A 55,822-nucleotide genomic window follows, 5' to 3' on the forward strand; every position below is an offset into this window, starting at 1 on the left:
GGATGCCGCCGGAGAGATCGGTCGACCAGGAGACATTGTCGATCGTATTGCCGCCGATCCAGGAGATCGTGGCCAGCTCCGCCCCGCAAGGCCACCCGCCAACCCCGCACGCGTGCCGGATCCCAACCATGGCCATCACCTATCTCAAGACAGCGTCCAAGACCCCGGAGACGGAGACCGATGCGGCGCGCACGGTCGTCAGCGAGATGCTCGCGGCGATCGAAGCCGGCGGAGAAGCGGCCGTGCGCGACTACGCCCTCAAGCTCGACCGCTGGAACGGCCCGATCGTCCTGGATCAGGAGACGATCGCCGCGCGCATCCGCGACATCCCGCAGGCCGTGAAGGACGATATCGACTTCGCTGCCGGCCAGGTGCGCCGCTTCGCCGAGGCGCAGCGGGATTCGGTCAGGGATTTCTCGCTCGAGCTCTCGCCCGGGCTCCAGCTTGGCCAGAAGCTGGTGCCGGTGAACACCGCCGGCTGCTATGTCCCGACCGGGCGCTACGCCCATATCGCCTCGGCCTACATGTCGATCGCGACCGCCAAGGCCGCCGGCGTCAAGACGGTGGTGGCCTGCTCGGCGCCCTACCGCGGCGACAACATCCATCCGCATGTGCTCTACGCCATGGCCGTCGCCGGCGCCGATGTGATCATGTGCCTCGGCGGTGTGCAGGCGATCGCGGCGATGACCTACGGGCTCTTCACCGGCAAGCCGGCGGACATCATCGTCGGACCGGGCAACAAATTCGTTGCCGAGGCCAAGCGCATGCTCTTCGGCAAGGTCGGCATCGACGTCTTCGCCGGCCCCTCCGAGGTCGCCGTCATAGCCGATGACAGCGCCGATCCGCTGATCGTCGCGGCTGATCTGGTCGGGCAGGCCGAGCACGGCCATGAGAGCCCGGCCTGGCTGATCACCAGCTCCCGGCGCCTCGCCGACGAGGTCGCCCGCCTGATGCCGGAGCTGATCGCCGCCCTGCCTGCCACAGCCCGCGACGCGGCCGGCGCCGCCTGGCGTGACTATGGCGAGATCGTCCTCTGCGACACGCGCGAGGAGATCGTCGAGGTCTCCGATCGCTATGCCAGCGAGCATCTCGAAGTGCATTGCGCCGAGCTCGGCTGGTGGCATGAGCGCTTGAGCAATTACGGTTCGCTCTTCCTCGGCGAGGAGACCAATGTCGCCTTCGGCGACAAGGTCTCCGGCCCCAACCATATCCTGCCGACCAAGTTCGCGGCACGCTATTCGGCTGGGCTCTCGGTGCATAAATTCCTGAAGCCGCTGACCTGGCAGCGCATGGATCGCGAAGCCTGCCAGCGCATCGCCCCGGTCTCGGCCCGAATCTCGCGGCTGGAGGGCATGGAGGCCCATGCCCGCACCAGCGATGTGCGCATGGAGAAATACGCTCCCGGCTCGAATGTCGATCTCGGCCGGCCGGTCGAGGCGTGAGCATGTTCCGCCTCGCCTCGCTGTTCGACCTCACCGGCCGCACCGCCCTCGTCACCGGCGGCAACAGCGGCATCGGGCTCGCCATGGCGCGCGGGCTCGGCCTCGCCGGCGCCCGCGTCGTTCTGGTGGCACGTCGTGAGGTCGAGCTGGAGCAGGCGGCCGCGCAGCTCGAAGCTGACGGCATCGACGCTCGCTGGTTCACCGCCGACCTCGCCAGACCGGAGGTGGCAGCACAGCTCGGGGAAGCCTGCACCAGCGCAGAACTCGACATCGACATCCTCGTCAACACGGCCGGGATCAATCTGCGCCAGCCCTTCGATGCGGTCAGCGCCGAGGCGTTCGACCTGCATATGGCCGTCCACCTGCGCGCACCCTTCCTGCTGACGCAGCGCTTCGCTCCGGCCATGGCGGAGCGCGGCCATGGCCGGATCATCAACATCGCCTCGCTGCAGAGCTGGCGCGCCTTTGCCGACAGTGCCCCCTATGGCGCGGCCAAGGGCGGCGTGCTCCAGCTCACGCGGGCGACCGCGGAAGCCTGGTCGCGCCATGGCGTCACCTGCAATGCGATCGCCCCCGGCTTCTTCCCGACGCCGCTGACCGCGGCGGTCTTCAGCGACCCGGAGCGCACCGCGCGCAATGCCGCGCAGACGGCGATCGGCCGCAATGGCGAGCTCGACGATCTCGTCGGCGCGACCGTGTTCCTGGCCTCGCCCGCCTCGGCCTATGTCACCGGCCAGACGCTCACCGTCGATGGCGGATTCACCGCGAAATGAGGAATGCCGCCGCGATGAAGGCGCTCGTCTATACCGGCCCGAACCAGCTCGTCTTCCGCGACGAGCCGAGCCCTGTGCCCGAGCCGGGCGAATTGCTCGTCCGCGTCGAGGCGGTCGGCATCTGCGGCTCCGACATGCACGCCTATCACGGCTACGATGCGCGCCGCCCGCCACCGCTCATCCTCGGCCACGAAGCAGCCGGGCGTATCGTCGGCGGCAAACGCGACGGCGAGCGGGTGACGATCAACCCGCTGGTGGTCGATCCGGCCTGTCCCTATGCGGCCGAGGGGCGCTGGCACCTCTCGCCGACGCGCCAGATCATCTCGATGCCACCCCGGCCAGGCGCCTTCGCTGAATTCGTCCGCATCCCCGAGCGCAATGTCGTGCCGATCCCGGCTTCGCTCCCGAGCGAGCATGCCGCCCTGGCGGAGCCCGTCGCCGTCGCCTGGCATGCAGTCAGGATCGGCATGGAGAAACTGCACCGGCCGCTGGCCTCAGCCCGCGTCGTGGTGCTCGGCGGAGGCGCGATAGGCCTCGCCTGCGCGCTGGTGGCCCGGCTCTTCGGCGCCGGCGAGATCAGGGTCGCGGAAACCAACCCGCTCCGGCGCCGGACGCTCGAAGCCGAGCCGGGGATCGGGGTCTACACGCCGGGTGACGCGGCAGAACCCGCCGAGAACGGCGTCGACCTCGTCCTCGATGCCGTCGGCGCCGATGCGACACGAACCGCCGCCTGCCGCCTCGTCCGCCCCGGCGGCATGATCGTGCATATCGGCCTGCTGCCCGGAACCGAAGGCCTCGATATCCGCAAGATCACGCTCCAGGAGATCACCCTGAGCGGCTCCTATTGCTACACGCCGTCGGACTTCATCGATACGGTCGGCGCCCTGGTCGCCGGCCGGCTCGGAACGCTCGCCTGGACCGAGGAACGCGCGCTGTCCGAGGGCGCCGACGCCTTCCGCGCGCTCGATTCCGGCACCGCCGCCGCCGCCAAGATCGTGCTGCGGGCCTGAGCTGCGAAGCTGCTCGGGCATCTCGTGGACGTCCCGCAGGCGCTGCTCGCCAATTCCGGCAGCGGCAAGATAGACGAGGTCGGCTTGCGCGAAGCGCTGTGGCAACCGCCCGCCGGGCTCAGACCCAGCCGCCGTCGACGACGTAGTGCTGATTGGTGCAGGCGCCCGCCTCCTCCGAGGCGAAGAACAAGGTCGCGCGCGCAATGTCTTCGGGCACCAGCCGGCGCTTCAGGCACTGGCGGCGCATCAACTCGGCTTCGCTCTCAGGCGTCAGCCACAGGTCGATCTGGCGCTGCGTCATGATCCAGCCCGGGGCGATCGCGTTGACGCGGATATTGTGCTCGCCGAAATCGCGGGCCAGCGAACGCGTCAGCCCAAGCACCGCCGATTTCGCCGCCGTATAGGCCGGCATCCCGCCCTGGCCGATCATCCAGGAGGTCGAGCCGAAATTGACGATCGCACCGCCTTTCCGGGCGATCATGTCGGGCAGGACGGCCTGCGCCGCGAAGAACTGGTGCTTCAGGTTCACCGCCATGCGCTCGTCCCAGTATTCGGGCGTGACCTCCAGCGCATCATGGCGCTCGTCATGGGCGGCGTTGTTGATCAGGATATCGATCGGTCCGAGCGCAGCACGGATCGCGGCGACCGCCTCGCGCAGCGCGGCAATGTCGGTCAGGTCGGCGCGCTCGAAATGCACCCTCGCGCCGGCGGCGTTGAGTTCTGTGGCAATGGCGCGGGACTCCACCTCCTTCAGGTCGATGAAGCCGACCTTCGCGCCTTGCCGGGCAAAGGCGCGCACGATCGCCTCGCCGATGCCCGAGCCGCCACCCGTGACCAGCACCACCTTGCCCGCAAGATCGGGATAAATCGCACCCGCCAAGACCGCCTCCCTCGTCATCGCCGCGCATGGGCCGCAGCGCCCGGATTCGCATAGCATCAGAATTTGAGTTGCGCACCTCAAATTCTGAGGTTAGCCTTCCTGTCAATCAACGGCCCGCCAGTGGCCGAAACCCGGGAGGATCGTCATGGCTCGTTTCAAAGGCCTGCTCGTCGGCGCCGTCGCCCTCGCCTTCAGCACAGGCGCAGCCCTGGCCCAGACCACCGTCAAATGGCTGCATATCGAGGCCAACCCCGTCGTGGTGAAGATCTGGGAGGAGGTTGCACGCGAGTTCGAGGCGAAGACCCCTGGCGTGAAAGTCGAGATGCAGTATCTCGAAAACGAGGCCTACAAGGCCAAGGCGCCGACGCTGCTGCAGTCCAGGGACCGGCCGCACATCATCTATAGCTGGGCTGGCGGCGTGCTGAAGTCGCAGATCGAGGCCGGCGTCCTCGAGGACATCACCCCGGCCATGCAGGGCTACAAGGATAATCTCTCGGCGAGCGCGGTCGACGCCTTCACGGTCAACGGCAAGATCTACGGCGTGCCCTATGGCGTCTCGCAGGTCGGGTTCATGGCCAACAAGGATCTGCTCGGCAAGGCCGGCGTCGATGCCAGCAAGATCACAGGCTATGACGACTTCCTCGACGCGGTGAAGAAGCTCAAGGCCGCCGGCATCACGCCGCTCGCGGTCGGCGGCGCCGACAAATGGCCGGTGCATTTCTACTGGACGCATCTGGCCGTGCGCCTCGGCGGCAAGGACGCGATGCAGGCGGCTCTGAAGGGGCGGGATGGCGGCTTCGAGGGCGAAACCTTCCAGAAATCCGGCGAGCTCTTCAAGCAGCTCGTCGATCTCCAGCCCTACCAGAACGGTTTCCTCGGCTTCAAAAGCCAGCAGGCCATCGGCCATTTCGGCGACGGCAAGGCGGCGATGCTGCTCGCCATCTCGAGCTTCTACCACACCCAGAAGGTCTTCGCCGTCGACAAGACCGGCGTGCCCGACGACAAGCTCGCCTGGATCAATTTCCCGGCCGTTCCCGGCGGCAAGGGCCAGCCGGGCGACACGCTAGGCGGGATCAATGGCTGGCTCGTCACCAAGGGCGCGCCGAAGGAGGCAGTCGCCTTCCTGAAACACTTCGTCAGCGCTGAGCCGCAGAAGCGCCTCGCCGCCGGCAACTTCATCGTGCCGGTCTACAAGGGCGCCGAAGCGGGGCTCGGCAGCGCCTTCATGCGCAACATCGCCCAGAACATCGCCAACTCGACCTACCACCAGAACTTCTACGACCAGGATCTCGGCCCCTCCGTCGGCCGGGTCGTCAACGACGCAACCACCGAGATCGCCGCCGGCACGATGACACCGAAGCAGGCGGCCAAGGCGATCCAGGACGCCTTCCGCCAGGGCAACTGACGACAAGCGAGGACGCGGGGGCGTGGCACGCCCTCTCGCCGATCGAAGCGCCGGACGGCGGATGGTCTTCCGCCGGCCGACCTCCCCTGCCCGCCATCATCGCGCGAGGTGAACATGGCTGCGCTCGCCGGACGCAGAGTCGCCGATGTCGGCAAGCTCTCGACCATCCTGCTGTTCCTGCCGCCGGCGCTGCTGCTGTTCACGCTGTTCGTGGTGCTGCCGGTCGGCGAGGCCGCCTGGTATTCGGGCTTCAACTGGAACGGCTTCGGCAAGCCGACCAACTGGATCGGCCTCGACAACTACCGCTTCGTCTTCGAGAACCGCGCCTTCGGCACGGCTTTCAAGAACAACCTGCTGATCATCGCCGTCTCGCTGGTGATCCAGCTGCCGCTGGCGCTCTCGCTCGCGATCATCCTGGCCGACCGCTTCCGCGGATCGGTGGCGCTGCGCATGGTGTTCTTCCTGCCCTATATCCTGGCGGAGATCGCCACCGGCTTGATCTTCAGCTTCGTCTATGACGGCGACTACGGCCTGCTGGCGGCGATCTATAAAAGCTTCGGCGCAGAGGCGCCGCATTTGCTGGCCAGCCCGCAGACAGCCTTCGCCGCCATCCTCGTCGTCGTGGTGTGGAAGTATTTCGGCTTCCACATGATGCTGTTCATCGCGGCGCTGCAGACCATCGACCGCTCCATGCTGGAGGCGGCCAGGATCGACGGCGCCAGCCGCTGGCAGAGCCTGCGCTATGTCGTCATCCCCTCGCTGGCCCCGACCATCCGCCTCTCGGTCTTCTTCGCCATCGTCGGCTCGCTGCAGCTCTTCGACCTGGTGATGCCGCTGACGCGCGGCGGCCCTTCGGACTCCTCCCACACCATGGTGAGCTTTCTCTACACCTTCGGGATCACGCGCATGCGCGTCGGCTTCGGCAGCGCCGTCGGCGTCATCCTGTTCCTGATCTGCGTGGTGTTCGCCTTCACCTACAAGCGCTGGATCATGCGTGATGAGTGAGCCCGCCTCCACCACCGCATTCAGCGAAGACGGCTTCAGCCCCGCGGCTGTCGGCAAGGCGCTCTACCTCCTCGCCATCGTCCTGTTCGTGATGACACCGCTGGTCGCAACCGTCCTCGGCGGCTTCAAGTCGCTCGGCGAACTGCGCGTCAACCCGTTCGGTCTGCCCAGCGTCTGGGAGTGGAGCAACTACGCCGACATCCTGCTGTCGCGGCGCTATTGGCAGCTTCTCGGCAACTCCTTCGTCATCGCCACGCTGACCGTGATTCTGACGCTGATCTGCGCCGCGATGGCCGCCTTCGTCTTCGCCCATCTGCACTTCTTCGGCCGCGACATGCTGCTGAACTATCTGACGATGGGCCTGCTCTTCCCCGCCGCCACGGCGATCCTGCCGATGTTCATCAAGGTGCGCGATCTCGGCCTGCTCGACAGCCATATGGGCGTCGTCCTGCCCCAGGTCGCCTTCGCGCTGGCGATGAGCATCCTGCTGCTGCGGCGCTTCTTCAAGGACCTGCCGACCGAGCTGCTGGAGGCCGCCCTCGTCGACGGCTGCTCCTATCCGAAGTTCTTCCGCTACGTGACGCTGCCGCTGTCGCGGCCGATCCTGGCGACGGTCGGCACCATCACCTTCGTGCACAGCTGGAACGCTTATCTGATCCCGCTGGTGATGCTGAACAGCGACAGCCTCTACCCCTGGCCGCTCGGCATCATGGTCTACCAGGGCGAATATTCGACCGAGTGGCACCTGATCCTCGCCTTCATCACCCTCACCATCCTGCCCACCATCATCCTCTTCCTCTTCGCCCAGAAGCACATCGTCGCCGGCCTGACCGCCGGCGCGGTGAAAGGCTGAGCACCCGGCTATCAAGGAGCGTCCCATGCGAAAGATCGGCGTCGGCATCATCGGATGCGGCAACATCTCGGCGAAATACATGACGGCGATGCAGCAGTTCTCGACCATCGAGCTGCGCGCCGTCGCCGACATGCGCACCGCGCCGGCGGAAGCCCGCGGCGCCGAGTTCGGTGTGCCGGCGATGCGGGTCGACCAGCTGCTCAAGCGCGACGACGTCGAGATCGTCGTCAACCTGACCGTGCCGCTCGCCCATACCGATGTCAGCCTCGCGGCGTTGCGGGCCGGCAAGCATGTCCATTCCGAGAAGCCGCTCGGCGTCAACGTCGCCGAAGCCCGCAAGGTGATGGACCTCGCCCAGGAGAAGGGCCTGCGCGTCGGCTCGGCGCCCGACACCTTCCTCGGCGGCGGCCACCAGACCGCCCGCAAGCTGATCGACGACGGCGCCATCGGCAAGGCCGTCGCCGGCAACGCCTTCTTCGGCTGTCCCGGCCATGAGCGCTGGCACCCGGCGCCCGGTTTCTACTATCTGCGCGGCGGCGGGCCGATGCTCGACATGGGTCCCTACTACATCACCGACCTGGTCAACCTGCTCGGCCCGATCGCCTCCGTCGTCGGCTTCGCGACGCGGCCGAAGGCCGAGCGCCTCGTCACCAGCCAGCCGATGAACGGCACGCTGATCCCGGTCGAGGTCGCGACCCATGTCACCGGCGTGCTCGAATTCGTCTCGGGCGCGGTCGTCTCGATCACCATGAGCTTCGACGTTCCCAAGCATCGCCACAGCCCGATCGAGATCTACGGCTCGGAGGGCAGCCTGTCCGTGCCAGATCCCAACCGCTTCGGCGGCGAGGTCCTGGTCGCCAAGGCCGGCGGGGACTGGGAGGCGCAAGCCCTCAGCCATGGCAACAGCGAGGGCGAGTTCCGCTCGATCGGCGTCGCCGACATGGCGGCGGGCCTGATCTCCGGGCGGCCGCACCGGGCCAGCGGCGCGCTGGCGCTGCATGTGCTCGAAGCGATGGAAGCCTTCCAGACCGCCTCCGACCAGGGGCGGCGCGTCACGCTTGCAACCACGGTCGAGCGGCCGGCCATGCTGCCGCCCGGCCTGCCCACCGGCACTCTGGATTGAACGGGGATCGACATGACAAGGACTGCGCTGATCGTCTGGGGCGGCTGGAGTGGCCACGACCCCGACCTCTGCAGCTCGATGATCCGGGGCTGGCTGAAGAGCGAGGGGTTCGACGTTCGCGTCGAGACCGCGACCTCCGTCTTCCTCGACCCGGAAATCCGCGACTACTCGCTGATCGTGCCAATCTACACGATGTCGAAGATCGAGAAGCCGGAGGCGGCTGCCCTGTGCGAGGCGGTCGCCGGCGGCGTCGGTCTCGCCGGCCATCATGGCGGCATGGGCGATGCGTTCCGCGACGCGGTCGACTACCAGTTCATGTGTGGCGGCCAGTGGGTGGCGCATCCCGGTGGGATCATCGACTACACCGTCGACATCACACGGCCCGACGATCCACTGATGCAAGGCATTGCCAGCTTCGAGCACCGTTCGGAGCAGTATTACATGCATGTCGATCCGGCCAACGAGGTGCTGGCGACCACGACCTTCAGCGGCGAGCACGCGCCCTGGATCGACGGGGTGGTGATGCCGGTGGTCTGGCGCAAGCGCTACGGCGCCGGGCGGGTGTTCTATTCCTCGCTCGGGCACCGGGCCTATGAGCTCGATGTGCCGGAGATCCGCACCATCATGACGCGCGGCCTGCTCTGGGCCGCGCGCTGAGATCTGGCGCCGAGATCGCCTGAGCGGCTGGACTTGAGACCCCCGCAAATGCAAAGGCCTGCGCTGCCGGTAAGGCTGGAAGCCGATCCCGGGACGCAGGTGCGAGGAGTGTTCGTGGAGGACGAGGTGGATCGGATCCGGATCCCGGTCAGGAGGGCGACGCTGGAGGACGTGGCGCGCGAGGCAGGCGTCTCGCTCGCCACCGCCGACCGGGTCGTGAACCAGCGCGACGGCGTCCGTGCCAAGACCGTCGAAAGCGTCAGGCGCGCCATCGCCAAGCTCGACTACCGGGCCAATCCGGCGGCGGCGCGGCTGGCGCGCGGCCAGTCCTTCCGCTTTGCCTTCATCCTGCCCTCCAGCACCAACACGTTCATGGCCGGTCTGATGCAGCAGGTGCGCCGCATCTCGGATTGGCTGGAGCCCCAGAACGCCTTCATCGACGTGCTGCAGCTCGACGTCTTCGATCCCGAGGCGCTGGCGAGCGGGCTTGCCGGCCTCGCCGACCATTTTCACGGCGTCGCCACGGTTGCGCTCGATCACCCCAAGGTCCGCGCCGCCATCGACGATCTGGTGGCGCGCGGCGTTCCCGTCGTCACGCTGGTCTCTGACGCTCCGACCTCCCGCCGCGCCCATTATGTCGGCATCGACAATCCGGCGGCGGGGCGTACCAGCGCCTCGCTGATGGGCCGTTTCCTGGGGGGCCGCCGCGGCCCGATTGGCGTCATCCTCGGCTCGATGTCGCTGCGCGACCATGTCGAGCGGCTCTATGGCTTCCAGCAGGTGCTGTCCGGCGAATACCCCGGGCTGACCCTACTGCCGGTGCTGGAGGAGCGCGACCAGAGCGAACGCAACGAAGCGGCGGTGGCCCGGCTTCTCGCAAGGCATCCCGACCTGATCGGGCTCTACAATGTCGGCGCCGGCAATGAGGGCATCGTCGCTGCGCTCGAGGCCGCTGGCAGGCCGCTCGTCTTCATTGCGCATGAATTGACCGAGACGACGCGGCGCGGCCTTCTGTCCGGCATCGTCGCCGCCGTGATCAACCAGGACCCGGGCCATGAGGCCCGCTCCGCTGCGCGCGTGCTGATGGCAGAAGCGACCGGAGAACCGATCCTGCACGACCAGGAGCGCATCCGCATCGAGATCTTCCTGCGCGACAATATGAGCTGAGCCGGCAGATACCGGAATCCGCTTCCGTCTGGCCGGCAAGCTGGTGAGCCGCCGAGTCAGCGCAACGCGGCATTGCTGCAGCGGAGGAAGCCAGCGGCTGGCGGCGAGAGCGCCCACGCATCGTTCGAATCCCGTGTTGCGGTGTTGCTTTGCGCGCCTATCTACGAGCGATGGATCCGATCGCCTTCGACAACTCCTATTCGCGCCTGCCGGAGCGCTTCTATGCAGCGGTCACCCCGACCGCTGTTCCTGCGCCTCGGCTGATCCGGCTGAACACTCCACTTGCGGCGGAGCTCGGGCTCGACCCCGACTGGTTGAAGAGCCCGGCGGGCGTCGCGATGTTGTCCGGCAACGGCGTGCCGTCGGGAGCAACTCCGATCGCGACGGCCTATGCCGGCCACCAGTTCGGCGGCTTCAGCCCCCAGCTCGGTGACGGGCGCGCCATCCTGCTTGGCGAGCTCGTCGATCGGCACGGCCGGCGTCGCGATCTCCAGCTCAAGGGCGCCGGCCCGACGCCGTTCTCGCGCCGGGGCGATGGCCGGGCGGCTCTGGGACCTGTCCTGCGCGAGTACATCGTCAGCGAGGCGATGGCGGCGCTGGGCATCCCGACGACGCACGCGCTCGCCGCGGTCCTGACCGGCGAGGCCGTCAGGCGCGAGACGCTGCTACCCGGCGCGGTCCTGACCCGAGTGGCCTCCAGCCATATCCGGATCGGCACTTTCCAGTTCTTCGCCGCGCGTGGCGATGTCGAGGCGGTGCGCCTGCTCGCCGACCATGTGATCGCGCGCCACTACCCGGCTTGCACCGGCGATGGCCGTTATCTCGCCTTGTTCGAGGCCGTGATCGCGGCGCAAGCCGCGCTCGTCGCGCAATGGATGACGATCGGCTTCATCCATGGCGTGATGAATACCGACAATATGTCGGTCGCCGGCGAGACCATCGACTACGGGCCCTGCGCCTTCATGGATACCTATCATCCGGCGACAGTGTTCAGCTCGATCGACGAGCACGGACGCTATGCCTTCGGCAACCAGTCCCCGATCGCCCGCTGGAATCTCGCGCGCTTTGCCGAGGCGCTGCTGCCGCTGCTGGCCGAGAACCAGGATGAGGCGGTGTCGATCGCGCAAGACGCCCTCGGGCGGTTCGACCTGCAGTTCCAGGCAAATCTGGTCGCAGGGTTCCGCCGGAAGCTCGGCCTCGCCACGGAAGAAGCGGAAGATGTCGAGCTGATCAAGGCGCTGCTCGACACGATGCAACGTGGCGAAGCCGATTTTACGCTGGTCTTCCGGCGGCTGAGCGAAGCGGACGGGCAAGCGGAAAGCACCGAGGCCTGCCGCAGCCTCTTCGCCAACCCGGCCGAGTTCGATGCCTGGGAAGGCCGCTGGCGCCAGCGGCTGTCGCGGGAACCTGCATCCGGCGAAGCACGGCAGGATGCGATGCTGCGGGCCAATCCCCTGTTCATCCCGCGAAACCATCTGGTCGAAGCGGTGATCCAGGCCGCCGTCGAGCGCGATGACTTCGCACCGTTCACGACCCTTCTCGACGTCCTCGCCAAGCCGTTCGAGGCGCAGCCGGGTCATGAGGACTATACCCGCCCGCCGGCTGCGCATGAGCGGGTGCTGGCGACGTTCTGCGGGACCTAGATCGCTTCGTCTGCTATCGGGCGCGGCAAAGGCACCCTAGGCTGGCGCCCGACGGAGACCGCCCGGAACCGGGCGCCAGCCCCGGCGAAGCAGGACAGCACGATGTTTCTTTTCGACGGTCCCGAGCGGGCCGATCTGACCATCCTCCTGGCGCACGGGGCCGGAGCGGCGATGGACTCGCCATCGATGACGGCCGCGGCCAGGGCGCTGGCCGCAGCAGGCTGTCGCGTTGCCCGCTTCGAGTTCGATTATATGGCAGCGCGCCGCACCGAAGCTGGCCGCAAGCCGCCGCCGCGCGCCGAAACGCTCAACCCGCAATATCTCGCGGCCATCGACGCGCTCGGCGCCGAGGGGCCCCTGATCATCGGCGGCAAGTCGATGGGTGGCCGCGTCGCCAGCATGGTCGCCGACGCGCTGTTCGAGACGGGACGGATTCGCGGCCTTCTTTGCCTCGGCTATCCCTTCCACCCACCGGGCAAGCCGGAGCAGCTGCGCACCGGCCACCTCGCCGGGCTGAAGACCCCGACGCTCATCGTGCAGGGAACGCGGGACGAGTTCGGCACTCGCGAGGAGGTGGCGACCTATCGGCTGTCCCCGCACATCGAGCTTCTGTGGCTGGAGGACGGGGATCACGATCTGAAGCCTCGCAAGCGGGTTTCCGGCTTCTCAGTCGCAGACCATCTCGGCACCATGGCCACGGCAGCCTCCGCCTGGGCCGCGCGCCTTCATTCGGCCGGCCGATAGCCAGTCGCATGCCCGGCAAAGGTCAGGCCGGTCGGATCGGGTCGGATCATGTGATGACGACCATCCACCATACATTAGAGATCATATAAACTACTGTTTTTATTGACTTTATTCCCCGAGACCCCTCATAGCGCTCCAACGCGCCGCCGCGGCGCAGCGTCATGAGGGATGATGTCGGACAGCGCGCTCAGCGTCGCCGCACTCTACGCCGCCGAGCAGGAAAGGCTCCGGCGGCGGCTGATCGGGCGCGGGCTCAGCGCCCAGCAGGCCGCCGATGCAGTCCAGGAGCTGTTCCTGCGGCTGCTGAGGACGCCGCGCACCGATGTCCGCGATGCGAGCGCCTATCTCAGCCGCGCAGCCGACAGCATCGCGATCGACCATTGGCGGCGTGAACAGCGGGCGAGCCGCCTGTTCGAGGCCGAGCCGCCGGATGCGCTGGCGATCGCCGATCCCGCCCCGTCGGCCGAGGCCCGGCTTGTCGAGCGCGACAAGGCTCTCGATCTTGAGCAGGCGCTCGCTGCCCTGCCGCCGCGTTGCCGCGAGGTGCTGCTGCTGCACAAGTTCGAGGAGCTCAGCTATGCCGAGATCTCGCAGCGCCTCGGCATCTCCCGCAACACCGTCATGGTTCATCTCGCCAACGCGATGAACCTGCTGCGGAAGCAGATGCGCGAGAAAAATCGCGCCGGCGCTAATTAGTTTTCCGCTCGGGATCGTCTACACAACAGGGCGGCCGACGGGCCGAGAGATGGAGCATTGGCGCGCATGCGTCTGCGAAAACCGGCATCGCGGCTTAGGCCGACGCGCTGATGGACACGGGCCCCACTGGCACCATCGATGACGAAGCCGTCGCCTGGTTCGTCAGGCTGCGCGACGAGGAGGCGTCCGAAGCGGACCGGGCCGCCTTTGCCGCCTGGCTTGAGGCCAGTCCCGCGCACGAACAGGCCTGGCGCGAGCTCGAAGCCATTTGGGGGGCATTGGACCAGGTCGCCGCGTCGAAGTCGGCGACCGCCACGCCGACCGTCGTCGCGCTCGACGCTGCCCGGCATCGGCCCCGCTCGTCATGGCGGCCGATGGCTGCTGCCGCGATGGTCCTGCTGGCCGTGACCGCCGCCTGGCGCCTTTCGCCAGCCGGCTTGCTCTCCGACCATCGCACCGGCATCGGCGAGCGCCGCATCATCGCATTGGCGGATGGCTCGCGGGTCGAGCTCGGCCCGGCGAGCGCCATCGATGTCGAGCTCACCGGAACCCGGCGAAGCGTCAGGCTGGTCGCGGGCGAAGCTTTCTTCACGGTGGCCAGGGACACCGCCCGACCCTTCGTCGTCAGCGCCGGCCAGGGCGAGATCGCCGTGCTCGGCACCGCCTTCGATGTAAAGATCGGCCAGGGCGAAGCCGTCTCAGTCGTCGTCACCGAGAGCAAGGTCGCGGTCAGCGCAGCCGGCAGCCAGGCGGTCGGCGTCATTGCCGGCCAGGAGATCAGCTACGACCGCAACGGCGTCTCGGCTGTGCGCCCGGCCGATCTCGACGCGGCCCAGGCCTGGCGGCAGGACCAGCTCGTCTTCCATGACGCGCCTCTCGATGCCGTTCTGAGCGAGCTGCGCCGCTATCGCGGCGGCACGATCCAGCTGCTCGGCGGCGAGCTCGGCAAGCGACGGATCACCGCCGTCTTCGACGCCAGGCGTCCCGATGCGGCCCTCGAGACCATCGCCCGCAATCTCGACCTGCGCCTGTTGCGTGCGAGCGACTATTTTGCCGCGCTCGTCGCCTGGTGAAGAAAAGTCGCGCGACTGCCTAATTAGTTTTCGCCCCGCGAGCGTCTTCCCAAGCAGGGGAGCGCCAGAACGGCGCTTCGCGTGATCGCGGACAGGGGCATCGGACGATGAAGAGCGGGAACAGGGTCGGACAGCGGGCGGTCCGGCCGACGATGATGGCTGCGCTGTTGGCGAGCACGGCGCTCGGCTGTTTCGCCATGCAGCCGGTGGTCGCCCAAACGCCGGCGGCGACGAGCGCTGCGATCGACATCCCTGCCCAGGCGCTTTCTTCGGCGCTGATCGCCTTCTCGCGCCAGACCCGGATCGAGATCTTCGTTGCGTCCTCGCTCGCCTCCGGCAAGCGCTCCAGCGCGGTCTCGGGCGCGCTGGCACCGGAAGCGGCCTTGCAGCGGCTGCTCGCCGGCACCGGCCTGACCTATCGCTTCACGGGCGCGCGCTCGATCACCGTCGAGGCTCCGCCGCGCGCCGGCGCGACCGGCGCCGTGCCGGCCGGTGCGATCCCGCTCGACGAGGTGGTTGTGGAGGGCGCACGCGGGCTGCCGCCGCCGACCGGAACCATCGGCCAGCCGCCCGCTCCCTATGCCGGCGGCCAGGTCGGAACCGGCACCCGGATGGGTCTCCTCGGAAACCGCTCCGTCCTGACTACGCCCTTCAACGTCACCGGCTATACGGCGAAGCTAATCCAGGACCAGCAGGCGCGGTCGCTCGCCGATGTCGTGCAGAACGATCCGTCAGTACGCAATGACGCGCCGCCGTTCAGCGAGCGGGATTCGTTCTTCATTCGCGGCTTTTCGGTCGTCAATCTCGACACGGCCTTCGACGGCCTCGCCTATATCGCCAACCCGCGCCGCAGCGTCGTCGAAGGGATCGAGCGCGTCGAGATCCTGAAGGGCCCGACCGCCCTGCTCAATGGCGGCGTCAGCCGCATCGGCGGCACGATCAACCTCATTCCCAAGCGTGCCTTCGACGAGCCCCTGACGCGCCTGACGACCACCTATCTCAGCGACGCGCAACTCTGGACGCAGGTCGACATCGGCCGCCGCTTCGGCGCCTCCAAGGAATGGGGTCTCCGCTTCAACGGCTCCTATCGCAAGGGCGACACGCCGCTCGACAAGAACGCCATCGAAGTCGGTAATCTCTCGCTCGGGCTCGACTATCGCGGCGATCGCTTCCGCGCCTCGCTGGACCTGGCCCACTCCACCCAGAACGTCACGGCGCCGACATCGCTGTTCAACGCGGCAGCTGCGAACATCGCCATACCCAGGGCTCCGAACGGGCGCCGGAACACCTCAAGCTCGCTCGAATACAATGACAGCCGCTACAACATGGCGGCCGGCCGCGTCGAATTCGACATCCTGCCGGACACGACACTTTACGCTGCGGCGGGCGCCAGCCGCTATCTCGAGGATTTCCTGACGTCGTCCTACCAGCTCACCCGCATGGATGGCCGCGCCACCAACAGCCTCGCCATCATGCCGCTGGAACTGCAGGGCTATTCAGGCGAGGTCGGCCTACGCTCGAAATTCCAGATCGGGTTCATCGACCATCAGATCAACATCTCGGCGTCGCAATCGATCAACGAGAACTATTCGCGCGGGTTCTTCCCGCCCGCGCTGCCGACCTACCAGACCAACATCTACGCCCCCGTCCATCTGCCGCGCGATTCCGTCGCCACCTTCGGCTTCCCGCGCTCCAGCCGGCAACCGCTCTTCACCAGGCTGACGCTGCGCAGCCTGGCGATCGCGGACACGCTCTCGATCGCCGGAGACCGCATCCAGGTGACGGTCGGCGGGCGCTATCAGGACATTGACCTGCAGAGCTATGTCACGCGCCCCGTCGCCACCCGGGGCTCGCTCGCCTCGACCTACAAGGAAGGTCGCTTCAGCCCCGCGATCGCGGCAGTCATCCGCCCGACCGACAAGCTCTCGATCTACGCCAACTACATCGAAGGCCTGACCGAGGGACCGAGCGCTCCGGCGACGGCGGTCAACGCCAACCAGATCTTCGCGCCCGTCGTCAACAAGCAGACCGAGGTCGGCGTCAAATACGATTTCGGCGCCGTCGCCGTCACGGCCTCGCTCTTCGAGATCCGTCAGCCGAACGCCTATACCGACCCAGCGACGAACCGCTTCTCCGTCAGCGGCCTCCAGGTCAATCGTGGCGCTGAGTTCACGGTGTTCGGCGAGCCTTTCGAGGGCGTGAGATTGCTCGGCGGCGTCACCTTCATGGACGCAGAGCTCGCCGACACGGCCGGCGGCCGGTTCAACGGCAAGACCGCCCCGGGCATCCCGACGACCGCCATCAACCTTTATGGCGAGTACGATCTGCCCTGGGTGCGCGGGCTCACCTTCACCGGCCGGATGATCTACACGAGCAAGATGTTCTACGATCAGGCGAACACGCAGTCGGTCCCCGACTGGACGCGCTTCGACCTCGGCCTGCGCTATGCCTTCACCGGGCCGGCCGGCAAGCCCGTGGTGCTCAGGGCCAGTGTCGAGAACGTCTTCGACAAGACCTATTGGGCATCGGCCGCGCGCGGTTTCCTGGCGGTCGGAGCGCCCCGGACCTATGTGCTCTCCGCCCAGGTCGACTTCTAGCCGATCGCCTGAAACCTCTTTGGGTTCCCGACGCATGTTGCGCGCCGTCCTGCTCAGCCTGTCCCTCCTGCTCCCATCCGCCATGGCGGTGGCGAAGCAGGTGACCGACCTCGCCGGCAGGACGGTTACGGTTCCGGGCAAAGTCGAGCGCATCATCATTGGCGAGGGCCGCTATGTCCCGGCCCTCGCCATTCTTGATCGCGACGATCCGGTCGGCCGCCTCGTCGGCATGATGGGCGATTACGAGGCCGTCGATCCGGCGAGCTATGCCCGCTATCGCGCGCGCTTCCCGAAGATCGCCGAGATTGCCCGGATCGGCCGCGCCGCCAAGGAGAGCTTCAGCCTGGAGAAGGCGATCGCGCTGAAACCGCAGGTCGCGATCTTCGGGCTCGGCGGCCACGGCCCCGACACGCGCTCCGGCGAGGTGATCGCGGCTCTGGAGAAGACCGGCACGGCGATCATCTTCATCGATTTCCGCAGCGATCCGCTGGTCAATACGCCGAGGTCGCTGGAACTGCTCGGCGAGGTGCTCGGCCGCGAGAAGGAGGCGGCCGAATTCCTCGCGGTCTGGCGCGCCGCATTGGCGCAGGTCGAGGACCGGCTGAAGCAAGCGAAGCCGGCCCCCGTCGGCGTCTTCGTCGAAAGCCGCGTCGGACTCGATTCAAGCTGCTGCGAGACGATGACGCGCGGCATGATTGGCCGCTTCGTCACCGCGGCCGGCGGTTTCAATGTCGCCGAGGCGATGGTGCCGGGCGAAGCTGGCACGGTCAGCCTGGAATGGCTGATCGCCCACCCGCCGCAGGTCTATGTCGGCACCGCGATCGGCGGCGCGGCTTCAGCCGACGGCAAGCCCTGGCTCGCGCTCGGCGCGGGCGTCTCGGCGGAGCTGGCGCGCGCCAGTCTCAAGCGCTCGATGGCCCGCAACGGCATCGCCCAGCTCGACGCGGTCCGCGCCGGCCGCGCGCATGCGGTCTGGCACCACTTCTACAATTCGCCGTTCAACGTCGCGGCAGTGCAGGCTTTCGCCAGATGGCTGCACCCCGCCCTCTTTGCCGATCTCGATCCGGAAGGTCTGTTGCGCCGGCTGCACGAGCGCTTCCAGCCCTTCCCGGTCGACGGCGTCTACTGGACCTCATTACCATGACCGACATGCCCACGACGCCCGCATCCCGCCCCACCCTCGACGAATGGCTCCTGTCCGTCGTCGAGGCCTTCGACGTCGAGCCGCGCCTGCGCCGCGTAGTCTTCACCGCCGACGCGCTCGACCAGCTCGATTATCGGCCCGGCCAGGCGCTGGTGCTGCGCATGCCGCTGCCGGAGGGCGGCACCGGCCGACGCGACTACACCATCCGCGGGCTCGATCGGCAGGCGAAGCGGCTTGCCATCGACTTTGTCCTGCATGGCTCGACCCCGGCGCCGAACTGGGCGCGCGCGGCGCAAGCGGGCGACACCCTGCTCGCGCTCGGCCCGCGCGGCCGCAGCGTGATCGCGCCGCAGGCTGACTGGCACCTGTTCTGCGTCGACGAGACCGGCATGCCGGCCTTACGCCATATGCTGGAGACGGTCCCCGCCGGCACGATCGTGCATGCGCTGATCGAGACCGCGTCGGCGCAGGACGAGACACCGATCGAGACCGCCGCGGCCCTGACCAGAAGCTGGCTCGCGCGCGGAGACATCCCGGCCGGACCGAACGCGCTTGTTCTGGAAGCCCTGCGCGCCCTGCCGCTCTCCGCCGGCAGGGGCCAGGCCCATCTGATGGGCGAGACCAGCAATGTCCGCTCCTGGCGGCATCATCTGGTGCAGGCGGGACTGCCGAAAACCGCGATCACCTCCGAAGGCTATTGGCGCCCGGGCCGCATCGGCGGCCACGACCATGTCGACGATTGAGCTTGCGAGAGGCTCTGCCGTCGGCGCGAGGTGCGCCTCGAAGCCCAGGCTCGGCAGGGTCGGGAGCGCCTGCCTTCAGGCCTCGGTCCGGTAAGGATCGGCGTCGAGCTTCTTGACGAGATCGACGTTGCGCTGATGCACCGGGCAATTGCCGCCAACGAGCGTCTGGCTGTTCGAGATTGGGGTGCCGCGCGGCAGCGACCTGTCGCCTTCGGAGTTCATCAACCCACCTTCCGGCACGATGGGCCTCGGGATGACCGGGCAGACGGGGACGCGGCGATGACGGATTGCGGCACAGGATTCGATCCGCGCGAGTTGCGCAACGCCTTCGGCCTCTTCCCGACGGGTGTTGCGGTCATCACAGCGTTCTCGCAGGATCGCGCCCATCTCGGCATGACCGTCAGCTCGTTCAACACAGTCTCGCTCGATCCGCCGTTGATCCTGTTCAGCATCGTCAATACGGCACGGTCCCTGCCGCAGTGGCTGGCCGCTCGCGATTTCTGCGTCAACTTCCTCGGCGAGGAGCAAAGTCCGCTATCCACCCATTTCGCGCGGGCTCAGGGCGACAAATGGAAAGACATCCCCTGGAAGCAAGGGGATGTCGCCGACGTTCCGATGCTGGAGGACTGCATCGCGCAGCTCGAATGCCGGCTCTGGCAGCACTATCCCGGCGGCGACCACACCATCGTGGTCGGCAGGGTCGTCTCCTTCAGCTACCGGCATTCGGAGCATCTGCGTCCGCTGGTGTTCTGCGGCGGCCGCTATCGCAGCCTCGACTCCGATATCGACGCCACGGCGATACAATCCCATGAGTGGATGCTCGGCTGGTGAGACCGAGTTCGGGATCGCGGTCGCGACCGACATGGTCATCGGCATGGTTGAAGCTCTGACCACCTGGTGCGAGGACGCGGTCGGGGTATCCCTCGCAGACGTTCTGGCGACGCAGGCCAAAGGCAGCAACCAGACGGGATAGCTGATAGCGTCACTGCTATGGGTGTTCGCAGTCCAAAGCAGCGACCTAAAGATGGCACCGTTACGATCGAAGAGGCGCGCCAAGCTCTGATCGTGGCTGCCAAGATCGTCGATTATCACGGCGACCTATACCTGCCGCTCTTCGAGCGGATGGAAGAAGGCCTGATCGACTTGTACAAGCGTCAGGCCGCCAGGGAACGGGCTCGGCACATCGCCAGGACCGAGGACCTATCCGCGTACAGCGCGATAGGTATCAGCGAGCCTTCTTCAACCGCACGCCAGGCCCCTCGCCGTTCTCGGGAACGAAGATGACGCCAGCGGCCTCAAGCGCCTTCTGAATCGCTGTCAAAGTCGACGCCTTCGGATCGGCGGCGCCGCGTTCGATGTTGTTGAGCGCCGTTGTGGAGATGCCCGCGGCCTCAGCTAGAGCCGCCTGCGTCATGCTGATCATGGCGCGTGCGCCGCGGATTTGAGAAGGCTGTATCATGATACGGATATAGCGTTGAATTGATTTTTTCTCAAGCGCGCTTGACGTGATACGCAATTAACGTTACCACAAGTCTACTTGATAATTTCTCAAGCGGAGTCACCTCATGTCGAACGCACGCGTTCCGGCAGCCGCTACCGGCTTGCCTGCTTTCATCCCTGGTCTCTATCGGATGCGTGGCCTCAAAATCGGCGCTCATGCCATTCCGAGCCGTATCGTTTTCGTCGATCGGATCGAAGACGATTGCCGCGGCGAGGACTGGTACGGCGTCTGGCTCGCCAAGCCATCACCGGGAGAGCGCCCTATTCTCGAAGGTGAACTAGTGACTCTTGGCCTCGTCGAGTGCATCTACAAGCATAGACAGAATTAAAACCGGCGCGAGGTCCTGAATATGTTAGATAGCCCCTATCTCGCTTCAATACGAAGTTTAAATTTTATCCTTCTGTCACCATTATTCCCAATTCATCTTGGGCCAATTCGAGCGCAAGATCAACCGAGACGCATGATGTAAATCCAGATCTAATTGTCGTAGCAGTGCGTTCATCCAGAAGCTTTTGATCGTCTTCAAAAGTAATACCACTTGAAACAACACCAAATATATGCGGTGTAAATTTTCCATCCGCGCTTACATAAAAAGCAGGACCGCCTGAAAATCCTCGCTGAATCAGACAGTCAATTATAAATTCCTTTCTTAAAAAAGCAGAGATAATTCCTTTTCTCAGAAAGGGCAACATATGCGTTTCTTTCGCTCCCTCCGAACCTACATCAAGGTAATTCGCCCTACCTGCTGGGAAACCAGCAATAATAGCATCCATACTTAGAATTGCTTGTTTAGAACTGATTTTTATTTCAAAAATTTGCCTATGGAAGGAACCAGAAAACGACAGTAGGGCAATATCATTCCGAGTGAGCTTTTTTTCAATTTTCCATACGACAGACCAATTGATCCCTTCGATCGAAATAAGCTGCCCCGCATGAGTATGCTCCAGGACATGAGCCGCCGTTAATATAAACTCTTGATCCCCTATTTCTACAATGGTACCTGATCCGAAATTAAAATTCGTCTTCAATTTGACGACTCTATACAGAATATTAGAAGTTGCGTACATCTATCCAACCTCTTTTAACGCAGAAACATGCTGATCAAATTCTAATAGCCAATCTTCAACAAACTCAATCACACATAATGCGGTCAATATCAAAGCAAATGTACTTTCTTTATCTTGCACGTCATCATAAGACATCGTGTGATTTTGAGTATCGAGATTACCAAACAAAAAATGATGCCCCATACTGTTTGGATGACAAAACTCGCTCAGTTGATCATATATTTCTCGCAACCCTGAGACGTCAGGATATTTACTTTCAAATCCAGATAAAATGGTAACAATGTTTACAGCTCGCGTTGACGGGATTTCGCCGTACTGGGCGAGCATGGCTTCGTCACGGGTGGCGAAAATACGTTGAAAGAGCCACGCGCCAAAAGCTTCAAAATCTCGTTGCTGTAGAGCTTTCCGTGTTTTCAAGAGCAGCTCACCGAGCAGAGCGACAGTTTCCAGTAGCGCTCGACTCGCTAGCATCGCTACGACCGGCGAGGAGGCGCCCATTGCGGCCACGCACCCGTCAAAAAGGGAGACCGTTCGATATAGTAGTCCATTTTGATAGGTTTTTACTTTCCAAGCAAGTTTTGACGCTAGGTAGTCAGCGCCCTTTACCTTTTCAGATCGGGCCGCTGCTACCCTTAGGAGGCCTTTGTTGATACGATCAACAACAGATGCCTCTTCAGAAGAAAGAAATTCGGGCTTCGCTAATAGCGGTCGTGGTCGAATCATTTGCCACCTGCTCGCGGCTGACCGCTTGGCAAACGCAGTGCGTACTGCCAAAATTCTTTGCTATATTTTCTATTTAACGCCTCAATTTCAACGAGAGCAGCGTTTTCTCCGTCGATCGCAAACAAGGCGCCTGCTAAAACATCGCGGGCACAGTCGACAAGGCGGAATAGCTGGTTATAGGTCGGCATGGCGATGTACACCTCATCCATGAAGCTGTGCGCTAGTACCTTGTTGCGCATTCCGCGAAGTCGGGCGATGCCGCGGCGGCCCTGAGGGTCTCGTCGCGCTGCATCGAAGGCCGCAATGGCGTCCTTCGCAGCCTTGCGGCAGGCCGCCTCTTGGCCATCAGCAATGGACGGCATGTGGGGTATCCAATCTCGCGCCGCGCGTGCAAGAGCGTCCTGGCACCGCTTTTGGCGCAGCAGCCTCACAATAAGGGGAATAGACGCTAGGTCTCGATCGTTTGGTTTGAAGCGCTTCGATCCGGGATCGAAAAGCCGAGCTAGAGACATGGCGAGATTAAAGGTCAAACTCTGAGCGATGACGTTGTAGGTAGCCACGCCAGGCCGCTTCACGCCGCCTGTCGCTCTAACAATAGAATTTGCTTCTTCGAGGGCTGCCTCAGCGCCCAAGACGATCTCGACATCGCTATTGATAGCTTTGAGCATCACTCCCAGCCGGCGAACCGCCTCTGATCGAGTGATGGTCGATCGCTTTTTCCGCTTCCGTGCCTTCGCCACCCCGGCCTCCCTGCTGAGCCCCTCGCGGAAGTTGCCGATGACACGGCGATTCGCGCTCATGGATCAACAGCGTTGAGTCCATCTGCGTATCGCGCTGATTATTTGACGGATATTCGACGAAGGTGCCGAAAATCAATCTAGGTGATTGATTTTGCTGGCGCTCCCATGGGGAATCGAACCCCAGTTTTCGCCGTGAGAGGGCGACGTCCTGACCGCTAGACGATGGGAGCAGCGCGGCAAGGCCGTCCGTATAATCGGCGCTGGCCCGCGCTGCAAGCCCTTACGTGCCGCCAAAGACGAGAAACCTGCGGGCGGATTCCAGGACCGTCCGCAGGACTGCCGTTCTCGCCTCAGCCTGCAGCGTGCGAGCGCTCCGCCTGCGCCAACGCCGGATAATCGGTATAGCCCTTGGCGTCGCCGCCATAGAAGGTCGCGACGTCCGGCGTGTTGAGCGGGGCGTCCAGCTTCAGCCGCTCCGGCAGGTCGGGATTGGCGATGAAGAGCCGGCCGAAGGCGATGAGGTCCGCCTCGCCCTTCTCCACCGTCTCGATGGCGAGCTCGCGGGTGAAGCCGTTATTGGCGATGTAGGCGCCGCGGAAGGCCTTGCGCAGGGCCAGGTAGTCGAAGGGCAGGTAGTCGCGCGCATCGCGCGTCGCGCCCTCCACGACATGGATGAAGGCGATGCCGCGCTTGTCGAGCTCGCCGACGAGATGGCCGAACAGCGCCTGTGGGTCGGAATCACGGGCATCATTAGCAGGACTCACAGGCGAGATGCGGATGCCGACGCGCTCCTTCGGGAACACCTTGGTCACCGCGTCGACCACCTCCAGCGTCAGCCGCACGCGGTTCTCGATCGAGCCACCATAGGCGTCCTGGCGTTGGTTCGAGCCGTCGCGCAGGAACTGGTCGAGCAGGTAGCCATGGGCGCCGTGCAATTCGATGCCGTCGAAGCCGGCCGCCTTGGCGTTCTGCGCCGCCCTGACGAAATCGGCGACGATGCCGGGAATCTCGTCGAGCCTCAGCGCACGCGGCTCGGACACCTCGGCGAAGCCGCTTTCGATATAGGTCTTGGTCTTGGCGAGCACCGCCGAAGGGGCGACCGGCGCCTGGTTGCCGGGCTGCAGCGAGACATGGCTGACGCGCCCGACATGCCAGAGCTGGGCGAAGATCACCCCATCCGCCTCATGAACGGCGTCGGTCACGGCCTTCCAGCCGGCGACCTGCGCATCGCGATAGATGCCGGGCGTCCAGATATAGCCCTGGCCCTGCTGCGAGATCTGCGTGGCTTCGGTGATGATCAGCCCGGCGCCGGCGCGCTGGCGGTAATACTCGACATTGAGCGCGTTCGGCGCATCATCATGCTTGTTGGCGCGGTTGCGGGTCAAAGGCGCCATCACGACGCGGTTCTTCAGCGTGAGATCGCCGAGGCGGAACGGCGTGAACAGCTTGGCGGGGGAGGCATGACTCATCGTGGCGATCCTTGTCGCGAAGCGGCGCTAAGGCCGCAGGAGGCATCCATGGCGCCGGTCACCGCGATGCGGGCCGGAGCCGTCGCAAGGAACATAGGCGACATGGCAGGGATTGGCAGGGGTTGCCCCGCCCTGCTCGCGAGAAAGCGAAGACACTCTCCTTGCGGCCTCCAGCGCGCATGAGCCTTTCCGAAAATCCCGAACAGACTGGAAAAACCCTCTCCACGCGCTGGCTGCAGCGTGGGCGCAGCTGGCTGCGAACAGGCATCGGCAGTGCCGTCGGCCTCGTCTATCCGCCCGCATGCGTCGGCTGCCGGGCTGCCACGAGCGAGGCGCAGGGCCTGTGCGCCCAATGCTGGGCTGGGCTCGGGCTGATCGAGCGGCCCTATTGCGAGCGGCTCGGCACGCCCTTCGAGGTCGATCTCGGCCCCGGCCTGATCTCGCCGGCGGCGATCGCCGATCCACCGGTCTTCGCCCGTGCCCGCGCCGCCTGCCGCTTCGACGGCACGGCGCGCGAACTGGTGCACCGGCTGAAATATGGCGACCGCACCGAGCTATCCCTGATGCTCGGGCGGATGATGGCGCAGGCCGGCCGCGAGCTGATTACGGATGCCGATCTGATCGTGCCGGTGCCATTGCATCGCTTCCGCCTGTGGACGCGGCGCTTCAACCAGGCTGCAGCGCTGGCAACGACGATCGCCCGGCAATCGGTCCGCCCTTGCGCCCCGCGGGCGCTCGCCCGCGTCAAGCGGACGAAGCAGCAGGTCGGGCTGACGAAGGCACAGCGGGCCGACAACCTGCAGGGCGCCTTCAAGGTGCTGTCGGCCATGCGTCCGCTCGTCGAGGGAAGGCGCATCCTGCTCGTCGACGACGTGCTGACCACCGGCTCGACCGTCAACGCCGCTTCGCGCGCTCTGCTGCGCGGCGGGGCGAGCGCGGTCGACGTGCTGACCTTCGCCCGGGTCGTGACGGAAGCGTGACGGCTCCCTATATTACTGGGCGAAGCATTCTTTCGGGATAGGCTAATGCCGCAGGTCACGATCTACACCACGGGCTGGTGCCCCTATTGTCATGCCGCCAAGGCGCTTCTGACGAAGAAGGGCGTCGCCTTCGAGGAGATCGGCGTCGATGGCAAGCCGGAGCTGCGCCAGGAGATGACGGCCAAGGCCGGCGGACGCACCTCCGTGCCGCAGATCTTCATCGGCGGGCGCCATGTCGGCGGCTCCGATGACCTGCACGCGCTTGATGCCCGCGGCGAGCTCGACCCGCTGCTGAAGGCAGCCTGAGGAGACGCATTGATGACCGCGCCACGCTTCACCGCCGCCTGCGTCCAGATGCGTTCGACGCGCGATCCCCTGCGCAATCGCGATGACGCCATGCGCCTTATCCGCGAGGCCGCGGCTGCGGGCGCTCAATTCATCCAGACGCCCGAGGTCACCAATCTCTGCGAGCGCGACACCAAGGTCCTGCGCGCGACCAGCCAGACGGAGGAGGCCCACGAGGTCCTGGCCGGGCTGCGCGAGGCCGCGCGTGAGACCGGGGTCTGGCTGCAGATCGGCTCGCTCTCGGTCAGGGCCGGCGAGAAGATCGCCAATCGCGCCTATATGATCGATCCCCAAGGTGAGATCGCCGCGCGCTATGACAAGATCCACCTCTTCGACGTCGACCTGCCCAATGGCGAGACCTGGCGCGAATCCAACACCTTCTCCGGCGGAGATCGAGCAACCGTGGTGGAAACGCCCTGGGGGCTGGTCGGGATGTCGATCTGCTACGATGTCCGCTTTCCCTATCTCTACCGTGCCGAGGCCGAGGCCGGCGCCTTCCTGCTGACCGCGCCGGCCTGCTTCACCCGCCAGACCGGCGAGGCGCATTGGCAGGTGCTGCAGCGCGCCCGCGCCATCGAGAACGGCGCCTTCATGGTCTCGGCAGCGCAAGGCGGCCTGCACGAGGATGGCCGCGAGAGCTATGGCCACTCGATCATCGTCGATCCCTGGGGCCGTGTCCTCGCCGAGGCCGGCAACGAGCCCGGGCTGATCATGGCCGAGATCGACCTTGCTTTGGTCGCCGACGCCCGCCAGCGCATCCCGACCCTGCGCCACACCCGTTCCTTCGCGGTCGAGACCCGCAAGGGCGCGCAGCCCCGGCTCGATGCCGCCGAATGAGCGTGAACTTGTCGCGGAACGGCCGCGCCCCTATCTGCTGCCGTTACCGCCGGCCTTGAGTTGATATGATCCGTTACACCCTGATCTGCGACAACGCCCACGAGTTCGAGAGCTGGTTCGCGAGTTCCGGCAGCTTCGACGAACAGGCGAAGCGCGGCTTCGTCACCTGCCCGGTCTGCGACAGCGCCAAGGTCGAGCGCGCCGTGATGGCCCCGGCCGTGGCCCGGACCGATCGCGGCCCACGACCGGCTGAGCCGGCTCCGGAAGCCACTACCCCGTCGCCCGCCCCCGCTACCTCCCCTGCCCCCGCAGCCCAGCCGGCCGCGCTGATGGGAGAGAAGGAGATGGCGTTCCGCGCCATGCTGACGGCGCTGCACGAGCATGTCGCGGCGAATGCCGAGCCCGTCGGAAAGCGCTTCGCCGAGGAGGCGCTGAAGATCCATCACGGCGAGACCGAGAACCGCGCCATCTATGGCGAGGCGAGCGCCGAAGACGCCCAGATGCTGCATGAGGAAGGCGTCGAATTCCTGCCGCTGCCGCGCCTGCCGGAAGGCCGGAACTGACAGCTCACCCGCGCTGAAGCAAAGGCGCGGGGAACCCTTCTCCCGTGTGGGAGAAGGGCAGGGATGAGGGCCCGCCCTATCCAATTGAGGTCGCAGCGCCGCCGCCTCGCCTTCTATTGCAACGGCAGTCCCTCACCCCTACCCCTCTCCCATCCGGGAGAGGGGTTCCCCGCGCTCAAATTGAAGCATTCAACGCTTGCATTCCTTGCATCACGGGCATATACCCGCACCCATGTCGGTTCCCTGCATCTGCACGACCCTGCGCTCGGCCTCGCGCCGGATGATCGCCTTCTATGACGAGACGATCGCTCCGGTCGGGGTCAACATCGCGCAGTTCAGCCTGATGCGCTCGATCGCCCGCGTCGAGCCGGTGACGCTGACTGCGCTCGGCCGCCGGGTCGAACTCGACCGCTCGACCGTCGGCCGCAATGTCCGCGTGCTCGAGAAGATGGGCCTCGTCGAACTCGGCCGCGGCGAGGACCAGCGCGAGGCCACGGTCACCCTGACCGAGGCCGGCCACAAGGTCCTGGAAGACGGCGCGCCCCTCTGGGACGGCGCACAGAAGTCCCTCGACGACCGTCTTGGTGTCGACTTCATGCGGCAGCTCCACGCCGCGCTCGATTCGCTGTGATTTTCCGAAACAAATACGGGTATATACCCGCAAATAAGGAACACCCGATGCCCACCGACCTCGCCGACCAGCCACAGCCCACCGGCCTCGCCGCCGCCTTCGCCCGCCGCGGCATCCATTATGGCTGGGCCGTGGCAGCGGTGACCTTCCTGACCATGCTGGTCACCGCCGGCGCCGTCGGCGCGCCCGGCGTGCTGATCCTGCCGCTGCAGAAGGAATTCGGCTGGGCGACCTCCGAGATCTCCTCGGCGCTGGCGGTCCGCCTCCTGCTGTTCGGGCTGATGGCGCCCTTCGCCGCCGCCTTCATGAACCGCTTCGGCGTCCGGCCCGTCGCGCTGGTCGCGCTCAGCCTGATCGCGGCGAGCATCATCGGCTCCTTCTTCATGACGCAGCTCTGGCAACTGGTGCTGCTCTGGGGCTTCGTGCTCGGCTTCGGCACGGGCCTGACCGCCATGGTGCTCGGCGCCACCGTCGCGACGCGCTGGTTCGTGCAGCGCCGCGGCCTCGTCGTCGGCCTGCTCACCGCCAGCACCGCGACCGGCCAACTCGTCTTCCTGCCCCTGCTCGCGGCCCTCACCGAGCAAGTCGGCTGGCGCGCCGCCATGACCTTCGTGCTCGGCATGATCGCTCTCGCGGCGGTTGGCGTGCTCGTCCTGATGCGCGATCGGCCGGTCGATGTCGGCCTCGCCCCCTATGGCGCAACGCAGATCGTGCCGGCCCCGGCTCAAGCAGCCAGCCTCGGGGCGATGCTCGCCTCGCCGATCGTCGCACTGCGCGATGCGGCGAAGACCAGCACCTTCTGGATCCTGTTCGGCACCTTCTTCGTCTGCGGCGCCAGCACCAACGGGCTGGTGCAGACCCATTTCGTTGCGCTCTGCGGCGATTACGGCATGGCGGCCGTGACGGCGGCAAGCGTGCTCGCGGTGATCGGCATCTTCGACTTCCTCGGCACGGTCGGCTCCGGCTGGCTCTCGGACCGCTATGACAGCCGCTGGCTGCTGTTCTGGTATTACGGCCTGCGCGGGCTCTCGCTGCTGTTCCTGCCCTTCACCGACTTCTCCTTCTATGGCCTCTCGATCTTCGCGATCTTCTACGGGCTCGATTGGGTCGCGACCGTGCCGCCGACGATCAAGATCGCCGCCGACCGCTTCGGCGAGAAGGCGACGCTGGTCTTCGGCTGGGTCTTCACCGGCCACCAGCTCGGCGCTGCCTTCGCCGCCTATGGCGCCGGCTTCAGCCGTACCGTCTATGACAGCTACCTGCCGGCCTTCTTCATCGCCGGCGCGCTCTGCCTCTTCGCCGCCGGCTTCTGCATCATGATGCGCGGCGGCGAGGCCAAGCCCATTCCCGCCGCCGCCTGAACGGAGACCTTGCAATGACCTCCCTGCCCTATCGCAGCGCCCTGATCGTCGGCGCCGGCTCCGGCATCAGCGCCTCGGTTGCGCGTGCCCTGGCGGCACAAGGCGTCAAGGTCGGCCTCGCCGCCCGCAACACCGAAAAACTCGCCGCGCTCGCGGCCGAGACCGGGGCCACAACCTTCCAGGTCGATGCATCCGATCCGGCCGCCGTCGCCAGCCTGTTCGAGGCTGCCGACGCCCAAATCGGCGAGCCCGACATCGTCGTCTACAACGCCAGCGGCCGGCTGCGCGGGCCGATCGCCGAACTCGATCCGGCAGGGGTCGCGCAGGCGCTCGCCGTCACCGCCTATGGCGCCTTCCTGGTGACGCAGCAGGCGGCCAAGCGGATGCTGCCGCATGGCCGCGGCGCGATCCTGCTCACGGGCGCGACCGCCGGCATCAAGGGCTTCGCGCTGTCGGCGCCCTTCGCCATGGGCAAGTTCGCCTTGCGCGGCCTCGCCCAGAGCGCGGCGCGCGAGCTCGGGCCGAAGGGCATCCATGTCGCGCATTTCATCATCGACGGCGGCGTGCGCAGCGCGAACCGCCCCGATACGGATGACAATACGCTCGATCCGGACGCCATCGCCCAGAGCTATCTCGACGTGCTCAGGCAGCCGCGCAGCGCCTGGTCGCTCGAGGTCGAGCTCAGGCCCTGGGTCGAGAGCTTCTGAGGGCTGCTCAGAGCTTCTCCATCGGCGGCACCTTGAAGGTTTCGACCGTCGAGGCGCCGCCGGCGAGCAGCACCTCCCATTCGGCCTCCGCCTTCACCCGCGCCAGGCAGGCCGCGAGCTTGGCCTCGACCAGCCCATGCGGCACGAAGACGAGCCCGTCATCGTCGCCGACGACGAGATCATGCGGCTGGACCGCGACGCCGCCGAAGACGATCGGCCCGTTGACGATGCCGCGCTCCATCGAGGATGGGCCGCGCGGCATGATCCAGCGCGAGAAGAAGACGAAATCCGGCCATTGCGACACCGGCCCGACATCGCGCACCGCGCCATCGACGACGACGCCGGCAATGCCCTTGCGCCTTGCGGCACCGCCGAGCAGGTCGCCGATCATCGCCGCGTCCTTGCGTCCGCCGGCCGCGACCACGATTACATCGCCGCGCTCGGCGATGCTGATCGCGTGATGCACCGGCCCGTAATCGGCCGGCTCGCACCAGGCGGTGATCGCCTGGCCGACCAGGCGCTTGCCCGGCGCGAAGGGCCTCGTCGGCCGGATCGCCGGATCGGCATGGCCGGTGCCGCCGAGCTGATCGGCGATCACCGAGCTCGGCACCGCCTGCCAGAGATCGATCAGGGCTTGCGGCAGGCGCGGATGGGCGGGCGTGGCGAGACGGGTCGGCATCGGCGTTTCCTCGGTTTTGTCGCTTGTTGGTTTCAGGCCGCCCGGCCGGGCCGCTCGGCGAGCAGGCGGCGTACCGCCTGTTCGAGCCGGCGCACGCCCTCGACCAGCACCTCCGGCGGCGAGCGGGTGAAATTGACCCGCATCGCGCTCTTCAGTGCGCCCGAGGGATCGAACACGCTCGACGGCACGAAGGCGACGTTCTCGGCCAGAGCATGGGCATAGAGCGCGTCGGTGTCGATCGCGCCGTCCTTGGCACGCATCCAGACGAACATGCCACCGGGTGGCACCTCCCATTCGAACCAGTCGGAGAGATGCGCAGCCGCGGCGGCGCAGAGCGCATCGCGGCGCTCGCGATAGGTCGCGACGATCTTCGGGATGTGCTGCGTCTCGAAATCGCTCTCGATCATCTCCAGCGCGATCGCCTGCGTCAGCAGGCTGGAGGCGATGTCGGTCGACTGCTTGGCCAGCGCCAGCGTCGAGATCAGCGAAGCCTCCGCCACGATCCAGCCGACGCGCAGACCCGGCGCCAGGCTCTTCGACAACGTGCCCAGATAGATCACCGGCCCGGCATAGGCGCCGTTCGGATGGCGCTGCGCGTGATGGGCGAGAAGGCTCGCCCCCGCCGGGCCGTCGAATTGCAGCGGCAGGTAAGGGTCATCCTCCAAAAGCCAGGTCCCGGCGGCCTCGACCTTGTCGAGCAGGGCAGCGCGCTCATCCTGCGGCACCAGCACGCCGGTCGGGTTGGAATAGTTCGGCACGGCATAGACGAACTTGGCCTGGCGCAGCACCGCATCCTGCCCGGGCGCCTGCAGGCCCCAGTCGAGCTTCTCATAGCGCGGCATGCGCGGGCGCCAGGCGTCGAGCGCGCCGAGATAGGTCGGGAACTGCGAGAGGATTAGCTCGCCGGGATCGACCAGCGCCTTGCCGACGAGGTCGAGCCCCTGCATCGCACCGGTCGTCAGCAGCACGTTCTCCGGCCCGAAGCGACGCCCTGTCGTGGCGCTGAAGCGCTCGGCGATCGCCGCCCGCAGTGCCGGCAGGCCCTCGATCGCGCCGTATTCGAGAATCTGCGTGCCCCAGCGCGTCAGCGCCCGTTCTTGCGCCGCGCCGATCGCCTCGACCGGGTAGATCTCGGAGGCTGGCAAGCCGCCGGCGAGGCTGACCACATCGGGCCGTCCGCCGATCGCCATGAATTGCTGGGTGATGCTGTTGCCGGTCGAGAGCCAGCTCGCCAGGGCGGGTCGCTCTCCCGGCCGCCTCGCATTCGATGTCACCATGACGCCTGCACCGTTGTTCCTTCGAGCGGAAACCATCGCCCTGACGCGAGTATGTAGCAGGTCATGCGCGAGACATCCGTGCAATGATAGACTGCTTTACAGGATCGGCGCGATTTATCACCTTCAGGCGAAATTTCAGGAGTGAAATTCGCTCATGATAGATTTGGATCGCATCGACCGAAAAATCCTGGCCACGCTGCAGCAGAACGGCCGCATCTCCAACCTCGACCTCGCCGAGGCGGTCGGCCTCTCGCCGACGCCTTGTGCCCGCCGGATCAAGCGACTTGAAGAAGCCGGCGTCATCGAGGGCTATGCAGCCAAGATCAGCCCGGCAGCACTCGGCTTCAGCATCTGCGTGATGGTCAGCGTCAAGCTCGCCAAGCAGAGTCCGGACGCCGCCGAGCAGTTCATGACCGCGATCCGCGCTCAACCAGAGATCACCGAATGCCTGCTGGTCACCGGCAATGTCGATTATCTCCTGCGCGTCTGGGTCAAGGACATCGAGGCGCTGCGCAGCTTCATCAGGGAAGCCCTGCAGGCGATCCCCTGCGTCGCCGAGACCTCGACCATGGTCATCCTGGAGACGCAGAGCACGAACCGACTGTTGAACGTCCCAGTCGCAGGCCGGAAAGCCCGGCCCCGCGAGGCCGACCTCCCCGCAGATCGGGTCTGAAACTGCTCATCCGAAGGTCGCACACGACTTCCGCGGCCTACTGGCGTTATCTTCGCTGCAGTGCAACAATCGAGATTGCACGAGCACAGCAAGACGGCACGGCAGGGAGCGAGCATGAACGCGATCGATCCGCTCGGGAAACAGGTCCAGCGCGACAAGCCCTGGATTTTCCGGACCTATGCCGGCCATTCCGACGCGTCCGAATCGAACAAGCTCTACCGGACCAATCTCGCCAAGGGTCAGACCGGCCTCTCGGTTGCCTTCGACCTGCCGACCCAGACCGGCTACGACCCCGACCATGTGCTGTCGCGCGGCGAGGTCGGCAAGGTCGGCGTCCCCATCACCCATCTCGGCGACATGCGGGCTTTGTTCGACCAGATCCCGCTGGCACAGATGAACACGTCGATGACGATCAACGCGACGGCCGCCTGGCTGCTCTCGCTCTACATCGCCACCGCCGACGAGCAGGGCGCCGACCGCGCCGCCTTGCAGGGCACGACCCAGAACGACCTCGTCAAGGAATACCTGTCGCGCGGAACCTATGTCTTCCCGCCGCGCCCCTCGATGCGACTGACCACCGACATCGTCGTGTTCACGGCGCGCGAGCTGCCGAAATGGAACCCGACCAATGTCTGCTCATACCATCTGCAGGAGGCCGGTGCCTCGCCGGTGCAGGAGCTCTCCTTCGCCTTGGCGACCGCGATCGCCCTGCTTGAGTCGATCAGGGCCCGGCCGGAGGTCGCTCCCGAGGAGTTCGGCAGCGTCGTCGGCCGCATCTCCTTCTTCGTCAATGCCGGCATGCGCTTCGTCACCGAGCTCTGCAAGATGCGGGCTTTCGTCGATCTCTGGGACGAGATCACGCTGAAGCGCTTCGCCGTGCTGGAGGAGCAGCACCGCCGCTTCCGCTATGGCGTCCAGGTCAATTCGCTCGGGCTGACCGAGCCGCAGGCCGAGAACAATGTCTACCGCATCCTGATCGAGATGCTGGCGGTGACGCTCTCGAAGAAGGCCCGCGCGCGCGCCGTGCAACTGCCGGCCTGGAACGAGGCGCTCGGCCTGCCCCGACCCTTCGACCAGCAATGGTCGCTGCGCATGCAGCAGGTGCTGGCCTATGAGACCGACCTGCTCGAATTCGGCGACATCTTCGACGGCTCGAAGGAGATCGACGCCAAGGTCGAGGCGCTGAAGGCGGCCGCGCTGGAGGAACTCGCCAAGATCGACGCGATGGGCGGCGCCCTCGCTGCCGTCGAGAGCGGCTACATGAAGATGGCGCTGGTCGAGAACGGCGCCCGCCGCATCGAAGCGATCGAGCGCGGCGAGCAGGTCGTCGTCGGCGTCAACAAGTTCACCACCAGCGAGCCCTCGCCGCTATCGGCTGGCGACGGCGCCGTCGTCACCGTGCCGGATTCGGTCGAGATCGAGGCCGTCGGCCGGTTGAAAGCCTGGCGCGCTGCGCGCGACGGCAAGACGGTCGAGGCCGCGCTCGCCGAACTCGCCGGCGCCGCCAAGGAGGACCGCAACGTCATGCCGGCCTCGATCGCCTGCGCCAAGGCTGGCGTCACCACCGGCGAGTGGGCGCAGACGCTGCGCGAGATCTTCGGTGAATACCGCGCCCCGACCGGCGTCGACACCACCAAGCTCGGCGACGATGCCGGCCTCGCCACCGTCAAGGCAGCGGTAGCGAAGGCGACCGAGCGGCTCGGCCGCCCACCGCGCTTCCTCGTCGGCAAGCCCGGGCTCGACGGCCATTCGAACGGCGCCGAGCAGATCGCCGTGCGCGCCCGCGATGCCGGCATGCAGGTCTCCTATGGCGGCATCCGCCAGACGCCCGAGGAGATCGTGACGCAGGCCAAGGAGACCGAGGCCGACATCATCGGACTTTCCATCCTCTCCGGCTCGCATCTGCCGCTGGTGCGTGACGTCACCGCGCGCCTGCGCGTCGCCGGCATGGACGTGCCCGTCGTGGTCGGCGGCATCATCCCGCCCGATGACGAGAACGCGCTGAAAAATATGGGTGTCGCCCGGGTCTATACGCCCAAGGATTTCGCCCTCGACGGCATCATCGGCGACGTCGCCGGGCTGGCAGCGAAGAAGGGCTGAACAACCAAGTTTACACCAACCAGGCTGTCATCCCGGACAAGCCGCGAAGCGGCGCCGATCCGGGATCCATTCCGGAGCCTTTCCGAAAGAGGTTCCGGAATGGATCCCGGGTCGAGCTGCGCTCGCCCGGGACGACCGCGCTTTTTTGGACCGTAGGCGCCCGGACATTCCCCAGTTCTCCGCCCGCGCGAAAACGGCTCAGGCTTCCCCAAGCGCGTGCGGATGACTATCGTCCCGAAACCGCTCGATTGTCGCCACAGTGTTGGCGCTGATCGCGCAGGAAAGCGGCAGCCGGCAGGGCCGCAAGGGATTCGCTGAGGAGAGGAATGAGCGCATGCCCGCATGGCTGCAGACCAATTTGACCGGGACCAACATTCGCGCTGCCTTCATCGGCGCCATGGGCCTTGCCCTTGCCGGCCCCGTCGCGGCCCAGACGATGGGCTTCGACCCCAGCGACTTCGGCAAGGTCAGCATGCCCAGGCGGCAGAGCACCGGCGACGCCGCGACCCATATCGAAAGCAACAAGGGCGCCTTCGAGCCGATCGCGGAACTCGACCAGCGTGATCCGCTCGCCAAGATGGCCAAGCCGGTCGGACGCATCGACATCCTGCTGAAGGACAACAAGACCGGCAAGCAGACCGGCGCCCATTGCACCGGCGAATTGCTGCCGGGCGACTATGTCCTCACCAACCATCACTGCCTGCCGCAGAGCGGCGAGATGACGCCGGTGCGCGCCATCATCGTCATGGATTTCCTGACGCAGGACGGCAAGGGCGCCAAGGTTTTCGAGCTTGACCCCAAGCCGGTCGAGTTCAACGCCAATCTCGACTACGCCATCGCCAAGGCGAAGGGCAATCCGACCGCGACCTATGGTTCGGTCAAGCTCGCGGCGACGCCGACCGGCGGCGCCCCCTCGCTGATGGTGATCCACCACCCGGCCGGCCGGCCGAAGGTGATGAGCCGCTTCCGCTGCATGGCGACGCGCCAGCAGGGCGACGCGGCCGAGATGCGCCATCGCTGCGACACGCTCGGCGGCTCGTCCGGTTCGCTGCTCTACAACGCCGGCAACGCCGGCATCGCGCTGCACAAGCAGGGCGGCCTCGCTCCCAACGATCCCAACAGCTACAACACCGCAACCAGCATGACGGCTCTGCTCCAGGCCAGCCCGCTGCTGCGGAAGATGGCGGGTGCTGGCGGGCAGGCTCCAGCCGCGGATGGCGGCTCGGTCGCCTCGGGCGGCGGACAGGACGATCAGCCGAGCTCGACCGAGCGCAGCACCTTGCGCGGCTCCGACAATCTCGACACCGACGGGATGAACTCGCTGCTGAAGAACTGAAGCGAAGTCGTCATTCCGGGATGCCGCAAAGCGGCGGGGCCGGAGCCTATGACCACGACGCTTATCCAGTTCGTCATGCTCGCCCTTGTGGCGAGCATCCGCGTCTTGAATACCGTACTGCCCGAAGGAAGACGTGGATGGTCGGGACAAGCCCGACCATGACGATAATAGGCAGTGTTCATGGTTTCCGGGCTCAGGCCTGCGGCCTGCCCCGGAAAGACGGGAGAGGCTCCGAAACCTGCCGACCTTCAGCCAACCTCGCCGTGGCTGCGCCCATAGGGGCTGCGCTGCGGCGAGCGCCAGCCTGCGAGCGTCGCCGGGTCGGCCTCGTAGATCTCGACCTTGAGCGGGTGGCAGATTGCGACGTCGCTCGAATGGGTCTGGCCGCAATCGCCGCCCGGGCAGGCCGAGATCGCCCCGAGCAGGTCGATCTCGGCGAAGAGCTCGAGGAAGTCGCCTGGCCTGACCGGGCTCGCCTTCATGAAATACTGCTGCGTGTCGCGAGTGAAGCCCGTGCACATGAAGACGTTGAGCACGTCGTGGACGTGATGCTCGACCTCGCGCGCCGGCAGTCCCCTCGCCTGCCCAAGGGCCCGGGCGAGGTTGGAATGGCAGCAATGGTGGTAGTCGCCGCCATCGCCGAGTAGCCGGTGGGTATAGGGGTCGCAGCGCGTGCCGATCACGTCGTGCACGCCGGCGCCGTCCTGGTCGAAGCCGTACCAGCCGAGCGTGTCATGGGTGATCGTCGCCATTGGCCGAAGATGCGGCAGATTGCTCCAGAGCCGGTCGCCCAGCCCGACATGGGTCGCGTGCAGCGCCCGCGTCTTGCCGCTGAAGAAGCGCTCGTCGAGATCACCGGCGTTCCAGAGATTGAGATCGCCGACCTGCGGCCCCTCGATGCTGACGACCCGGAAGAAATGTCCTTTCGGCACGCGGAAGCTGCCGGCCTCGCGCGGCGGCACGATGATCTCGTCGCGCTTGGTCAGCGTCTCGCGCGCCCGCGCCAGCATCGCCATGTCAGCGCCGGGCAGGCTGCCATTGGGATAGACCACGACGGGCGGTTTGCGCCGACGCTCCTCCGCATCGGCGGGGGCGATCACCTGCGAATCCCTCGTCATGGCCTCTCCAGCTCGTGCTGATTTTGCGAATGCCTGTCGGCGTCTGTGAGCCCCGCGGAAGCCCGCTAGGCCAGCCCGCTGCTCTTCAGCGTCTGGTAGGCCTTGAGGATTTCCTGCAGCCGGCCTTCGCGCGAACGGTCGCCGCCATTGGCGTCGGGGTGGAAGCGCTTCACCAGCTCCTTGTAGCGCGCCTTGATCGCGACGCGGTCGGCACTCTCGTCGAGATCCAATGTCTCCAGCGCCTTCTTCGCGACGACGCCGACGCGTGACTCAGGCCTTTCCTGCTCGCGGCGGATGCGGCCGCGGAACAGGCCGAAGGCATCCTCGACTTCGGCGCCCTCCTGCCCTCCGGTCACGCGACCACGCTGCGCCATCCGGGCGGCGCTGGCATTGACCCCGAGCTTCCAGGTCGGTCGATGGCCGATCTCCTCCTGCTTGGCGTAAGCCGCAAGCGCCTCGTCGTTCATGCCGGCGAAGTAGTTATAGGTGGCGTTGTAGGCCTTCACATGCTCGAGGCAGAACTGGAAGAACTTGCCCTCCTTGCCGCGTCCCATCGGCGCGCGGAATTCACCAGCCTTGGCGCAGCCCGGATGGTCGCAATGGCGTGCATCGGCCTCGACCACCTCTTCCGCCTCGGAAGGGCCGATCCTGATCCGGTCGAAAAGGCGCGAGTTGAAGTTCATCGTCTCATGGTTATGCGGGCGGAACGCTGCGTCGACAAGCCGGCCGCTGCGCGGATCGCTCTCGCATCCGTCGCAAGCGAATCGTCTGGCCTCAGCATGGCCTCGATTGCTTAAGGAACCCGGCCCACCCGTAACGGCCGGCAACCCTGCTATGTAGTGATCCGGCGGGCCGATCTCAACGGCCGCAGGCCGCATCGCCCCCGGCCGCAAGCGTAAGCTTCGTCCCGCGAGGCACGCGATAGATCGGCGCCTCGCCGGAAGCCGGCGCGGTTTCCACCACCCCGACGCCGACATGAGAGCCCGGAGAATCCGGCTCCAATGAGGCAGCGATCACATTGGCACCCGCCTGTGTCATCGGCACGAAGACGGCGCTGGCCGGAACCTCGAGCCGGCGTGGCCGAAGCTCGACCTTCACCGCCTGGTCCGGGTTGATGTTCTCGCGGTCGATCTTCTTCACCGGCCCCTTCTGCTCGACCATGAAGGCCTCGACCTCGAGCGTCGCCGGAGCCCCGAGCATGCAGCTGGCGATGCCCTTGAGCTTGAGCGCATCGAGCGCCGCCTGCCCTGCCGGCAGGACGAGATAGCCCTCGGGCCGCGCCCGGCGGCTGGTCACCGTGACCTTGCGTGAGTCGCGGAACTCGACCGGGGTGGGCATGTCCGCCCCAGTCGCCGGGTCGACCAGCGGGATCTCGACCTTCTCGGTGGCGATGCGATGGGCGACGATGAGCTCACCCTGATTGCGCGCCAGCTCCGCCCGCGCCGCCCTCACAGCCTCCAGCACGGCCTTATCATGGGCCGCGACCGTATCGAGCACAGCGCGCGCGATCACGTAGTGGGTGGCGATGCGGCGCTCCAGATTCTCCAGCTGCAGTCCGACGCCGCGTGTCTCGATCAGGAAGGAGACCACGCCGGAGAGGCCGAACAGGTTGCGCGCGATCCCCGGCGCATTACCGCCCATCGAGACAAGCTTGTCATCCTTGCGGTAGCTCGTGGTGAAATACCAGAACGAGGTCAGACCCTTCTCCTCCATCGCCTTGTCCATGGCCGGCTTGATCAGCTCGGCCGCGATCCGCGTCGTCGGCTGCGGCACAGCCGGATTGGTGGCGTAGAGGATCATCGCATCGGCGGCATTGAGTCCGCCGAACTTTTCCAGCCAGCGATTGGCGACCGAGAATTCGTGCACGTCGACGATCACGTCCGGCGGCAATTCGGCGAGCTTGGCATGCAGCGCCTTCGTCTCCGGCAGGGTCAGCAGCAGATGGTCACGGTTGAGGTCGAAGCCGCTGGCGCCCGGCCGCTTGTCGGCAGCTGCGCCGTCTGGGTTGCTGCGCGGCACGATCACCACGACCAGCTTGTCGAGCACTCCACCGAGATCGCCGACCGCCAGATCATGCGCCAGCGCCAGCATCGCCTCGGCCCCGGCCGGCTCGTTGCCATGCTGCTGGCCGACGAACCAGACGACCGGCCGGCCCAAAGCCTTAAGCGCCGAAATATCCTTCAGCCCCTCCTTCGAGAAGATCAGATAAGGCAGGTCGCGCCCCTGCTGCGATGTGCCGAGCGAGCCGAGCGCCACCCGAGCGGACGCCTTGGCGGCGAGATCGGCGAGGAAGGCTTCGAGCTCGGCCTGCGTCGTCAATCCGGGCGTCCCGCGCGTCAGCGCTGGCGTCGCCAGCGGGATCGGCACCGGCTTGTAGCGTGCCAGTACCGCCTCGCTCTGCTTGTAGTCGGCGACGCGCCCTTCGTCCTGCGCCAGCGCGGGACCGGCGGCGACGCCAAGCGCCAGGGTGAGCATGCGCCAGATCGTCACCATCACCGCCTCCGACAGAAAGACGCGTTCACGCCCCGCTTGTGAGGGACTATGAGACTGCCCCGGACCCCGAGCAAGCAACCTGAAAGAGCCCTTCATGCCGACCATGGCCGACCGGATCGCCGGCAAGCTCACCGCGCAACTCGCGCCCGAGCAGCTCAAGGTGATCGACGAATCCCATCAGCATCAAGGCCATGCCGGCTGGCGCGAGGGCGGCGAGACGCATTTCCGCGTCGAGATCGTCTCGCCCGCCTTCGCCGGCAAGAGCCGGCTCGAGCGCCATCGCCTGGTCAATGCCGCGTTGTCCGAGGAACTCGCCGGCAGCGTGCACGCGCTGGCGATCGCAGCGCGGGCGCCGGGAGAAGCCTGAGCCTCAGGCGGCTTTCCGTTCCGGCGCGGCCAGATAGATCGCCGTTGAGACCAGGAGCAGCGCCGCAAACACCCAATGCATGTTGGCAAAGGCCAACGCCGTGCCTTGCCCCGCGGCGCGCTGCGTCGCGACGAACCAGCCCGAGCCCCACTGGATCAGCCCGGCTCCGGCAATGAACAGGAAATTGATGAAGGTCATGCCGCGCCCGACCAGATGCGGGGGGAAGAACTCGCGCGCATGCGCCATCAGGATCGCATAGGTGAAGCCGGTCGCCCCGACGAGCGCGAACAGCGCGACGGCGCCGAGCATGGACCGATCGCCGACGAGCGCGAGCAGGCCAAAACCTATTCCGGTCACGACCGTCCCCCAGGCGACCAGCGCCTTGCTGCGCCCCGCCCGCTTCTGCAGGCCGCCATAGACGAAGGCTCCGACGATCATGGTCGTCGCCATGCCGAGCGTCGCATGGCCGGCCGCGATGCCGTCGAGGCCGTGAACCTGCGTCATGTAAGGAGCGATCCACAGGCCCCGCGCCGTCGCGATGATCGCGTAGCCGACGAGGGTGATCGGCGCGAGCAGCCAGAGCGGCCCGATCGCGGCGATGCTCTTCAGCCCCTGCAGCAGCCCCTCATGCTTGCCCGAGGCGTCGGTGACCGGCGGGGGATCACGCACCAGCATCGCGGCGAGCACCGTCGCGAGCAGGAAGGCTACGGCGAAGGCGAGCATGGTCGGGCGCCAGCCATAGGCCTGCGCCGCCAGCGCCAGCGGCGCCGCGCCGGCGAGATTGCCGAGCGAGCCGAGGCCGATGAAGATTGATGTCAGCAGGCCGAAGCGTGCCGGCGCCTGCGTCCGAGCGAACAGGTAGAGCGAGGCCATGAAGATCGGCGAGCAGCCGATCCCGACCAGCGCCATCGCCGCCGTGGCGATGTTGGCATTGCCCGCCTGCGCGAACAGGAAAGCGCCGACGCTGCCGACCGCCATCGTCGCCGCCACCGTCCGGCGCGGCCCGATCCGGTCGAGCGCCCAGCCGACCGGGAACTGCGCCAACGCGAAGGCGATGAACCAGGCCGCCCCGAGCAGGCCGAACTCGGCCGGCCCGATGCCGAGGTCGCCCATTACCGGCGCCGCGATCACGCTCAGGAATGAGCGGTAGAAGATCGACAGCACATAGGCCGGCAGCAGCGCGAAGAAGATGATCACGCCGCCCCTCCGGTCAGTAACGTCGACGCATCAGGTCGCTGGTCCGACGCTCCCGCTTGCACTCGGAACCGCAACCTGTCCTCTCCCCCCTTGTGGGGGAGAGTTAGAGAGGGGGATATGCCACCCTCGACATATCTCAAACCAAGCGCGGAGAGGACTGCGGGTGCGATACCCCCCTCCCAACCCTCCCCCACAAGGGGGGAGGGCTTGCGCCCCATGGCCAAGGCAAAGCAACTGTTCAGGCGATACCCTCGCCTCACTTCACCCGCTCGAGCACCGAGACGTAGTTCGCGACCGCAGCGCCGCCCATGTTGAAGATGCCGCCGAGACGGGCATCCTGCACCTGCATGCCTTCCGGCGCTTCGCCGACGAGCTGCATGGCAGAGAGCACATGCATCGAGACGCCGGTCGCGCCGATCGGGTGCCCCTTCGCCTTGAGGCCGCCGGAGACGTTGACCGGCAGCTTGCCGTCCTTCTGCGTCCAGCCTTCCTTGATGGCGCGGGCGCCGTCGCCTTCCTTGGTCAGGCCCATCGCCTCGTATTCGAGCAGCTCGGCGATGGTGAAGCAGTCATGCGTCTCGACGAAGGAGAGATCGTCAAGCGCGACGCCGGCATTGGCCAGCGCCTGCTGCCAGGCGAGCGCGCCGGCCTCGAACTTCAGGATGTCGCGGCGGGACAGAGGCAGGAAGTCCTGGACATGGGCCATGCCGCGGAAACCGACGGCGCGGCGCATGATCTTGGCAGTCTCTTCATCGGCGAGCACGAGCGCGGCGGCGCCATCCGAGACCAGCGAGCAGTCGGTGCGCTTCAGCGGGCCGGCGACGTAAGGGTTCTTCTCGCTTTCCTCGCGGCAGAAGGCGTAGCCGAGATCCTTGCGCATCTGGGCGTAGGGGTTGTCGACGCCATTCTTGTGGTTCTTCGCCGCGATCATCGCGAGCGCGTCCGACTGGTCGCCATGACGCTGGAAATAGGACGAAGCGATCTTGCCGAAGACGCCGGCGAAGCCGCCCTGAACGTCGCTCTCCTGCGCGAGATAGGAGGCTTTCAGCAGGTTCTTGCCGATCTCGGGTCCGGGCGTCGTGGTCATCTGCTCGACGCCGACGACCAGCACGACCTTGGCGGCGCCCGCCTTGATGGCGCGCACGCCCTGATGCACCGCGGCCGAGCCGGTGGCGCAGGCATTCTCCACGCGGGTCGCCGGCTTGAAGCGCAGCGCCGGGTCGGCCTGCAGCACGAGCGAGGCGGTGAAGTCCTGGGCCGAGAAACCGGCGTTGAAATGGCCGAGCACGATCTCGTCCACCTGGTCGGCAGTGATGCCGGCATCGACCAGCGCGTCGGTCGCGACGCGCACGATCAGGCTCTCGACCGTCTCGGTATCCTGCTTGCCGAAGGGGGTATGTGCCCAGCCGACGATTGCAGCGCTCATGGCCATCTCCTGGTTGATGTGCAGATACACTATATCTGCCTCCGCGCACTTGTGGCCACAAGCCGGCAAGCGCGCATTCCTCCTGTGCGAGGAAAGGCCAACGAAACCGTATCAAGTCAAGCCGGACCCGGCCTTCCTCGAGTGAACGGAGGCTAGCTCTGCAATCAGGACATGGCGAGCCCTGCGGCTCAGCGAGGCTGGCGTCTCAACGCAACTGCTTCTCGACCGCCGACAGCGCCTTGTCCTTCCGGCAGGCCGAAAGCGGCCGAGCCTTGGCGGAGACGATCTCGAGGACGTTCTTCTCCTCGGCATCGACCTTCACGGTCATGCAGGCGCAGCCATAGCCATAGCTGCCATTCCCGCTCTTGCGCCATTCGCCGGCCTTGTAGGGCGGCGGCCAGTCGCCCTTCGCCTGGTGCCCGCCCTGCACGGCGATCGTCCATTCACCGTCCTTGTCGTAGAGCGAGGCATTGCCCGGGGTCGGATTGTCGAGCCAGCCGCAGCGTTGCTCGCTGCCGGGCTGCTGAGCCATCGCGATGTCGGCGCCAAAGATCAGGACAGCCACAGCCGCGGCGAAAGACCTGCGGATCATTGGAAGAACCTCGACTGGCTGGTGAAGCGGGCGCCCGGCAGCGGCATGCCGGCGAGGCTGGAATCGATCGGCGGCGCGAAGATGATCGGCCGTTGCGGCCCGGCCGCCAACAGCACCGCCTCGAACACCTCGGCGACCGCGGCGATGTCCTTGGCGTGGTCGGAGCCGTTCACCATGGCGCGCGCGCCGACATAGTTGCGCGCCTTGCCGCTGAAATAGGTCGAGAACTTCCGGCCATTGGCAAAGCCGTCGCCGGTGAGCATGCCATGCGACATCACCGCATAGGCGATGGCGGGCGTCTTAACGAGTTCCGGGTCGAGCAGCAGATTGAGCCCCTGGCCGATGGCGGCGCCGGTCGTCGCATAGTTCGACCACCAGGTCAGCTGGACATAGCCGCGTCCGAAATAGGCAAGCTCGGTACCGGTGTCGTCATTGTAGACCTTGGCAGCGGCACCGCCATCGACCGTGCCCATCTTGGCGCCCTTGGTCAGCTTCGAGATCGCGCCGGCGGCCGTGATCTTGAACTGGTCGCCGTCCTGCTCGGTGATGCGGACGCTGCCATCGGCAAGCTTCGCGACCTTGACCGGCTCGTGATATTTGCGGCCCTTGCCGTGGCCGACCTCGTCGACCGGCGCCATCGTCATCAGCCAGGCCCGGCGCTTCAGCATCACAGCCTTGCCGGCCTTGTCGACCAGCGGCTTGCCCTTCTTGTTCTTGGCCTGGACAAAGCTGGTAACCGGGCTCGTCGTCTCCCAGGCGACGGTCGCCAGCATATAGGCGGCCCAGCGGATGTCGGTGATGTTGGCGTCCCGGCTGATCAGGCGCAACAGCACCAGCAGATCCGGAATCGCGTTGGCGTTGTAGCGCGGCTTCTTGCCGAAACGGTCCCTGAATTCCTGCTCGAAGATGCGCTCGTCGTAGGTTCCGACATAGTGATAGTTCGCCGCCATCATCCATCTCCCTAGGCCCGTCACCTCGGGCCTAGGGAGCGACTGCGACAAATCCGTGTCTCGGTTTTTAAATCGCCAGCAGAAGCAGAGCACCGACGCCGGCGACGATCATCGCCATGCCGGCGAGTTCGCGCCAGCTGGTGCCTTCCGAGAAGATCCGGCGCGAGGCGATCTGCGCCAGCGGCACCTCGACCAGCGCCAGCGTGCGCACATTGGCCGCCGTCGTCAGCGAGAAGCCGAGGAACCAGCATTGCGAGGCCGCGGCGCCGAGGAAGCCGGCGGTGAGCGAGCGGCGCCAGTTGCGCAGGCTGAGCACCAAGGCCTTGCGATTGGCGACGAGCATGTAGAGCGTCAGGATCAGGGTCTGGAGCGCGAGCCCCAGCGCCAGGATGGTGGTCGCCCGCATCAGGAAATGGCCGTCCGGCAGGGCCTGGATCGCGCCGCGAAAGCCGATCGCCGACAGCGCGAAGGCGGCGCCGGCGCCGATTCCGAGCGCAGCCGGGCGCAGGCCCGCCGCGCTGAGCTTGTCGCCCGGCTTCCACGACATCAGCACCACGCCGGCGGTGGCGACGACGATCGCCGCGAATTTCGCCCAACCCAAGGCATCACCGAGCAGGACCGCGCCGAAGATCGCGACCTGCACCGGCTCGGTCTTGGTATAGGCGGTCGCCACCGCGAAGGAGCGCTCGCGCATCGCCGCCAGCATCAGCGCCGTCGCGAGGATTTGGGTCAGCGCGCCGAACACGGCGAAGGCGAAGGAACGCAGATCCGGCATCGGCGGCAGGACGCCACTGGCAAGGCAGACCAGGACGAGGAAGAGGAGCGCGAAGGGCAGACCGAACAGGAAGCGCACCTGCGTCGCGCCAACGACGCCGATCACCTCGGTCAGCGAGCGCTGGGTCAGATTGCGCGCGGTCTGCAGCAGCGAGGCGGCGAGCGTCACCGGTATCCACAGAAGGCTGAAGCTCACGCGCCGAGATCCCGAAGAAAGACTACCGCGATGCTTTGGACCGGCACGCCGCGCTAGGCAAATCACCCGATGAAGGGTAGGTATGCGTTATGAGCGAGGCAGGATTGTCGCCCGCCGTCTCGAAAATGCCTCAAGCGTCGCGTTGAAGCCCCAGGCCATCCCGCCAAGACAGGTTCAAGTCCTCAGCCGATGATCGCACCTCGCCTCGCCGCCGGCGCAATGCTCGCCTCGCTCCTCGCTGTCGCCGCGCCGGCCCAGGCCGGCACGAGCGTGGTCGTCGACGCCTCGAGCGGCGCCGTCTTGTCGAGCGAGAACCCGACGCAAGCCTGGCATCCGGCCTCCACCACCAAGATGATGACGCTCTACCTCGCGCTCAAGGCCGTGCGCGCGGGCAAGCTCGGGCTCGAGACCGCGATCCCCGCCTCGAAGCGGGCCGCCAGCCAGCCGCGCGTCAAGGTCTACATCAAGGCCGGGCAGGAGATCACGCTCGACAACGCCATGCGCATCATGATGGTGAAGTCGGCCAACGACATCGCCTATGTCATCGCCGAGGGCGTCGGCGGCGATGTCGAGACCTTCGTCTCGATGATGAACGCCGAGGCCCGGCGGCTCGGCATGAACGACACGCATTTCGTCAACCCGAACGGCTGGCACCATCCCGACCAGCAGACCAGCGCCCGTGATCTCGCCGTCCTCGCCATGGCGCTGATGAGCGAGTTCGGCGAGTACTCCGACTACTGGAACACCGGCGCAGTCCAGCTCGGCAAGCAGGTGCTCAACAACACGAACGGTCTCGTCGGCCGCTATTACGGCATCAGCGGCATGAAGACCGGCTTCGTCTGCGCCTCCGGCTTCAATGTCGTCACCACCGCGACGCGCAATGGCCGCACCCTGATCGCCGTCGTCCTCGGCGCCAATTCCGGTGCGGAACGGACCGTCAAGGCGGCGCAGTTGCTCGATGACGGCTTCGGCAAATGGGGCGGCTTCGGCGGCAGTATCGCCAGCATGCCGTCGGGCAATGGCGGGCGCGCCTACAGCATCTGCGACAGCGTCCGCCGCGGCGGGCATGCGCTCGGTGACGATGTCGACTCGGCCGGCCCCATCAGCTTCATCTCGACGAATGGCGGCGTCGGCGGCAATGCCGAAGGCACCTCCGACCGCTTCGCCGTGGCCGTGCCCCAGGCCAGCGCCTCCGGCTCGGTGCTGACCCGCTCCCCCTCCGGCCGCATCACGCTTGGCCCGCGCGCCCAGTTCGTGCCGGTCCAGGTTTCCTTCGGCCGCACGCCCGGCTCGGCCTCCGCCCCGCTCGCCGCCAACGCGGTGGCCAGGCCCGACACCCAGGTCGCGCGCGAGACGATCCAGCCCGGCGCGCCGGTCGCGGCCGGCCTCACGGCCGGCAACCGCACCTTCTCGAGCAACGGCGCGATCCCGCCCTCCTCCTCCGCCTTCGCGCCGGTCGCGCCGACGCCGGAGGAGCGCCCCGCGGCCACCGCGCTTGGCTCCGGCCCCAAGCGCCTGCAGGGCGCGATCCAGCCCGGCGCCGCGACGCCCGCCAGCCTGCGCCCCGGCGCGGCCGCGGGCATCAAGGCCGCGAACAAGCCGGCCGCCAAGCCGCTCCTGACCAAGTCGAAACAGGAGAAGGCCGCTCCGGCCAAGGCCAAGCCGAGCCAGGCCCAGGCCAAGCCGCTGGCGAAGCCGCCGGCGCGGCCGGGCGCGAAGCCGGCCGTCAAGCCCGAGGCCTGATCTCGATACCCGAACCGAGGGCTGCAACGTGCAGGAGCGCAGTGCGTCCTCGGTCCAGCAAGGCCTTGCGCTGGCGCTCGCTTCGGCCGCGGCCTTCGGTACCAACATCGTCAGCGCGCAGCTCGCCGGCCATGCCGGGCTGAGCGGCCCGCTCATCGTCTTCTATCGCGTCTTTCTGATGCTGGCGCTGGTCACGGGCGCCGCTCTCCTCTGGCGAGCCAGCCTCATGGTACCGCGCCATCGCTGGTCGGCACTCGCATTGTTCGGCGTCAGCACAGCGCTGACCGCCTGCGCCTATCTCTCCTCGGTCGCCTTCCTGCCGATCACGGTGGCGGCCGTGGTCTTCTACACCTTTCCCATCCTGATCGTGCTCACCGAGCCGCTCTTCACCCCGGCCCGCTTCAGCCTCGATCGGGTCGTGATCGCGCTCGGCGCCTTCCTCGGCGTCGCCATGGTGGTCGGGCCGGACTGGCACGGGCTCGATCCTCGCGGTCTGGCTCTCGCCTTCGGCGCGAGCATCTTCGCCGCGGCGCAATTCTTCTCGGCGGCGCGCTGCGGCGATACCGGGACCTTGCCGAAGCTGTTCTGGTCGCATCTCGTCATCCTGCCGGTGACGCTGGCGATTCTCGCCCTCACCGGCCTGTTCCAGCCGCCTTCAGCCCTGCTGCTCGCGCCGGTCGCGGTCGCGATCACCATCGGCGGCTATCTGATCGGCTTCCTGTTCCAGGTGATGGCGCTCGCCCGCGTCGCGCCCGGCCCGGCCGCGCTCGCCTTCTGCGCCGAGCCGGTCTTCGCCGTGGCGATCGCCGCGATCTTCCTCGGCGAGCGCGTCGGCTCGCTGCAATATGCCGGCGGCGCCCTTGTCGTCGCCGCGATCATCGCCAATGTAATATTGGAACAAAAGCGAGCCCGCCGATTGCCGGCGGTGGCCGCACCCGGAACCTGATCCCCGATGTCCGAGCAGCCCGCACGCCCCGAGCCGATCCCGCTGACGCTGCTGACCGGCTTCCTCGGCGCCGGTAAGACCACCCTGCTCAACCGCCTGCTCAAGGACCCGGCGCTCGCCGGCACGGTCGTGCTGGTCAACGAATTCGGCGAGATCGGCCTCGACCATCTCTTCGTCGAGGGCATCGAGGACGGCATGATCCTGCTCGCCTCGGGCTGCCTGTGCTGCACCATCCGCGACGATTTGATCGTCACGCTGGAGGACCTGCTGCGCCGGCTCGACAATGGTCGCATCGCGCCGTTCCGGCGGCTGGTGATCGAGACCACCGGCCTTGCCGATCCCGCACCGATCCTCAACGTACTGATCAACCACCCCTATCTCGCTTTGCGCTACGAGCTCGACGGCGTCGTCACGCTGGTCGACGCGGTCAATGGCATGGCGACGCTCGACACTCACCCGGAGGCGCTCAGACAGGTCGTCGCCGCCGACCGGCTGGTGCTGACCAAGGCCGACATCGCGACGGACAGCCAAGCCGTCACAGCCCTGCGCAAGCGGCTCGGCGAGCTCAATCCCGGCATCGCGATCCTGCCGCCCGATGCGCCGGCCGAAGCGATCATCGGCGCCGGCCTCTACGACATCGCCGCGCGCCCGGACGAACTGCGCCGCTGGCTCGCGACCGAAGCGTTGGACGATCATCACCACGATCATGGCGAGACCCACGACCATCACCATCGCGGCGGCCACGGCCATCATCATCACCACGACGTCAACCGCCACGACGCCAGCATCCGCGCCTTCACGCTGACGGCGGAGACGCCGATCCGCGAGGCGACCTTCGACCTGTTCTGGACCCTGCTGCGCTCGACCCATGGCGCCCGGCTGCTACGACTGAAGGGACTGGTCGCGCTCGCCGAGCATCCCGAAGGCCCGCTGCTCGTCCACGCTGTCCAGCAGATCCTGCATCCGCCCGTGCTGCTGCCGACATGGCCCGATGCCGACAGGCGCTCCCGCCTCGTCTTGATCGTAAGGGATCTGGAGGAGGAGACGGTCGCGCGGCTCTGGTCGGCCTTCCTCGGCCGGCCCGCCCCGGCTCAGGCCGAGGCTCATCACCACCATCACGGCTGACCCGTTCCGATCGGCCCGCTTCTTGGTTCATCCGGGGCAGACCCCTGCCCCGCCTTGTGCTGACGTGCCGATCCGGCACGGAAGCGCACCGAAGCGGGGCGAGCCGCGAAAGGGCTGCGCCATGCCGAACCTCGCCGCCTCCCCGGTTGCGCCGGCGAAGACGACGCTCGAGCAGAGCGTCATCGCCTCCGGCCCGGCCGGCCTCTCGATCGAGCGCCGCCCGCTCGCCGCCTGCGCCGCCATCGAGGCCGAATGGCGCGACCTCGCCGGCCGCGCCATCGAGCCGAACCCGTTCTTCGAACCCGACTTTGCCCTCCCCGCCGCCCAGCACCTCGTCGACTTCCGTGACGCGCCGGTGCTGCTGCTCTGGGACGGTCCGGCCGCGTCGCGACGCCTGCTCGGCCTCGTCCCCGCCCGCCTCCGGCACAGGTTGCTCGGCCATGACGAACTGATCGGCTGGAGCAATCCGCGCCTGCGCATCGCCACGCCGCTGATCGACGCGGACGAGGCCGTGCGCGTCATCGCCGCCCTGCTCCACGCGCCAGGCCGCTGGGGTCTCGCCAATACGCAGAACCTGCAGCTCAACCGCCTCGATCTCGACGGCCCTCTCCTGCGTAATATCCTGCACATGGCCGAGCATACCGGCCACGCCGCCGCGATCGAGCCATTGCCGGCGCTGCCAGCCATTGCCACCGCTCCCGACCTCGCTGGCCTGCGCCAGGGTCTGTCACGACAGGGCAAGCTCTCCTTCGCCGAATCCGGCTCGCGCCAGGAACTTCGTGACATGGTCGAGCTTCATCTCGCGCTCGAGGCCTCCGGCTCGCTCGCCCGAGCCGGCGTCGCTGCGCTTCAGGACACCCGCGAAAGCGCTTTCCTGCGCGCGATGACCCGCAATCTGGCCCGCAGCCATCGCTGCCGGGTCGGCCTGCTCAGCCTCGACGACAAGCCGGTCGCCGGCGCGATCCTGATCGGCAAGGTGCCGCGCCTCTGGCTCTATTCGGGTGTAGAGGACGAGCGCTTCGCCAGCTTCGCCCCGCTGGCGCAGCTTCTCTCCTGGCTCGGCCGAGCCAGCCGCCGGCGCGAGATCGTCGGTGGCGTGCCTGCCACGACGCCGCTACGGCTCGGCGATGTAAGGCTCTCGGTCACGGCAAGAGCTGCTCGCCGTGCACCGCTCCTCAGCCGGCGTCGCGCAGCAGCCGCCTGATGATCTTGCCGGTGGTGGTCATCGGCAATTCCTGGCGAAACTCGATCTCGCGCGGATATTCGTGCGCCGCCAGCCGCTCTCGCACGAAGCCCTGGATTTCCGCGACGAGCGCAGGTGAGGCCTCGTAGCCCGCCTTCGGCACGATGAAGGCCTTGACGATCTCGGTTCTGAGCGCATCGGGCTTGCCGACCACCGCTGCGAGCGCCACCGCCGGGTGGCGCAGCAGGCAATCCTCGATCTCCCCCGGCCCGATCCGGTAGCCGGACGAGGTGATGACGTCGTCATCGCGACCGACGAAGCGGATATAGCCCTCGCTGTCCTGCGAGCCCTGGTCGCCCGTCGTCATCCAGTCGCCGATGAACTTGGCCTGCGTGGCCTCGGGCTTGCGCCAGTAATGAAGGAACATCACCGGATCGGGCCGGCGTACCGCGATCTGACCTTCCTCCTCCGGCTCGCAGATGCTGCCATCGGGTCGGATCACCGCAACCTCATGGCCCGGCACCGCCTTGCCGATGAAGCCCGGCTTGACCACGCCGATCGCGGCGCAGGAGGCGAGCACGAGATTGCACTCGGTCTGGCCGTAGAACTCGTTGATGGTCAGGCCGAGTGCCTCACGCCCCCAGGCCAGCGTCTCGGCCCCGAGCGACTCTCCGCCGGAGGCGACCGTGCGCAGCTTGAGATCGTACCGTCCGCGCGGATTCTCCACCGCCCGCAGCATGCGCAGCGCCGTCGGCGGGATGAAGCAGTTGCGCACGCCGACATCCGCCATCAGCCGGAAGGCCTCGTCGGGGTCGAACTTCGCGGTCGGCCGCGCCACGATCGGGACGCCGTGATGCAGCGCCGGCAGCAAATTGTTGAGCAGGCCGCCGGCCCAGGCCCAGTCCGCCGGCGTCCAGATCAGGTCGCCCGGCTGCGGCAGGAACTCGTGCGGCATCTCCACACCCGGCAGATGGCCGAGCATCACCCGGTGGCCGTGCAGCGCGCCCTTGGCGTTGCCCGTGGTACCGGAGGTGTAGATCATCAGCGCCGGATCGTCCGGCCCGCTGTCGACCGGCGTGAACGCCTCGCTTTCCGCTTCGAGCAGGCGCGCAAGCCCCTCGGCTTGTCCGTCCGGGCCATCGGCCGAGACCACCAGTTCGAGATCGGGCAGCTTCTCCTCGATCTGACCGAGCTTGGCGAGGCCGGCGGCGTTGGTCAGCAGCGCCTTCGCCCCGCAATCACGCAGGCGGTAGGACAGCGCATCGGCACCGAACAACGCCGCCAGCGGCACAGCGATGGCGCCGAGCTTGTAGGCCGCGATATGCGCGACCGGCACCAGCCGACCCTGCGGCAGCAGGATCGCGACCCGGTCTCCCTTGCCGACGCCGCGCTTGCCCAGCGCATTCGCCAGACGGTTCGACTGGGCCCGCAACTCGCCATAGCTGACCGGCACGACAGACCAGTCCGGCTGGACTTCGAGGATCGCGACCTTGCCGGGATCGACCGCCGCCCAGCGGTCGCAGCAATCGACGCCGATATTGTAGCGCTCCGGAATCCGCCAGCGGAAGGCCGCGCGCAGGCGCGAGAAGTCACGGATGTCAGGAAGCATGCGGCAAGTCTCTGGCGAAAAGCGGCGCACGATAGGCGAAGCCCGAAGCCGCTGTCACCATGGCCTAAAGTAAGCGGGCGCGCCGTTCAGAACGCCCGCTCGGACTCCGCCGGCAGGAAGCCCTCGGCGAAGGCGTTGCCAGCCTTCGCCTTGTCCTTGAAGGAGACGGTCAGCCCGATCTGGTCAAGCCCCTTCTGCCAGCGCACCTTGTCGATCCCGCCAAAACCGTGCGCCTTGACGCTCGGCGTCATCACATAGTGATCGAGCGCCATCTTCAGGCGCTCCAGCTCGATCTCGGGACGGGCGCCCTCATTGCGCTGCAGCACGCCGGCGATCGCCGCCTCCGGATCGGCGACGACATCGCGGACGCTGCGGGTGATCCCCCGCAGCAGGCCGCGCACCGCCTGCGGCTTCTCCGCCAGCAGCTTCGGCGAGACGATGACGGCATTGCCGTAGAGCTCGACGCCGTGATCGGCCATCAGCAGCATGACGATGTCCTCGGCCGGCACGCCGCGCGCCTTCAGATTGATCAGGGAGGTGTGGGCGAAGCCGAAGATCGCGTCGAGTTCGCCCGACGCCAGCATCGGCTCGCGCACCGGAAAGCCGATGTTCTCCAGCTTGATCTTGGCATCGTCGATGCCGTTGACCTTCTTGAAAACCGGCCATTGCGCGAAGGCTCCGTCGGCGGCGGGAGCGCCGAGCTTCTTGCCCTCGAGACTCCTGGGATCCTTGCTGATGCCCCGGCTCTTGCGCCCGACGATCGCAAAGGGCGGCCGGTCATAGACCATCATCGCCGCCTTGAGATCGACATTCGGGTTCTCGTCGCGGAAACGGATCAGCGTGTTCACATCACCGAAACCGGCATCGAAACCGCCGGTCGCGACCCGCGGGATCGCTTCGCGCGACCCGGTCCCCGCCTCAATGGTGACGTCGAGCCCCTCGTCGCGGAAATAGCCCTTGTCCAGGGCGGTGAGGAACAGCGCCGCCGGCCCCTCGAAGCGCCAGTCGAGCGTGAAGCGCAACGGGATCGAAGCGGCTGCAACAGGCGCATTGTGCAGCCCGGCCCAGGCGGCAAGACCGGTTCCTGCGAGGAAACGCCCGAACCCGCGCCGGGAGATCGGCGCGCCAAGCAGGGGCATGGCAACGGACATGGCAAACTCCGGAGCGACCATAGCCGACACGGACGCAAATGCCTCTCCGACAGGGCTCACGGAGCACCATACCGGAGACGCAACGCAACCAAGACCTCCCTAGTGCGCAGGTCAAGCGCCAACAGGGCGAGATCGCGGCGAAATCGCGGAAATGGTTACGTTTTTCTGCGGCAGTGCCGCGGGAGTCACAACGGCAGCGCTCCGTCGGTCTTGACCTCCTCCATCACCGCATAGGTTCGCGTCTCGCGCACCGCCGGCAGCGCCAGCAGGACCTCGCCGAGGAAGCGGCGATAGGCGTTCATGTCGGCGACGCGGGTCTTGACCAGGTAGTCAAAGCCGCCGGCGACCATATGGCATTCCAGCACCTCCGGCGCCCGCTTCACCGCCGCGGCGAAACGCTCGAAGGCGTCCGGCGTCGTCTTGTCGAGATAGACCTCGACGAAGACCAGCAGATGTAGGCCGAGTTTCACCGGATCGAGCGTGGCGCGGTAACCGGTGATGAAGCCCTCGCGCGCAAGGCGCTTCAGCCGTTCGCCGGTCGCGGTCGGCGACAGGCCGACCTTTTCCGCCAGCTCGACACCGGCGGCGCGGCCATCGTTCTGGAGCAAGGCGAGCAGGCGCCGGTCGGTTCGGTCAAGAACCGGATTATTCTCTGCCATCTGAAAACCTTACAGGATTAATCACGGCATAATTGCTGAAATCTCCATTGATATCCAGCCTACTTGCGATGATCCTGCAGATCATCCCGCCGTCGAGACCCGGAGCCGTTTCATGGCCGCCCCTGCGCCCGTCTTCCACGCCCCCTATGCCGAGGACGACGCCGCGATCGCCGGTCGCCTGCTTGCCGGCGGCCGTCGCGATCCTCTGGCCAAGGCGAGGATCGACGCCCGCGCCACCGCGCTGGTCGACGCGATCCGCACCCGCAAGGTCGGCCTCGGCGGCATCGAGGAATTGCTGCGCGAATACTCGCTCTCGACCAAGGAGGGCCTCGCGTTGATGGTGCTGGCCGAGGCGCTGCTGCGCGTGCCCGACGCCGCCACCGCCGACCGGCTGATCGAGGACAAGCTCGGCCAGGGTGATTTCGCCCATCACGAATCCAAGTCCGACGCCTTCCTGATCTCGGCCTCGTCCTGGGCGCTCGGCATCACCGCCCGCATCATCCAGCCGGGCGAGACCCCGACCAGCATCATCGGCAACCTCTCCAAGCGCCTCGGCCTGCCCGCCGTGCGCACCGCGACGCGCCAGGCCATGCGCGTCATGGGCAATCATTTCGTCCTCGGCCAGACCATCGAGGAGGCGCTGAAGCGCGCCCGTTCCGGCTCGGGCAAGCTCTACCGCTACTCCTTCGACATGCTCGGCGAGGGCGCCCGCACGCAAGCCGACGCCGACCGCTACTACGCCTCCTACGCCGATGCGATCGACGCCATCGGCCGCTCCGCCGGCAACGACAAGCTGCCGAACCGCCCGGGCATCTCGGTCAAGCTCTCGGCGCTGCATCCGCGCCACGAGGCGACCAATCGCGAGCGCGTGCTGGCCGAGCTAACGCCGAAGGTGATCGAGCTCGCCCGCCAGGCCAAGACATACGACCTCAACTTCACCGTCGATGCCGAAGAGGCCGACCGGCTCGAGCTCTCGCTCGACGTCATCGCCGCCGTGATGGCCGATGCCTCGCTCGCCGGCTGGGACGGCTTCGGCCTCGCCATCCAGGCCTATCAGAAGCGCGCTAGCGCCGTGATCGCCCACATCGCTGCGCTGGCCGAAACCTATGACCGCCGGCTGATGGTCCGCCTTGTCAAGGGCGCCTATTGGGACACCGAGCTGAAGCGTGCCCAGGAGCGCGGCCTGCCCGACTATCCGGTCTTCACCCGCAAGGCGATGACCGACCTCAACTACGAGGCCTGCGCCAAGCAGCTGCTCGCCTTGCGCCCGCGCATCATCCCGCAATTCGCCACCCATAACGCGCTGACTGTCGCGACCGTCGCCGAGCTTGCCGGCGATGCCGAGAATTTCGAATTCCAGCGCCTGCATGGCATGGGCGAGGCGCTGTATGAACGCCTGCTGCAGTCGGATTCCGGCTTCGCCTGCCGGACCTATGCGCCGGTCGGCGGCCACCAGGACCTGCTCGCCTATCTCGTCCGCCGCCTGCTCGAGAACGGCGCCAACTCCTCCTTCGTCTCGGTCTCCGGCGATCCCGACGTGCCGGTCGCGACGCTGCTGGTGCCGCCGGCGGACATTATCGGCTCGCCGAGCGCCGCTCGCCATCGCCGCATCCCGCTGCCGGCCGAGCTCTTCGGGCCGTCCCGCCGCAACTCCGCCGGCGTCGAGCTCGGCGATGCCGCCAGCCTTGCCACCCTGCTCGCCGAGATCCACGCCGCCGCGGCCAAGCCTATCCCCGAGGCCGTGCCGCTGATCGACGGCAAACCCGGCACCGGCACCGCCCGCGACGTGCTCTCGCCGATCGACGGCAAGCCGGTCGGCCGCGTCACCGAGGGCGATGCCGCCAGCGCCGAGAAGGCGATGGCGGCTGCCAGGGCCGGCTTCCACGCCTGGAACGCGACGCCTGCCCGCAACCGCGCTGCCTCGCTCCGCCAGGCCGCCGATTTGATGGAAGCGCGCCGCGGCCCGATCCTGGCGCTGCTGCAGTCGGAGGCCGGCAAGACGCTGGACGACGCCATCGCGGAACTCCGCGAAGCCGTCGATTTCCTGCGCTATTACGCCGCCGAAGCCGAAGCGAAGTTCGCCGTGCCGAGCGCGCTTCCCGGCCCGACCGGCGAGGACAACCGCCTGATCCTGCGCGGCCGCGGGCCCTTCGTCTGCATCGCGCCCTGGAACTTCCCGCTCGCGATCTTCGTGGGCCAGGTCGCCGCCGCGCTGGTCGCCGGCAACAGCGTCGTCGCCAAGCCCGCGCCGCAGACCCCGCTGATCGCCGCGCTCGCCGTGCGCCTCCTGCATGAGGCCGGCATCCCCAAGAGCGCGCTGCACTTCGCCCCCGGCGACGGCAAGCTCGG

54 protein-coding genes and 1 tRNA gene (1 of these 55 cut by a window edge) are annotated in these 55,822 nt (G+C 66.7%); 35 read left to right on the top strand and 20 right to left on the bottom strand.

Annotated features, from left to right (window positions below; genetic code table 11):
* Positions 1–128 precede the first annotated feature (128 nt).
* Genes hpsN through ACQKLX_RS27695 form a run of 3 tightly spaced genes read left to right on the top strand, consistent with a single transcriptional unit; the run spans position 129 to position 3,225 of the window.
* Positions 129–1,442, top strand: coding sequence for a sulfopropanediol 3-dehydrogenase (hpsN, locus tag ACQKLX_RS27685; RefSeq protein ID WP_427364772.1), 1,314 nt, complete (start codon positions 129–131; stop codon positions 1,440–1,442).
* 2 nt (positions 1,443–1,444) lie between these two features.
* On the top strand, positions 1,445–2,215 hold the full coding sequence (locus ACQKLX_RS27690) for an SDR family NAD(P)-dependent oxidoreductase (RefSeq protein WP_427364773.1): 771 nt from the start codon (positions 1,445–1,447) through the stop codon (positions 2,213–2,215).
* Entirely contained in the window at positions 2,212–3,225 is a 1,014-nt protein-coding gene (locus ACQKLX_RS27695; RefSeq protein WP_427364774.1) for a zinc-dependent alcohol dehydrogenase, read from the top strand. Before ACQKLX_RS27690 ends, ACQKLX_RS27695 begins: the two co-directional genes overlap by 4 nt.
* Positions 3,226–3,343: 118 nt before the next feature.
* On the opposite strand, the gene ACQKLX_RS27700 is transcribed toward ACQKLX_RS27695, so the two are convergent.
* Positions 3,344–4,123 (bottom strand): SDR family NAD(P)-dependent oxidoreductase, encoded by a 780-nt coding sequence (locus ACQKLX_RS27700; RefSeq protein WP_427364775.1) that lies wholly within the window; start codon positions 4,121–4,123, stop codon positions 3,344–3,346.
* A gap of 127 nt (positions 4,124–4,250) precedes the next feature.
* Here ACQKLX_RS27700 and ACQKLX_RS27705 point away from each other — a divergent pair, with 127 nt between their 5' ends.
* The 15 genes from ACQKLX_RS27705 to ACQKLX_RS27775 all read left to right on the top strand — a co-directional run bounded on the left by ACQKLX_RS27705 (position 4,251) and on the right by ACQKLX_RS27775 (position 19,928).
* Complete coding sequence (locus tag ACQKLX_RS27705) at positions 4,251–5,510, top strand: ABC transporter substrate-binding protein (RefSeq protein ID WP_427364776.1); 1,260 nt, start codon at positions 4,251–4,253, stop codon at positions 5,508–5,510.
* 114 nt (positions 5,511–5,624) lie between these two features.
* The gene (locus tag ACQKLX_RS27710; RefSeq protein ID WP_427364777.1) at positions 5,625–6,515 is read left to right on the top strand and encodes a carbohydrate ABC transporter permease; all 891 of its coding nucleotides are present in this window, start codon (positions 5,625–5,627) and stop codon (positions 6,513–6,515) included.
* Positions 6,508–7,368: a carbohydrate ABC transporter permease gene (locus tag ACQKLX_RS27715; protein ID WP_427364778.1), complete on the top strand. Its 861-nt coding sequence runs from the start codon at positions 6,508–6,510 to the stop codon at positions 7,366–7,368. Before ACQKLX_RS27710 ends, ACQKLX_RS27715 begins: the two co-directional genes overlap by 8 nt.
* Positions 7,369–7,393: 25 nt before the next feature.
* Complete coding sequence (locus tag ACQKLX_RS27720) at positions 7,394–8,491, top strand: Gfo/Idh/MocA family protein (RefSeq protein WP_427364779.1); 1,098 nt, start codon at positions 7,394–7,396, stop codon at positions 8,489–8,491.
* 12 nt (positions 8,492–8,503) lie between these two features.
* Positions 8,504–9,148 (top strand): ThuA domain-containing protein, encoded by a 645-nt coding sequence (locus tag ACQKLX_RS27725; RefSeq protein ID WP_427364780.1) that lies wholly within the window; start codon positions 8,504–8,506, stop codon positions 9,146–9,148.
* 135 nt (positions 9,149–9,283) lie between these two features.
* Positions 9,284–10,315 carry a LacI family DNA-binding transcriptional regulator gene (locus ACQKLX_RS27730; protein WP_427364822.1) on the top strand — a complete coding sequence of 344 codons (1,032 nt, stop codon included), beginning with the start codon at positions 9,284–9,286 and terminating at the stop codon, positions 10,313–10,315.
* A gap of 170 nt (positions 10,316–10,485) precedes the next feature.
* The gene (locus tag ACQKLX_RS27735; RefSeq protein ID WP_427364781.1) at positions 10,486–11,958 is read left to right on the top strand and encodes a protein adenylyltransferase SelO; all 1,473 of its coding nucleotides are present in this window, start codon (positions 10,486–10,488) and stop codon (positions 11,956–11,958) included.
* A 102-nt stretch (positions 11,959–12,060) separates the two neighbouring features.
* Positions 12,061–12,702, top strand: a complete 642-nt coding sequence (locus ACQKLX_RS27740) for an alpha/beta hydrolase family protein (protein WP_427364782.1) — start codon at positions 12,061–12,063, stop codon at positions 12,700–12,702.
* 171 nt (positions 12,703–12,873) lie between these two features.
* On the top strand, positions 12,874–13,398 hold the full coding sequence (locus ACQKLX_RS27745) for an RNA polymerase sigma factor (RefSeq protein WP_427364783.1): 525 nt from the start codon (positions 12,874–12,876) through the stop codon (positions 13,396–13,398).
* A 110-nt stretch (positions 13,399–13,508) separates the two neighbouring features.
* On the top strand, positions 13,509–14,471 hold the full coding sequence (locus tag ACQKLX_RS27750; RefSeq protein ID WP_427364784.1) for a FecR family protein: 963 nt from the start codon (positions 13,509–13,511) through the stop codon (positions 14,469–14,471).
* 152 nt (positions 14,472–14,623) lie between these two features.
* Positions 14,624–17,068 carry a TonB-dependent siderophore receptor gene (locus tag ACQKLX_RS27755; RefSeq protein ID WP_427364823.1) on the top strand — a complete coding sequence of 815 codons (2,445 nt, stop codon included), beginning with the start codon at positions 14,624–14,626 and terminating at the stop codon, positions 17,066–17,068.
* Between the two features lie 34 nt (positions 17,069–17,102).
* Positions 17,103–18,212, top strand: coding sequence for an ABC transporter substrate-binding protein (locus tag ACQKLX_RS27760; RefSeq protein WP_427364785.1), 1,110 nt, complete (start codon positions 17,103–17,105; stop codon positions 18,210–18,212).
* Positions 18,209–18,955 carry a siderophore-interacting protein gene (locus ACQKLX_RS27765; RefSeq protein WP_427364786.1) on the top strand — a complete coding sequence of 249 codons (747 nt, stop codon included), beginning with the start codon at positions 18,209–18,211 and terminating at the stop codon, positions 18,953–18,955. Before ACQKLX_RS27760 ends, ACQKLX_RS27765 begins: the two co-directional genes overlap by 4 nt.
* Before the next feature lie 30 nt (positions 18,956–18,985).
* Complete coding sequence (locus ACQKLX_RS27770) at positions 18,986–19,786, top strand: flavin reductase family protein (RefSeq protein ID WP_427364787.1); 801 nt, start codon at positions 18,986–18,988, stop codon at positions 19,784–19,786.
* Positions 19,764–19,928 (top strand): hypothetical protein, encoded by a 165-nt coding sequence (locus ACQKLX_RS27775; protein WP_427364788.1) that lies wholly within the window; start codon positions 19,764–19,766, stop codon positions 19,926–19,928. Before ACQKLX_RS27770 ends, ACQKLX_RS27775 begins: the two co-directional genes overlap by 23 nt.
* A gap of 252 nt (positions 19,929–20,180) precedes the next feature.
* Here ACQKLX_RS27775 and ACQKLX_RS27780 read toward each other — a convergent pair whose 3' ends face one another.
* Positions 20,181–20,414 (bottom strand): helix-turn-helix transcriptional regulator, encoded by a 234-nt coding sequence (locus tag ACQKLX_RS27780; protein WP_427364824.1) that lies wholly within the window; start codon positions 20,412–20,414, stop codon positions 20,181–20,183.
* A 106-nt stretch (positions 20,415–20,520) separates the two neighbouring features.
* Between ACQKLX_RS27780 and ACQKLX_RS27785 the strand changes: the two genes are divergently transcribed.
* Positions 20,521–20,784, top strand: coding sequence for a hypothetical protein (locus tag ACQKLX_RS27785; protein ID WP_427364789.1), 264 nt, complete (start codon positions 20,521–20,523; stop codon positions 20,782–20,784).
* A 64-nt stretch (positions 20,785–20,848) separates the two neighbouring features.
* Here ACQKLX_RS27785 and ACQKLX_RS27790 read toward each other — a convergent pair whose 3' ends face one another.
* The 5 genes from ACQKLX_RS27790 to ACQKLX_RS27810 all read right to left on the bottom strand — a co-directional run bounded on the left by ACQKLX_RS27790 (position 20,849) and on the right by ACQKLX_RS27810 (position 24,455).
* Entirely contained in the window at positions 20,849–21,484 is a 636-nt protein-coding gene (locus ACQKLX_RS27790) for a S1 family peptidase (RefSeq protein WP_427364790.1), read from the bottom strand.
* 39 nt (positions 21,485–21,523) lie between these two features.
* A complete protein-coding gene (locus ACQKLX_RS27795; RefSeq protein ID WP_427364791.1) occupies positions 21,524–22,246 on the bottom strand; it encodes a hypothetical protein in 723 nt (240 codons plus the stop codon).
* Entirely contained in the window at positions 22,243–23,046 is an 804-nt protein-coding gene (locus ACQKLX_RS27800; protein WP_427364792.1) for an AbiU2 domain-containing protein, read from the bottom strand. The genes ACQKLX_RS27795 and ACQKLX_RS27800 overlap by 4 nt, the downstream gene beginning before the upstream one ends.
* Before the next feature lie 95 nt (positions 23,047–23,141).
* Positions 23,142–23,216, bottom strand: a tRNA-Glu gene (locus tag ACQKLX_RS27805).
* A 120-nt stretch (positions 23,217–23,336) separates the two neighbouring features.
* The gene (locus ACQKLX_RS27810; RefSeq protein WP_427364793.1) at positions 23,337–24,455 is read right to left on the bottom strand and encodes an alkene reductase; all 1,119 of its coding nucleotides are present in this window, start codon (positions 24,453–24,455) and stop codon (positions 23,337–23,339) included.
* Between the two features lie 179 nt (positions 24,456–24,634).
* Between ACQKLX_RS27810 and ACQKLX_RS27815 the strand changes: the two genes are divergently transcribed.
* The 7 genes from ACQKLX_RS27815 to ACQKLX_RS27845 all read left to right on the top strand — a co-directional run bounded on the left by ACQKLX_RS27815 (position 24,635) and on the right by ACQKLX_RS27845 (position 29,879).
* Positions 24,635–25,435 (top strand): ComF family protein, encoded by an 801-nt coding sequence (locus ACQKLX_RS27815; RefSeq protein WP_427364794.1) that lies wholly within the window; start codon positions 24,635–24,637, stop codon positions 25,433–25,435.
* Positions 25,436–25,480: 45 nt separating this feature from the next.
* Positions 25,481–25,741 (top strand): glutaredoxin 3, encoded by a 261-nt coding sequence (grxC, locus tag ACQKLX_RS27820; RefSeq protein ID WP_092161499.1) that lies wholly within the window; start codon positions 25,481–25,483, stop codon positions 25,739–25,741.
* A gap of 12 nt (positions 25,742–25,753) precedes the next feature.
* Positions 25,754–26,617, top strand: coding sequence for a carbon-nitrogen hydrolase family protein (locus ACQKLX_RS27825; RefSeq protein WP_427364795.1), 864 nt, complete (start codon positions 25,754–25,756; stop codon positions 26,615–26,617).
* Between the two features lie 65 nt (positions 26,618–26,682).
* Positions 26,683–27,180 carry a DUF1178 family protein gene (locus ACQKLX_RS27830; protein WP_427364796.1) on the top strand — a complete coding sequence of 166 codons (498 nt, stop codon included), beginning with the start codon at positions 26,683–26,685 and terminating at the stop codon, positions 27,178–27,180.
* A 232-nt stretch (positions 27,181–27,412) separates the two neighbouring features.
* Positions 27,413–27,811, top strand: a complete 399-nt coding sequence (locus tag ACQKLX_RS27835) for a MarR family winged helix-turn-helix transcriptional regulator (RefSeq protein ID WP_427364797.1) — start codon at positions 27,413–27,415, stop codon at positions 27,809–27,811.
* Positions 27,812–27,858: 47 nt separating this feature from the next.
* Positions 27,859–29,172, top strand: a complete 1,314-nt coding sequence (locus ACQKLX_RS27840; RefSeq protein WP_427364798.1) for an MFS transporter — start codon at positions 27,859–27,861, stop codon at positions 29,170–29,172.
* A 14-nt stretch (positions 29,173–29,186) separates the two neighbouring features.
* A complete protein-coding gene (locus tag ACQKLX_RS27845) occupies positions 29,187–29,879 on the top strand; it encodes an SDR family NAD(P)-dependent oxidoreductase (RefSeq protein ID WP_427364799.1) in 693 nt (230 codons plus the stop codon).
* Positions 29,880–29,886: 7 nt separating this feature from the next.
* Here ACQKLX_RS27845 and ACQKLX_RS27850 read toward each other — a convergent pair whose 3' ends face one another.
* Positions 29,887–30,558: an RraA family protein gene (locus ACQKLX_RS27850; protein ID WP_427364800.1), complete on the bottom strand. Its 672-nt coding sequence runs from the start codon at positions 30,556–30,558 to the stop codon at positions 29,887–29,889.
* A gap of 32 nt (positions 30,559–30,590) precedes the next feature.
* Complete coding sequence (locus ACQKLX_RS27855; RefSeq protein ID WP_427364801.1) at positions 30,591–31,835, bottom strand: aminotransferase-like domain-containing protein; 1,245 nt, start codon at positions 31,833–31,835, stop codon at positions 30,591–30,593.
* A gap of 154 nt (positions 31,836–31,989) precedes the next feature.
* Here ACQKLX_RS27855 and ACQKLX_RS27860 point away from each other — a divergent pair, with 154 nt between their 5' ends.
* From ACQKLX_RS27860 to ACQKLX_RS27870, 3 genes are all read left to right on the top strand, one after another.
* A complete protein-coding gene (locus tag ACQKLX_RS27860; protein WP_427364802.1) occupies positions 31,990–32,508 on the top strand; it encodes an Lrp/AsnC family transcriptional regulator in 519 nt (172 codons plus the stop codon).
* A 114-nt stretch (positions 32,509–32,622) separates the two neighbouring features.
* On the top strand, positions 32,623–34,608 hold the full coding sequence (locus ACQKLX_RS27865) for a protein meaA (protein WP_427364803.1): 1,986 nt from the start codon (positions 32,623–32,625) through the stop codon (positions 34,606–34,608).
* A 334-nt stretch (positions 34,609–34,942) separates the two neighbouring features.
* Entirely contained in the window at positions 34,943–35,944 is a 1,002-nt protein-coding gene (locus ACQKLX_RS27870) for a trypsin-like serine peptidase (RefSeq protein ID WP_427364804.1), read from the top strand.
* 248 nt (positions 35,945–36,192) lie between these two features.
* Here the strand turns inward: ACQKLX_RS27870 and ACQKLX_RS27875 are convergent, their stop codons facing one another.
* From ACQKLX_RS27875 to ACQKLX_RS27885, 3 genes are all read right to left on the bottom strand, one after another.
* Entirely contained in the window at positions 36,193–37,062 is an 870-nt protein-coding gene (locus ACQKLX_RS27875; RefSeq protein WP_427364805.1) for an urea carboxylase-associated family protein, read from the bottom strand.
* A gap of 65 nt (positions 37,063–37,127) precedes the next feature.
* Positions 37,128–37,745 (bottom strand): J domain-containing protein, encoded by a 618-nt coding sequence (locus ACQKLX_RS27880; RefSeq protein ID WP_427364806.1) that lies wholly within the window; start codon positions 37,743–37,745, stop codon positions 37,128–37,130.
* A 175-nt stretch (positions 37,746–37,920) separates the two neighbouring features.
* Positions 37,921–39,555, bottom strand: a complete 1,635-nt coding sequence (locus ACQKLX_RS27885; protein ID WP_427364807.1) for a M14 family metallopeptidase — start codon at positions 39,553–39,555, stop codon at positions 37,921–37,923.
* A 103-nt stretch (positions 39,556–39,658) separates the two neighbouring features.
* Here ACQKLX_RS27885 and ACQKLX_RS27890 point away from each other — a divergent pair, with 103 nt between their 5' ends.
* Positions 39,659–39,922 (top strand): BolA family protein, encoded by a 264-nt coding sequence (locus tag ACQKLX_RS27890; protein ID WP_427364825.1) that lies wholly within the window; start codon positions 39,659–39,661, stop codon positions 39,920–39,922.
* A gap of 3 nt (positions 39,923–39,925) precedes the next feature.
* Here ACQKLX_RS27890 and ACQKLX_RS27895 read toward each other — a convergent pair whose 3' ends face one another.
* From ACQKLX_RS27895 to ACQKLX_RS27915, 5 genes are all read right to left on the bottom strand, one after another.
* Positions 39,926–41,119 (bottom strand): MFS transporter, encoded by a 1,194-nt coding sequence (locus ACQKLX_RS27895; RefSeq protein ID WP_427364808.1) that lies wholly within the window; start codon positions 41,117–41,119, stop codon positions 39,926–39,928.
* 256 nt (positions 41,120–41,375) lie between these two features.
* Entirely contained in the window at positions 41,376–42,545 is a 1,170-nt protein-coding gene (locus ACQKLX_RS27900; protein ID WP_427364809.1) for an acetyl-CoA acetyltransferase, read from the bottom strand.
* Positions 42,546–42,750: 205 nt separating this feature from the next.
* Entirely contained in the window at positions 42,751–43,137 is a 387-nt protein-coding gene (locus ACQKLX_RS27905; protein ID WP_427364810.1) for a DUF4087 domain-containing protein, read from the bottom strand.
* Positions 43,134–44,087 carry a glycoside hydrolase family 19 protein gene (locus tag ACQKLX_RS27910; protein WP_427364811.1) on the bottom strand — a complete coding sequence of 318 codons (954 nt, stop codon included), beginning with the start codon at positions 44,085–44,087 and terminating at the stop codon, positions 43,134–43,136. The genes ACQKLX_RS27905 and ACQKLX_RS27910 overlap by 4 nt, the downstream gene beginning before the upstream one ends.
* 67 nt (positions 44,088–44,154) lie before the next feature.
* Complete coding sequence (locus ACQKLX_RS27915; protein WP_427364812.1) at positions 44,155–45,057, bottom strand: EamA family transporter; 903 nt, start codon at positions 45,055–45,057, stop codon at positions 44,155–44,157.
* Positions 45,058–45,246: 189 nt separating this feature from the next.
* On the opposite strand from ACQKLX_RS27915, the gene ACQKLX_RS27920 reads away from it, so the two are divergent.
* From ACQKLX_RS27920 to ACQKLX_RS27935, 4 genes are all read left to right on the top strand, one after another.
* Positions 45,247–46,800 carry a D-alanyl-D-alanine carboxypeptidase family protein gene (locus ACQKLX_RS27920; RefSeq protein ID WP_427364813.1) on the top strand — a complete coding sequence of 518 codons (1,554 nt, stop codon included), beginning with the start codon at positions 45,247–45,249 and terminating at the stop codon, positions 46,798–46,800.
* 28 nt (positions 46,801–46,828) lie between these two features.
* Entirely contained in the window at positions 46,829–47,746 is a 918-nt protein-coding gene (locus ACQKLX_RS27925) for a DMT family transporter (RefSeq protein ID WP_427364814.1), read from the top strand.
* A gap of 6 nt (positions 47,747–47,752) precedes the next feature.
* The gene (locus ACQKLX_RS27930; RefSeq protein ID WP_427364815.1) at positions 47,753–48,871 is read left to right on the top strand and encodes a CobW family GTP-binding protein; all 1,119 of its coding nucleotides are present in this window, start codon (positions 47,753–47,755) and stop codon (positions 48,869–48,871) included.
* A 121-nt stretch (positions 48,872–48,992) separates the two neighbouring features.
* Entirely contained in the window at positions 48,993–50,075 is a 1,083-nt protein-coding gene (locus tag ACQKLX_RS27935) for a GNAT family N-acetyltransferase (RefSeq protein ID WP_427364816.1), read from the top strand.
* On the opposite strand, the gene ACQKLX_RS27940 is transcribed toward ACQKLX_RS27935, so the two are convergent.
* The 3 genes from ACQKLX_RS27940 to ACQKLX_RS27950 all read right to left on the bottom strand — a co-directional run bounded on the left by ACQKLX_RS27940 (position 50,047) and on the right by ACQKLX_RS27950 (position 53,473).
* Positions 50,047–51,663, bottom strand: coding sequence for an acyl-CoA synthetase (locus ACQKLX_RS27940; RefSeq protein WP_427364817.1), 1,617 nt, complete (start codon positions 51,661–51,663; stop codon positions 50,047–50,049). The two genes, ACQKLX_RS27935 and ACQKLX_RS27940, sit on opposite strands and share 29 nt — an antisense overlap.
* Before the next feature lie 86 nt (positions 51,664–51,749).
* Positions 51,750–52,814 carry an ABC transporter substrate-binding protein gene (locus tag ACQKLX_RS27945; RefSeq protein WP_427364818.1) on the bottom strand — a complete coding sequence of 355 codons (1,065 nt, stop codon included), beginning with the start codon at positions 52,812–52,814 and terminating at the stop codon, positions 51,750–51,752.
* Between the two features lie 185 nt (positions 52,815–52,999).
* Complete coding sequence (locus tag ACQKLX_RS27950; RefSeq protein WP_152012054.1) at positions 53,000–53,473, bottom strand: Lrp/AsnC ligand binding domain-containing protein; 474 nt, start codon at positions 53,471–53,473, stop codon at positions 53,000–53,002.
* A gap of 112 nt (positions 53,474–53,585) precedes the next feature.
* On the opposite strand from ACQKLX_RS27950, the gene putA reads away from it, so the two are divergent.
* Positions 53,586–55,822, top strand: the 5' portion of a protein-coding gene (gene putA, locus ACQKLX_RS27955) for a bifunctional proline dehydrogenase/L-glutamate gamma-semialdehyde dehydrogenase PutA (protein WP_427364819.1). Its footprint extends 856 nt past the window's final position; 2,237 of the gene's 3,093 nt are visible here — the first part of the coding sequence; the start codon lies at positions 53,586–53,588; its stop codon lies beyond the right edge, outside the window.

This window comes from Allobosea sp. NPDC003192, from assembly GCF_050275675.1.
Lineage (GTDB): Bacteria > Pseudomonadota > Alphaproteobacteria > Rhizobiales > Beijerinckiaceae > Allobosea.

Bases quoted from the DNA above. Each gene is read 5' to 3' on its own strand.
- hpsN (WP_427364772.1), top strand. From the start codon at position 129: ATGGCCATCACCTATCTCAAGACAGCGTCCAAGACCCCGGAGACGGAG.
- ACQKLX_RS27690 (WP_427364773.1), top strand. From the start codon at position 1,445: ATGTTCCGCCTCGCCTCGCTGTTCGACCTCACCGGCCGCACCGCCCTC.
- ACQKLX_RS27695 (WP_427364774.1), top strand. From the start codon at position 2,212: ATGAGGAATGCCGCCGCGATGAAGGCGCTCGTCTATACCGGCCCGAAC.
- ACQKLX_RS27700 (WP_427364775.1), bottom strand. From the start codon at position 4,123: ATGACGAGGGAGGCGGTCTTGGCGGGTGCGATTTATCCCGATCTTGCG.
- ACQKLX_RS27705 (WP_427364776.1), top strand. From the start codon at position 4,251: ATGGCTCGTTTCAAAGGCCTGCTCGTCGGCGCCGTCGCCCTCGCCTTC.
- ACQKLX_RS27710 (WP_427364777.1), top strand. From the start codon at position 5,625: ATGGCTGCGCTCGCCGGACGCAGAGTCGCCGATGTCGGCAAGCTCTCG.
- ACQKLX_RS27715 (WP_427364778.1), top strand. From the start codon at position 6,508: ATGAGTGAGCCCGCCTCCACCACCGCATTCAGCGAAGACGGCTTCAGC.
- ACQKLX_RS27720 (WP_427364779.1), top strand. From the start codon at position 7,394: ATGCGAAAGATCGGCGTCGGCATCATCGGATGCGGCAACATCTCGGCG.
- ACQKLX_RS27725 (WP_427364780.1), top strand. From the start codon at position 8,504: ATGACAAGGACTGCGCTGATCGTCTGGGGCGGCTGGAGTGGCCACGAC.
- ACQKLX_RS27735 (WP_427364781.1), top strand. From the start codon at position 10,486: ATGGATCCGATCGCCTTCGACAACTCCTATTCGCGCCTGCCGGAGCGC.
- ACQKLX_RS27740 (WP_427364782.1), top strand. From the start codon at position 12,061: ATGTTTCTTTTCGACGGTCCCGAGCGGGCCGATCTGACCATCCTCCTG.
- ACQKLX_RS27745 (WP_427364783.1), top strand. From the start codon at position 12,874: ATGTCGGACAGCGCGCTCAGCGTCGCCGCACTCTACGCCGCCGAGCAG.
- ACQKLX_RS27750 (WP_427364784.1), top strand. From the start codon at position 13,509: ATGGACACGGGCCCCACTGGCACCATCGATGACGAAGCCGTCGCCTGG.
- ACQKLX_RS27755 (WP_427364823.1), top strand. From the start codon at position 14,624: ATGATGGCTGCGCTGTTGGCGAGCACGGCGCTCGGCTGTTTCGCCATG.
- ACQKLX_RS27760 (WP_427364785.1), top strand. From the start codon at position 17,103: ATGTTGCGCGCCGTCCTGCTCAGCCTGTCCCTCCTGCTCCCATCCGCC.
- ACQKLX_RS27765 (WP_427364786.1), top strand. From the start codon at position 18,209: ATGACCGACATGCCCACGACGCCCGCATCCCGCCCCACCCTCGACGAA.
- ACQKLX_RS27775 (WP_427364788.1), top strand. From the start codon at position 19,764: ATGAGTGGATGCTCGGCTGGTGAGACCGAGTTCGGGATCGCGGTCGCG.
- ACQKLX_RS27780 (WP_427364824.1), bottom strand. From the start codon at position 20,414: ATGATACAGCCTTCTCAAATCCGCGGCGCACGCGCCATGATCAGCATG.
- ACQKLX_RS27785 (WP_427364789.1), top strand. From the start codon at position 20,521: ATGTCGAACGCACGCGTTCCGGCAGCCGCTACCGGCTTGCCTGCTTTC.
- ACQKLX_RS27795 (WP_427364791.1), bottom strand. From the start codon at position 22,246: ATGATTCGACCACGACCGCTATTAGCGAAGCCCGAATTTCTTTCTTCT.
- ACQKLX_RS27800 (WP_427364792.1), bottom strand. From the start codon at position 23,046: ATGAGCGCGAATCGCCGTGTCATCGGCAACTTCCGCGAGGGGCTCAGC.
- ACQKLX_RS27810 (WP_427364793.1), bottom strand. From the start codon at position 24,455: ATGAGTCATGCCTCCCCCGCCAAGCTGTTCACGCCGTTCCGCCTCGGC.
- ACQKLX_RS27815 (WP_427364794.1), top strand. From the start codon at position 24,635: ATGAGCCTTTCCGAAAATCCCGAACAGACTGGAAAAACCCTCTCCACG.
- grxC (WP_092161499.1), top strand. From the start codon at position 25,481: ATGCCGCAGGTCACGATCTACACCACGGGCTGGTGCCCCTATTGTCAT.
- ACQKLX_RS27825 (WP_427364795.1), top strand. From the start codon at position 25,754: ATGACCGCGCCACGCTTCACCGCCGCCTGCGTCCAGATGCGTTCGACG.
- ACQKLX_RS27830 (WP_427364796.1), top strand. From the start codon at position 26,683: ATGATCCGTTACACCCTGATCTGCGACAACGCCCACGAGTTCGAGAGC.
- ACQKLX_RS27835 (WP_427364797.1), top strand. From the start codon at position 27,413: ATGTCGGTTCCCTGCATCTGCACGACCCTGCGCTCGGCCTCGCGCCGG.
- ACQKLX_RS27840 (WP_427364798.1), top strand. From the start codon at position 27,859: ATGCCCACCGACCTCGCCGACCAGCCACAGCCCACCGGCCTCGCCGCC.
- ACQKLX_RS27845 (WP_427364799.1), top strand. From the start codon at position 29,187: ATGACCTCCCTGCCCTATCGCAGCGCCCTGATCGTCGGCGCCGGCTCC.
- ACQKLX_RS27850 (WP_427364800.1), bottom strand. From the start codon at position 30,558: ATGCCGACCCGTCTCGCCACGCCCGCCCATCCGCGCCTGCCGCAAGCC.
- ACQKLX_RS27855 (WP_427364801.1), bottom strand. From the start codon at position 31,835: ATGGTGACATCGAATGCGAGGCGGCCGGGAGAGCGACCCGCCCTGGCG.
- ACQKLX_RS27860 (WP_427364802.1), top strand. From the start codon at position 31,990: ATGATAGATTTGGATCGCATCGACCGAAAAATCCTGGCCACGCTGCAG.
- ACQKLX_RS27865 (WP_427364803.1), top strand. From the start codon at position 32,623: ATGAACGCGATCGATCCGCTCGGGAAACAGGTCCAGCGCGACAAGCCC.
- ACQKLX_RS27870 (WP_427364804.1), top strand. From the start codon at position 34,943: ATGCCCGCATGGCTGCAGACCAATTTGACCGGGACCAACATTCGCGCT.
- ACQKLX_RS27875 (WP_427364805.1), bottom strand. From the start codon at position 37,062: ATGACGAGGGATTCGCAGGTGATCGCCCCCGCCGATGCGGAGGAGCGT.
- ACQKLX_RS27880 (WP_427364806.1), bottom strand. From the start codon at position 37,745: ATGAACTTCAACTCGCGCCTTTTCGACCGGATCAGGATCGGCCCTTCC.
- ACQKLX_RS27885 (WP_427364807.1), bottom strand. From the start codon at position 39,555: ATGGTGACGATCTGGCGCATGCTCACCCTGGCGCTTGGCGTCGCCGCC.
- ACQKLX_RS27890 (WP_427364825.1), top strand. From the start codon at position 39,659: ATGGCCGACCGGATCGCCGGCAAGCTCACCGCGCAACTCGCGCCCGAG.
- ACQKLX_RS27900 (WP_427364809.1), bottom strand. From the start codon at position 42,545: ATGAGCGCTGCAATCGTCGGCTGGGCACATACCCCCTTCGGCAAGCAG.
- ACQKLX_RS27905 (WP_427364810.1), bottom strand. From the start codon at position 43,137: ATGATCCGCAGGTCTTTCGCCGCGGCTGTGGCTGTCCTGATCTTTGGC.
- ACQKLX_RS27910 (WP_427364811.1), bottom strand. From the start codon at position 44,087: ATGGCGGCGAACTATCACTATGTCGGAACCTACGACGAGCGCATCTTC.
- ACQKLX_RS27920 (WP_427364813.1), top strand. From the start codon at position 45,247: ATGATCGCACCTCGCCTCGCCGCCGGCGCAATGCTCGCCTCGCTCCTC.
- ACQKLX_RS27930 (WP_427364815.1), top strand. From the start codon at position 47,753: ATGTCCGAGCAGCCCGCACGCCCCGAGCCGATCCCGCTGACGCTGCTG.
- ACQKLX_RS27935 (WP_427364816.1), top strand. From the start codon at position 48,993: ATGCCGAACCTCGCCGCCTCCCCGGTTGCGCCGGCGAAGACGACGCTC.
- ACQKLX_RS27940 (WP_427364817.1), bottom strand. From the start codon at position 51,663: ATGCTTCCTGACATCCGTGACTTCTCGCGCCTGCGCGCGGCCTTCCGC.
- ACQKLX_RS27945 (WP_427364818.1), bottom strand. From the start codon at position 52,814: ATGTCCGTTGCCATGCCCCTGCTTGGCGCGCCGATCTCCCGGCGCGGG.
- ACQKLX_RS27950 (WP_152012054.1), bottom strand. From the start codon at position 53,473: ATGGCAGAGAATAATCCGGTTCTTGACCGAACCGACCGGCGCCTGCTC.